39 protein-coding genes, 1 rRNA gene and 1 other RNA gene (1 of these 41 running past the window's edge) are annotated in these 52,375 nt (G+C 73.0%); 20 read left to right on the forward strand and 21 right to left on the reverse strand.

Annotated elements, in window-relative coordinates; translation table 11 throughout:
• Positions 1 to 613: the 5' portion of a LysR family transcriptional regulator gene (locus ACIPXB_RS18210; protein ID WP_401450814.1), read on the reverse strand. It extends 326 nt beyond the left edge of the window; 613 of the gene's 939 nt are visible here — the first part of the coding sequence; it begins with the start codon at positions 611 to 613; the stop codon falls past the left edge of the window.
• Positions 614 to 701: 88 nt separating this feature from the next.
• On the opposite strand from ACIPXB_RS18210, the gene ACIPXB_RS18215 reads away from it, so the two are divergent.
• The 4 genes from ACIPXB_RS18215 to ACIPXB_RS18230 all read left to right on the forward strand — a co-directional run bounded on the left by ACIPXB_RS18215 (position 702) and on the right by ACIPXB_RS18230 (position 4,367).
• Positions 702 to 2,045 (forward strand): MFS transporter, encoded by a 1,344-nt coding sequence (locus ACIPXB_RS18215; RefSeq protein WP_401450696.1) that lies wholly within the window; start codon positions 702 to 704, stop codon positions 2,043 to 2,045.
• Positions 2,046 to 2,086: 41 nt separating this feature from the next.
• Entirely contained in the window at positions 2,087 to 3,505 is a 1,419-nt protein-coding gene (locus tag ACIPXB_RS18220; protein WP_401450699.1) for an SH3 domain-containing protein, read from the forward strand.
• A 203-nt stretch (positions 3,506 to 3,708) separates the two neighbouring features.
• The gene (locus tag ACIPXB_RS18225) at positions 3,709 to 3,939 is read left to right on the forward strand and encodes a FitA-like ribbon-helix-helix domain-containing protein (protein ID WP_401450701.1); all 231 of its coding nucleotides are present in this window, start codon (positions 3,709 to 3,711) and stop codon (positions 3,937 to 3,939) included.
• 5 nt (positions 3,940 to 3,944) lie between these two features.
• Positions 3,945 to 4,367, forward strand: a complete 423-nt coding sequence (locus ACIPXB_RS18230) for a type II toxin-antitoxin system VapC family toxin (RefSeq protein ID WP_401450816.1) — start codon at positions 3,945 to 3,947, stop codon at positions 4,365 to 4,367.
• A gap of 113 nt (positions 4,368 to 4,480) precedes the next feature.
• Here the strand turns inward: ACIPXB_RS18230 and ssrA are convergent.
• From ssrA to ftsE, 5 genes are all read right to left on the reverse strand, one after another.
• Positions 4,481 to 4,869: a transfer-messenger RNA gene (ssrA, locus tag ACIPXB_RS18235) on the reverse strand.
• Between the two features lie 95 nt (positions 4,870 to 4,964).
• On the reverse strand, positions 4,965 to 5,450 hold the full coding sequence (gene smpB, locus ACIPXB_RS18240) for an SsrA-binding protein SmpB (protein WP_401450703.1): 486 nt from the start codon (positions 5,448 to 5,450) through the stop codon (positions 4,965 to 4,967).
• A gap of 18 nt (positions 5,451 to 5,468) precedes the next feature.
• On the reverse strand, positions 5,469 to 6,680 hold the full coding sequence (locus ACIPXB_RS18245; protein ID WP_401450706.1) for a S41 family peptidase: 1,212 nt from the start codon (positions 6,678 to 6,680) through the stop codon (positions 5,469 to 5,471).
• Between the two features lie 67 nt (positions 6,681 to 6,747).
• A complete protein-coding gene (gene ftsX / locus ACIPXB_RS18250) occupies positions 6,748 to 7,707 on the reverse strand; it encodes a permease-like cell division protein FtsX (protein ID WP_401450708.1) in 960 nt (319 codons plus the stop codon).
• Positions 7,708 to 7,723: 16 nt separating this feature from the next.
• On the reverse strand, positions 7,724 to 8,413 hold the full coding sequence (gene ftsE, locus ACIPXB_RS18255) for a cell division ATP-binding protein FtsE (RefSeq protein ID WP_401450711.1): 690 nt from the start codon (positions 8,411 to 8,413) through the stop codon (positions 7,724 to 7,726).
• Positions 8,414 to 8,649: 236 nt separating this feature from the next.
• On the opposite strand from ftsE, the gene ACIPXB_RS18260 reads away from it, so the two are divergent.
• A complete protein-coding gene (locus ACIPXB_RS18260; protein WP_401450714.1) occupies positions 8,650 to 8,841 on the forward strand; it encodes a hypothetical protein in 192 nt (63 codons plus the stop codon).
• Positions 8,842 to 8,942: 101 nt separating this feature from the next.
• Here ACIPXB_RS18260 and prfB read toward each other — a convergent pair whose 3' ends face one another.
• Positions 8,943 to 10,052: a peptide chain release factor 2 gene (gene prfB / locus ACIPXB_RS18265; RefSeq protein ID WP_401450716.1), complete on the reverse strand. Its 1,110-nt coding sequence runs from the start codon at positions 10,050 to 10,052 to the stop codon at positions 8,943 to 8,945.
• 274 nt (positions 10,053 to 10,326) lie between these two features.
• Here prfB and ACIPXB_RS18270 point away from each other — a divergent pair, with 274 nt between their 5' ends.
• Complete coding sequence (locus ACIPXB_RS18270) at positions 10,327 to 11,358, forward strand: isopenicillin N synthase family dioxygenase (RefSeq protein WP_401450718.1); 1,032 nt, start codon at positions 10,327 to 10,329, stop codon at positions 11,356 to 11,358.
• 34 nt (positions 11,359 to 11,392) lie between these two features.
• Here the strand turns inward: ACIPXB_RS18270 and ACIPXB_RS18275 are convergent, their stop codons facing one another.
• Complete coding sequence (locus tag ACIPXB_RS18275) at positions 11,393 to 12,658, reverse strand: serine/threonine-protein kinase (protein ID WP_401450720.1); 1,266 nt, start codon at positions 12,656 to 12,658, stop codon at positions 11,393 to 11,395.
• 159 nt (positions 12,659 to 12,817) lie between these two features.
• A complete protein-coding gene (locus ACIPXB_RS18280) occupies positions 12,818 to 14,632 on the reverse strand; it encodes a protein kinase (RefSeq protein WP_401450723.1) in 1,815 nt (604 codons plus the stop codon).
• A 376-nt stretch (positions 14,633 to 15,008) separates the two neighbouring features.
• On the opposite strand from ACIPXB_RS18280, the gene ACIPXB_RS18285 reads away from it, so the two are divergent.
• The 5 genes from ACIPXB_RS18285 (at position 15,009) to ACIPXB_RS18305 (ending at position 24,383) form a co-directional block, all read left to right on the forward strand.
• A complete protein-coding gene (locus ACIPXB_RS18285; RefSeq protein WP_401450819.1) occupies positions 15,009 to 18,257 on the forward strand; it encodes an FHA domain-containing protein in 3,249 nt (1,082 codons plus the stop codon).
• A gap of 98 nt (positions 18,258 to 18,355) precedes the next feature.
• Positions 18,356 to 19,726 (forward strand): ABC transporter substrate-binding protein, encoded by a 1,371-nt coding sequence (locus tag ACIPXB_RS18290; protein ID WP_401450725.1) that lies wholly within the window; start codon positions 18,356 to 18,358, stop codon positions 19,724 to 19,726.
• Between the two features lie 58 nt (positions 19,727 to 19,784).
• Positions 19,785 to 21,065: a carbohydrate ABC transporter permease gene (locus ACIPXB_RS18295; protein ID WP_401450822.1), complete on the forward strand. Its 1,281-nt coding sequence runs from the start codon at positions 19,785 to 19,787 to the stop codon at positions 21,063 to 21,065.
• Positions 21,062 to 21,997 carry a carbohydrate ABC transporter permease gene (locus ACIPXB_RS18300; protein WP_401450727.1) on the forward strand — a complete coding sequence of 312 codons (936 nt, stop codon included), beginning with the start codon at positions 21,062 to 21,064 and terminating at the stop codon, positions 21,995 to 21,997. Before ACIPXB_RS18295 ends, ACIPXB_RS18300 begins: the two co-directional genes overlap by 4 nt.
• Before the next feature lie 109 nt (positions 21,998 to 22,106).
• The gene (locus ACIPXB_RS18305; RefSeq protein ID WP_401450730.1) at positions 22,107 to 24,383 is read left to right on the forward strand and encodes a CDP-glycerol glycerophosphotransferase family protein; all 2,277 of its coding nucleotides are present in this window, start codon (positions 22,107 to 22,109) and stop codon (positions 24,381 to 24,383) included.
• Between the two features lie 31 nt (positions 24,384 to 24,414).
• Here ACIPXB_RS18305 and ACIPXB_RS18310 read toward each other — a convergent pair whose 3' ends face one another.
• Positions 24,415 to 25,032, reverse strand: coding sequence for a TetR/AcrR family transcriptional regulator (locus ACIPXB_RS18310; RefSeq protein ID WP_401450732.1), 618 nt, complete (start codon positions 25,030 to 25,032; stop codon positions 24,415 to 24,417).
• A 134-nt stretch (positions 25,033 to 25,166) separates the two neighbouring features.
• Between ACIPXB_RS18310 and ACIPXB_RS18315 the strand changes: the two genes are divergently transcribed.
• The gene (locus tag ACIPXB_RS18315) at positions 25,167 to 26,063 is read left to right on the forward strand and encodes an ABC transporter permease (protein ID WP_401450734.1); all 897 of its coding nucleotides are present in this window, start codon (positions 25,167 to 25,169) and stop codon (positions 26,061 to 26,063) included.
• A gap of 22 nt (positions 26,064 to 26,085) precedes the next feature.
• Positions 26,086 to 26,886: an ABC transporter ATP-binding protein gene (locus tag ACIPXB_RS18320; RefSeq protein ID WP_401450824.1), complete on the forward strand. Its 801-nt coding sequence runs from the start codon at positions 26,086 to 26,088 to the stop codon at positions 26,884 to 26,886.
• A 104-nt stretch (positions 26,887 to 26,990) separates the two neighbouring features.
• Here the strand turns inward: ACIPXB_RS18320 and ACIPXB_RS18325 are convergent, their stop codons facing one another.
• From ACIPXB_RS18325 to ACIPXB_RS18335, 3 genes are all read right to left on the reverse strand, one after another.
• Positions 26,991 to 31,958 (reverse strand): NAD-glutamate dehydrogenase, encoded by a 4,968-nt coding sequence (locus ACIPXB_RS18325; protein ID WP_401450737.1) that lies wholly within the window; start codon positions 31,956 to 31,958, stop codon positions 26,991 to 26,993.
• Between the two features lie 367 nt (positions 31,959 to 32,325).
• Entirely contained in the window at positions 32,326 to 32,985 is a 660-nt protein-coding gene (locus ACIPXB_RS18330) for an HAD family hydrolase (protein WP_401450739.1), read from the reverse strand.
• Positions 32,982 to 33,482, reverse strand: coding sequence for a DUF6912 family protein (locus ACIPXB_RS18335; RefSeq protein WP_401450741.1), 501 nt, complete (start codon positions 33,480 to 33,482; stop codon positions 32,982 to 32,984). The genes ACIPXB_RS18330 and ACIPXB_RS18335 overlap by 4 nt, the downstream gene beginning before the upstream one ends.
• A gap of 275 nt (positions 33,483 to 33,757) precedes the next feature.
• Here ACIPXB_RS18335 and ACIPXB_RS18340 point away from each other — a divergent pair, with 275 nt between their 5' ends.
• Positions 33,758 to 34,213, forward strand: a complete 456-nt coding sequence (locus tag ACIPXB_RS18340) for an Rv3235 family protein (protein WP_401450744.1) — start codon at positions 33,758 to 33,760, stop codon at positions 34,211 to 34,213.
• Between the two features lie 320 nt (positions 34,214 to 34,533).
• Here ACIPXB_RS18340 and secA read toward each other — a convergent pair whose 3' ends face one another.
• Complete coding sequence (gene secA / locus ACIPXB_RS18345; RefSeq protein ID WP_401450746.1) at positions 34,534 to 37,335, reverse strand: preprotein translocase subunit SecA; 2,802 nt, start codon at positions 37,333 to 37,335, stop codon at positions 34,534 to 34,536.
• A gap of 292 nt (positions 37,336 to 37,627) precedes the next feature.
• Between secA and ACIPXB_RS18350 the strand changes: the two genes are divergently transcribed.
• On the forward strand, positions 37,628 to 38,806 hold the full coding sequence (locus ACIPXB_RS18350; protein WP_401450749.1) for a winged helix-turn-helix domain-containing protein: 1,179 nt from the start codon (positions 37,628 to 37,630) through the stop codon (positions 38,804 to 38,806).
• A gap of 64 nt (positions 38,807 to 38,870) precedes the next feature.
• On the opposite strand, the gene ACIPXB_RS18355 is transcribed toward ACIPXB_RS18350, so the two are convergent.
• From ACIPXB_RS18355 to mtrA, 6 genes are all read right to left on the reverse strand, one after another.
• A complete protein-coding gene (locus tag ACIPXB_RS18355; RefSeq protein WP_401450752.1) occupies positions 38,871 to 39,578 on the reverse strand; it encodes a response regulator in 708 nt (235 codons plus the stop codon).
• Positions 39,579 to 39,729: 151 nt separating this feature from the next.
• Positions 39,730 to 40,422 carry a ribosome hibernation-promoting factor, HPF/YfiA family gene (gene hpf, locus ACIPXB_RS18360; protein ID WP_401450755.1) on the reverse strand — a complete coding sequence of 231 codons (693 nt, stop codon included), beginning with the start codon at positions 40,420 to 40,422 and terminating at the stop codon, positions 39,730 to 39,732.
• A 317-nt stretch (positions 40,423 to 40,739) separates the two neighbouring features.
• Entirely contained in the window at positions 40,740 to 41,501 is a 762-nt protein-coding gene (locus ACIPXB_RS18365; RefSeq protein ID WP_401450757.1) for a ComF family protein, read from the reverse strand.
• 125 nt (positions 41,502 to 41,626) lie between these two features.
• Positions 41,627 to 43,552: an LpqB family beta-propeller domain-containing protein gene (locus tag ACIPXB_RS18370; RefSeq protein ID WP_401450760.1), complete on the reverse strand. Its 1,926-nt coding sequence runs from the start codon at positions 43,550 to 43,552 to the stop codon at positions 41,627 to 41,629.
• Positions 43,542 to 45,524 carry an MtrAB system histidine kinase MtrB gene (gene mtrB / locus ACIPXB_RS18375; protein ID WP_401450762.1) on the reverse strand — a complete coding sequence of 661 codons (1,983 nt, stop codon included), beginning with the start codon at positions 45,522 to 45,524 and terminating at the stop codon, positions 43,542 to 43,544. The genes ACIPXB_RS18370 and mtrB overlap by 11 nt, the downstream gene beginning before the upstream one ends.
• Before the next feature lies 1 nt (position 45,525).
• Positions 45,526 to 46,215, reverse strand: a complete 690-nt coding sequence (gene mtrA, locus ACIPXB_RS18380) for a two-component system response regulator MtrA (RefSeq protein ID WP_401450765.1) — start codon at positions 46,213 to 46,215, stop codon at positions 45,526 to 45,528.
• Positions 46,216 to 46,435: 220 nt separating this feature from the next.
• On the opposite strand from mtrA, the gene ACIPXB_RS18385 reads away from it, so the two are divergent.
• The 5 genes from ACIPXB_RS18385 to ACIPXB_RS18405 are packed head-to-tail and all read left to right on the forward strand — an operon-like array spanning position 46,436 to position 51,995.
• Positions 46,436 to 47,731, forward strand: a complete 1,296-nt coding sequence (locus ACIPXB_RS18385; RefSeq protein ID WP_401450767.1) for a hypothetical protein — start codon at positions 46,436 to 46,438, stop codon at positions 47,729 to 47,731.
• A 4-nt stretch (positions 47,732 to 47,735) separates the two neighbouring features.
• Complete coding sequence (locus ACIPXB_RS18390) at positions 47,736 to 48,425, forward strand: DUF4129 domain-containing protein (protein ID WP_401450769.1); 690 nt, start codon at positions 47,736 to 47,738, stop codon at positions 48,423 to 48,425.
• Positions 48,422 to 49,714 carry a DUF4350 domain-containing protein gene (locus tag ACIPXB_RS18395; protein WP_401450771.1) on the forward strand — a complete coding sequence of 431 codons (1,293 nt, stop codon included), beginning with the start codon at positions 48,422 to 48,424 and terminating at the stop codon, positions 49,712 to 49,714. The genes ACIPXB_RS18390 and ACIPXB_RS18395 overlap by 4 nt, the downstream gene beginning before the upstream one ends.
• The gene (locus tag ACIPXB_RS18400) at positions 49,711 to 50,685 is read left to right on the forward strand and encodes an AAA family ATPase (protein ID WP_401450773.1); all 975 of its coding nucleotides are present in this window, start codon (positions 49,711 to 49,713) and stop codon (positions 50,683 to 50,685) included. Before ACIPXB_RS18395 ends, ACIPXB_RS18400 begins: the two co-directional genes overlap by 4 nt.
• Entirely contained in the window at positions 50,685 to 51,995 is a 1,311-nt protein-coding gene (locus ACIPXB_RS18405) for a DUF58 domain-containing protein (RefSeq protein WP_401450775.1), read from the forward strand. Before ACIPXB_RS18400 ends, ACIPXB_RS18405 begins: the two co-directional genes overlap by 1 nt.
• Positions 51,996 to 52,121: 126 nt before the next feature.
• Here ACIPXB_RS18405 and rrf read toward each other — a convergent pair.
• Positions 52,122 to 52,238 (reverse strand): 5S ribosomal RNA (rrf, locus tag ACIPXB_RS18410).
• Between the last annotated feature and the right edge of the window lie 137 nt (positions 52,239 to 52,375).

A 52,375-nucleotide genomic window follows, 5' to 3' on the forward strand; every position in this document is an offset into this window, starting at 1 on the left:
TCCGCGGGTTCCCGGCGCCCGCGTACACACGCTCCCCGGCCAGCGCCCCGACGGGCACCCGCTCGAGACCCGCCAGCCGGTGGTCCTCGGGCAGCAGCACGGCGAGCGGCTCGTACCGCACGGGCTGGTGGGCCAGCCGGGCCCGCAGCGCGGGGTCGAGCCCGTCCACCCAGCCGAAGGACACGTCCAGCCGCCCCGCCGCGACCTCCCCGGCCGCGTACGTCAGCCCGCTCTCGAACCGCGCCATCAGCTCGGCGTCCGGCGCCAGCTCGCGGGCCCGTACCAGCACGCTCCGCCCCGTGCTCGGCCCGTCGGTGTTCAGGTCGACGAGCAGGGCCCGCGCCGCCGCCCCGCCGAAGGCGGCGGCCAGCTCCTCCTGCGCCTCGACCACCCGTCGCGCGTACGGCACCAGCCGCTCCCCGGCCGCCGTCAGCTCCACCTGCCGGGTCGTGCGCAGGAACAGCTCGGCCCCCAGGTCCCGTTCGAGCCGGCGGATGTCCCGGCTGAGCGCCTGCTGGGCGACGTACAGCCGGGCGGCGGCACGGGTGAAGTGCAGTTCCTCGGCGGCGGCCAGGAACCCGCGCAGCAGCCGCGTCTCGACATCAGGGATCATCACGCGCAGAGACTAACAACGCACGTGCGTGAATCAGCCCCGAACAGGTGTTGGACCGGGGCGCCCCGCTCCCAGCAGCCTGTTTCCCATGCCCCTCATGACCGTCTCCGGCACCACCCTCGTCCACGCCGTACCGCACACCTCGCACGCCGCGCCGCACGCCGCACCGGGCACCGCTCCCCGCACCGCCTCCCCCGCCGCGCCGCGTCGCGCACCCCGCCCGGCCGGCCCGTACCGCCGCCTGTTCACCCTGCCCGGCACCCGGGGCTTCACCGCCGGCAACCTGATCGCCCGCCTCCCCATGGGCATGTTCGGCGTGAGCGCGGTCATGATGATCGCCGGACAGCGCGGCTCCTACGCCCTCGCGGGCACCGTCACCGCGACCGGTCTCGCCACCACCGCCGTGGTCGCACCCCTGACCGCCCGCCTCATCGACCGCTACGGCCAGGCCCGGATCGCCCTCCCCGCCACCCTGATCGCCGTCCTCGGCTCCCTCGCCCTCGTCCTGAGCGTGCGGACCCACGCCCCCGCCTGGACCCTCTTCGCCTCCTACGCCGCGACCGCCACCACCCCCAACATCGGCGGTATGTCCCGCGCCCGCTGGACCCATCTGCTGCGCGGGAAGGCCCCCGCCCACCACACGGCCATGTCCTTCGAGCAGGCCGCGGACGAGGCCTGCTTCATGCTCGGCCCGGTCCTCGCCGTCGCCCTGTGCTCGGCGCTCTTCCCCGAGGCCGGCACCCTCACCGCCGCCGCCCTGCTGCTCATCGGCATGGTCGTCTTCACGGCCCAGCGCTCCACCGAGCCCCCGCTCACCCCTGCGGACATCCGTCGGCCCTCCCCGCTGCGGTCTGCGAGCATCCGCCCCCTGCTGATGCTCTTCCTCGCTCTAGGAACGTTGTTCGGGGCCATGGAGGTTGCCTCGATCGCCTACCTCTCCTCCCACGGCCTGGGCGCCGCCGCCGGACCCGTCCTCGCCCTCCAGGCCCTCGGCTCCTGCGCGGCCGGCCTCCTCTACGGCACCCTGCGCCCCCGCTCGCTGACCCGTTGCGTCGCCGCCCTGGCCGCCTTGATGACGCTCCCCTGGGCCGCGGCCGCCACGGGCTCGGTCCCCTTGCTCGGGTTGGCCCTGCTGCTGGCCGGGATGGCCACCGCCCCGACGATGGTCACGGCCATGTCCCTGGTCCACCGCCACACCCCCGAGGGCCGCCTCAACGAGGGCATGACCCTGGCCGTGACGGCCATCTTCACCGGCATCGCGGCCGGTTCCGCGGCCTCCGGAGCGATCACCGACCACTGGGGCCCGGTGGCCGCGTACGCCCTTCCGGCCGTCGCCGCCGCGCTGGCGCTCGTACGGGCGCGGGGCGCGGACCGGCAACCGAGTGACGGTCCCCGCGAGGTGCCCACCACCGCCTCTCAAGATCAGCTTTAACTGGTGCCCTCAAGCGCACTCCCCTTCGCGGAGGAACACCCTTGTCTGCTTCCCACTGCACACGCGCCGCCCTGGTCGTCGCCGCAGTCACCGCGTCCTGCCTGGTCCCGGTGGCACCGGCCGTCGCCGACACGCCCGGCATCCGGTTCTCACAGCCGTACGTCCCCTCCATCGCCGCCGGCCGCACCGGCCGCGTCGTGCTCGTGGCCACGGGCGGCGGCGAACCGGCGGTCAGTTCGACCTTCCGGATCACCGCGCCGGAACGGACGACGTTCCCGGAGACCCGCTTCTACTGGAACGGGCAGCGCGCGTCCGTCGCATGCGCGCGGTCGGCCGACGCCCGGCGGCTGACCTGCGACGCTGGACGGCGCGCCGGCTTCACCTTCCCGGCGGACGCGCAGACGCGGCTGGCGGTGACGCTGCGGGTGGACACCGACGCGCCGCAGGGCACCACGCTGGACGGCGGCGAGTGGGAGACGGGCGCCGGCGCGCCGGCCCTGTTCGCGGTCGCCACCCCGGTGACCGGTCCCGAGGGCCCGCAGGGCCTCAAGGGCGACCGGGGCGACGACGGCAAGCCGGGCCGGCCCGGCATCCCGGGCCTCCACGGCCGCCCGGGTCCGAAGGGCGACAAGGGCGACAGGGGAGACCAGGGAGAAAGAGGCGAGAAGGGCGACCCCGGCGAACAGGGCCAGGCCGGCCCGCGCGGCCCGAAGGGCCCCAAGGGCCCGAAGGGCGACCACGGCCCCGCCGGACCGAAGGGCGACCCGGGCCACGAGGGCCCCAAGGGACCCAAGGGCGACCCCGGCCACCAGGGGCCCAAGGGACCCAAGGGACCCAAGGGCCCGAAGGGCGACCCCGGCCCGACCGGCCACGAGGGCCCCAAGGGGCCTAAGGGCCCGAAGGGCGACCCCGGCCCGACCGGCCACGAGGGCCCCAAGGGGCCCAAGGGCGACCCCGGCCACCAGGGGCCCAAGGGGCCTAAGGGCCCGAAGGGCGACCCGGGCCACAAGGGACCGAAGGGCCCCAAGGGTGACACCGGCCCCGCCGGCCCCCAGGGCCCCAAGGGAGACAGGGGTGAAAAGGGCGAGAAGGGAGACAAGGGCGACACCGGCAAGCCGGGCACCGGCGGCGGCCACGGCGGCCCGGGCCACGGCGGCGGGCACGGCAAGGGCGACGGCAAGGGCAACGGCAACGGCAAGGGCGACGGCAAGGGCAACGGAAACAGCAAGCACCCCAAGGCCCGCATCGTCTCCCCCGCCCAGGGACTCGGCATCCGTTCCGGCCCCGGTGCCGGCTACAGCCGTAACGGCAAGCTCAAGAACGGCGCCGTGGTCGCCGTCCAGTGCAAGACCAACGGCCAGAAGGTCGGCGGCAACGCGGTCTGGTACAAGCTCGCCGACGGCCGCGGCTGGATCGCCGCCCGCTACGCCCTGAACCTGAACAAGGTCCCGCTCTGCTGACCTCCGCCCCGGCCCCCCCGGGCATGACGAAGGCCCCGCAGCCGGCAGATGCCGGCCGCGGGGCCTTCGCCCACTTGGGCGGCCTGAGCCGACACCACACGGCTTGGACCGGCATCAGACAGCACGGCCGGCGCTCCCGCCGGGAGCACACAAGCCCCTGTCAGGCGACTGCGAAGTGACTGCATTGACGATAAAATGCAGTCATGACCGCCTTCACGATCCGGGAAGTCCCCGATGACATCGCCCGCCGCATAAAGGTCCGCGCCGCCGAGGCCGGACAGTCCCTCCAGAGCTACCTGCTCGCCCTTGTCACCCGGGACGCCACCCAGCCCACGCTCGCCGAGATGGCCGACCGCGCCGAACACTTCGCCACGGAGGACATCGACCTCCAGGACGTCCTCGACGTCATCGACTCAGGCAGGGTCGGCCGTTGATCGTCGTGGACTGCTCCGCCCTGGTCCTCTTCCTGACGGACAGGGGCTCCCGCGGCGCCGCCGCCCGCCGACGCATCAGCGAGGAGGACACCCTCGCCGCTCCCTACCTCCTGGACACCGAGGTCGCGTCCGCCCTCCTGGGCATGGCACGCGGCAGCAAGATCCACCCCATGAGCCTCGACGAGCACGTCAAGACCTACCAGGGGCTGCGCGTACAGCGGCACGAAACGGGTCCCCTGCTCCCCCGGATCCGAAAGCTGTACGCCAACCTCTCCGTCTACGACGCCACGTACGTCGCCCTCGCCGAGGCACTGGGCGCCCCCCTGCTGACGGCGGACGTGCGCATCCGACGAGGCGTTCAGAAGCCGCATTGCGCAATCGAGGTCATCACCGCCGACGGCGATCAGCATCCGCACCCGGGCGCCTGACGCGCCAACGCATCTGTCACACCCTGAGAAGGGCGGTTCTCCCCCGTGCTCGCACATGACGAAGGCCCCGCAGCCGACAGATGTCGGCCGCGGGGCCTTCGCCCACATGGGATGAGTGGAGATGGCGGGAATCGAACCCGCGTCCAACGGTGCAGAAACAGGGCTTCTCCGAGCGCAGTCCGCTGCGCTTTTCTCGGCCCCGGAGATCACACGGACAAGTCTCCGACGGGCTCAGTCACTGTTTGATTTCCCTCCAACCCCCGTGACCGGGGCTAGAGGTTTAGATCCCTTGTTGACGCCAGGATCCGGACCGGGACCACTTCCGGGCTGACGCTCCTCACAGAGGCTTCAGCTCACTGTTATTAGGCAGCGAGGGTGAAGCGGGAGTTATCGCTCTTGGAGTTGGCGATTATTTTTTGCGACATGTGGTTAGCGAGATCATTGCCGCTTCCTCGGCTCGCTTCCCCTGCATCGACAGCCGCTGTCGAAACCGATCATCCCCATGTTTTTTTAACAAGCTGCTCCGCCCCGGGGGGCGGTGCTGACGCCATGGTACGCGAAGTGGACCACCGCGTGCCAGGCGATTAAACCGTACCGCTACACCGTACCGCGCTGCTTCCTGCGGATCGCCGAGATCGCACGGTTGGTCTCGCGGGTGTCCTGCTTCTCCCGCAGGGTCTGCCGCTTGTCGTACTCCTTCTTGCCCTTGGCCAGCGCGATCTCGACCTTCGCGCGGCCGTCCTTGAAGTACAGCGACAGGGGCACGACCGTGTGGCCCGACTCGTTCGCCTTGCGCTCCAGCTTGTCGATCTCCTCCCGGTGCATGAGGAGCTTGCGCTTGCGCCGCGCGCTGTGGTTCGTCCAGGTGCCCTGGCTGTACTCCGGCACGTGCACGTTGTAGAGCCAGACCTCCCGGCCCTCCACCGACACGAAGCCGTCCACCAGCGAGGCCCGGCCCTGGCGCAGGGACTTCACCTCGGTGCCCATGAGCACGAGACCGCACTCATAGGTGTCGAGGATGTGGTAGTCGTGCCGCGCCTTCTTGTTCTGGGCGATCAGCTTGCGCCCTTTTTCCTTAGCCATAGTGCAGTCATTTTCGCACTACGGCCCCACCCCGAGGCCACCCAATACCGTGCGGGCCCGCTCCTCCACGCGCTCGCCGGCCGCCAGGTCGGGGGTGATGCCCCGCCCTTCGAGGCTACGGCCCGCCGGAGTGCGGTACGTGCCCACCGTCAGCTCGGCCACCGAGCCGTCCGGGAGTTCGGTCGGCATCTGCACCGAGCCCTTGCCGAAGGTGCGGGACCCCACGGCCACCGCCCGGCCCCGGTCCTGCAGCGCCCCGGTGACCAGCTCGGCGGCGCTCATCGTGCCCCCGTCGACCAGGGTCACCAGCGGCCGGCCGGTGTCGCCGCCGGGCTCCGCGTACAGGGCGCGCTCGGTACCGCGTACGTCGTACGTCGCGACCAGGCCGCCGTCGAGGAAGGCGGACGCGGCGGTGACGGCCTCCGCGACCAGGCCGCCGGGGTTGCCGCGCAGGTCGAGCATGAGTCCGCCGCCGGGCGGGGCGGCGCGCACGGCCTGCCGGACCCGCTCGCCCGACCCCCGGGTGAAGGAGGCGACCTTGATGACCGTGACCCCGCCGGGCAGCTGCCGCACGGTCACCGGCTCGGTGCGCAGCTGCTCGCGGCGGACGGTGTGGGTCCGGACGGCGCCGTCCCGCTCCAGGGTCAGCACGACCGGGGTACCCGCCTCGCCGCGCAGCAGGGCCACGACCCGGGCCAGGTCCATCCCGGCGACCTCGCGGCCGTCCACGCCCCGCAGCCGGTCCCCGGCCCGGATCCCGGCACGGGCGGCGGGCCCGCCGGGCTGGACCCGTTCGACGTCGATACGGCCGTCCGCGCGCCGCTCGACCCACAGGCCCACGCCCGTCCAGCGGCCGTCCATCTCCTGCGCGAACGCCTGGTACTCGCCCGCGTCGTAGACCACGCCCCAGCGGTCGCCGCTGCGGCTGACCACCTCCTGGGCGGCCTTCTTGCCGGACTTGCCCTCGGCGACCGCCTCGGCGGCGGCCCGGGCCACGGCCTCCCGGTCGGCGGTACCGGGGCGGGGCGCGGCGCCGTCGGCGTCCGGACCGGCGCCGCCCGGTGCCGGCGTACCGGTGCCCGCGAACACGGTCTCGACCCGGTGTTCGTCGCCGTCGTCCCAGTAGCCGGTGCTGACGGCCGCACCGAGCGCACCCAGTAACGCCAACGTCAAAGCGGCCCCGCGATGCAGGTCGCGGGGCCGGAAGCGGAACGCGGGGGTACCCGGCATGGCGCCGAGTCTAGGACAAGCCCCGCGGCGGGAAGGGAGGTTGGCCGTTCCGTTCGCGGGGCGCTCGTCACACCTTCAGGTACTTGCGCAACGCGACGAACGCGGCCATGGAGGGCATCAGGACGCCGATCAGGAGGACGAAGGGGAGCTTGGAGAGGACCGAGCCCCAGCCCATGAAGTTGATCAGTTCGATCTTCTCGCGCAGGCCGATGCCGTGGTCGATCACGAAGTACTGTCCCGAGGCCAGCATCGCGCAGGCGAAGACCGCGCCGATCAGGCCGGCGACGGCGGCCTCCATGATGAACGGCACCTGGATGTAGAAGCTGGAGGCGCCGACCAGCCGCATGATCCCGGTCTCCCGCCGACGGCTGAACGCCGAGACGCGCACCGTGTTGACGATCAGCAGCAGCGCCACGACGAGCATGATCAGCATGATGCCCAGGGCGGCGTAGTTCAGGTAGTTCAGGATCCTGAAGAGGTCGTCGATCTCCTTGCGCTGGTCGTCGACGCTGTGGACGCCGTCGCGCCCGGCGAAGGCGGTGGTGACGACCTTGTACTTCTCGGGGTTGGTGAGCTTGACGCGGAAGGACTCCTGCATCTGGTCGGGGGTGATGACCGAGGCCAGCGCCGTGTTCCCGTACCGCTCCTTGTAGTGCTTGTAGGCCTCGTCCGCCGACTCGTAGTAGACGGTCCTGACCAGGTCCATCTTCTTGAGGTCGGTCTCGATCACCTGCTTCTGCTCGGCGGTGACGGCACCCTTGGCGCAGATACCGGTGCCCGCGCCGCCGTCCGCGGCCGCGTCCTTGGCGGCACCGCCGTCCTCGGCGTCGTTCTTGTTGCAGAGGTAGATCGAGATGTTGGCCTTGTCGTACCAGTAGCCCTTCATCCGGCTGACCTGCTCGCGCATGAGCAGCGAGCCGCCGAACAGGGCCAGCGACAGGGCGACCGAGATGATGACCGCGAAGGTCATGGTGAGGTTGCGGCGCAGACCTACGCCGATCTCGGACATGACGAACTGGGCGCGCATGGCGTCTTTCGGCCTTTCAGTGCTGGTAGCCGTAGACGCCGCGCGACTGGTCGCGGACGAGACGGCCCTGCTCGAGTTCGATGACGCGCTTGCGCATCTGGTCCACGATCTGCTGGTCGTGCGTCGCCATGATCACGGTGGTGCCGGTCCGGTTGATCCGGTCGAGCAGCTTCATGATGCCGACGGAGGTCTGCGGGTCGAGGTTGCCGGTGGGCTCGTCCGCGATCAGCAGGGCCGGGCGGTTGACGAAGGCCCGGGCGATGGCGACGCGCTGCTGCTCACCGCCGGAGAGCTCGCCGGGCATCCGGTTCTCCTTGCCGCCCAGGCCCACCAGTTCCAGCACCTGCGGGACGGCCTTGCGGATCTCACCGCGGGGCTTGCCGATGACCTCCTGGGCGAAGGCGACGTTCTCGGCGACCGTCTTGTTGGGCAGCAGCCGGAAGTCCTGGAAGACCGTCCCCAGCTGGCGCCGCATCTGGGGGACCTTCCAGTTGCTGAGTCTGGCGAGGTCCTTGCCGAGTACGTGGACCTGACCGTGGCTGGCGCGCTCCTCGCGCAGGATCAGCCGCAGGAAGGTGGACTTTCCGGAGCCGGAGGAACCGACCAGGAAGACGAACTCGCCCTTGGCGATCTCCAGGGACACGTCCCTGAGTGCGGGGCGGTTCTGCTTCGGGTAGGACTTGGAGACACTGTCGAATCGGATCACGGGTGCACCACGGTCGCCGGGAGTAGGTGTGCGTGACCATACGCGAACGGGCGCGGGGTGGGGACCCGGCGTCCGGTGTTGCCCGATATATCCCGGGGGATGTCACCGGCGGGAGCGGGCCCGGACCGCGATTGCCCGGACGGGCCGCGCCGAATGTCGCCGGAGCTGGCACAGTGGTAGGGGGAACGGTCTGGTTCCCCCCGCCGTTGTACCAGGGGACGAGAGGAGGAGAGCGCATGACATATGACCGGCTCGTGTGCGCGAACTGCGCCGCGCCCGTCAGCCAGGGCCGCTGCCCGGTGTGCCGGGCCAACCGGGAGCGCCTCCAGCAGGAAGGCCCCTTCGCCGGCCTGAATCCGATGGCGCTCATCGCGCTCATGGTCGTGCTGGTCGCGGCACTGGCCCTCGTGGCGCACCAGACGGCGTAGCCTCCGCCGCGTCCCGATCGTAGGTCCTGGATCGTAGATCGTGTACGGAGAAGGGCCCGGACACCATTCAGGTGTCCGGGCCCTTCTCCGTACGCATGGGCTTAAGCGGCCGACTCCTGCTGCTTGCGCCAGCGGATACCGGCCTCCAGGAACCCGTCGATCTCGCCGTCCAGGACGGCCTGCGGGTTGCCGACCTCGAACTCGGTGCGCAGGTCCTTGACCATCTGGTACGGGTGCAGGACGTACGAGCGCATCTGGTTGCCCCAGGAGCTGCCGCCGTCCTTGAGGGCGTCCATCTTGGCCTGCTCCTCCTGGCGGCGCCGCTCCAGCAGCTTGGCCTGGAGGACGTTCATGGCGCTGGCCTTGTTCTGGATCTGCGAGCGCTCGTTCTGGCAGGAGACCACGATGCCGGTCGGCAGGTGCGTGATGCGCACGGCCGAGTCGGTGGTGTTGACGCCCTGGCCGCCGGGGCCGGAGGCGCGGTAGACGTCCACGCGCAGCTCGGACTCGTCGATCTCGACGTGGTCGCTGGTCTCGACGACCGGGAGCACCTCGACGCCCGCGAAGGAGGTCTGGCGGCGGCCCTGGTTGTCGAAGGGCGAGATGCGCACCAGGCGGTGGGTGCCCTGTTCGACGGAGAGGGTGCCGTAGGCGTACGGGGCCTTGACGACGAAGGTGGTCGACTTGATGCCGGCCTCTTCCGCGTACGAGGTCTCGTAGATCTCCGTGGAGTAGCCGTGCCGCTCGGCCCAGCGCAGGTACATGCGCTGCAGGCGCTCGGCGAAGTCGGAGGCGTCGACGCCGCCGGCCTCGGCGCGGATGTTGACCAGCGCCTCGCGCTCGGCGTACTCGCCGGAGAGCAGGGTGCGGACCTCCATCTCGTCCAGCGCCTTGCGGACGGCGACCAGCTCGGTCTCCGCCTCGGCGAGGGTGTCCGCGTCGTCCATCTCCTGGGCGAGCTCGAACAGCACCGCGAGGTCGTCGATGCGGCCGCGCAGGGCCTCGGTCTTGCGGACCTCGGCCTGGAGGTGCGAAAGCTTGCTCGTGATCTTCTGGGCGGCCTCCGGGTCGTCCCACAGGGACGGCGCGGCGGCCTGCTCCTCGAGCACGGCGATTTCTGCCCTCAGCTTGTCGAGGTCCAGGACGGCCTCGATCGACCCCATGGTCGAGGAGAGGGACTTCAGCTCTTCGGAAACATCGACGACTGCCACGGGTCCAGCGTAGCCGGTCCTCCGACCGGGTCGGCGGGGCGTACCCTCGCGGTATGACCCTTCTCGTGATGCGACGCCATGTGGACTACGGGCGCGTCACCACCACGAGCTGTCTGCCGCCGGACCGAACCAGAGCCTGATCACTGATTCGACCCCGGTCCTGTACGCGGCCCGCGCGGCCCCGGCGCCACCCTTCCGCCGGTCGGCCCTCCCCCCTCCGCTGCCCCGCCACCCCTGGGGAACAGGACCCCGTGACATCCGAAACGGAGCTGTCATGCCGTCCGCGCACACGCACCATTCGCTGCCCGTCCTCGACCTCTCCCGGGCCGACGACGCCGATCCCGCCGAGCGGGAGGCCTTCCGCCGCGAGCTGCTCGCGGCAGCCCGGGACTGGGGCTTCCTGCACCTGACCGGCCATGGCGTCACGGACGCCGAGATGGTCCGCGTCCTGGACGTGACCAGGGCCTTCTTCGCGCTTCCGGAGGCCGACCGGCTGACGGTCAGCAATCTGAACTCACCGCACTTCCGCGGCTACACCCGGATCGGCCACGAACTGACGGGCGGCGCCTCCGACTGGCGCGACCAGCTGGACGTGGGCGCGGAGCGGCCGGCGCCCCGGCTCGGGCCGGGCGATCCGGCGTACCTGTGGCTGGAGGGTCCCAACCAGTGGCCGGCCGCGCTGCCGGAGCTGCGGGAGGTGGTCCTGGGCTGGCAGGAGCGGCTGGCGGGGGTCGCGCACCGGCTGCTGCGGGAGCTGCTGGCCACGATCGGGGCGCCGCAGGACTTCTTCGACGCGGCCTTCGCCGAGCGCCCGCACCTGCACACCAAGCTGATCCGCTACCCGGGCACGGCGCCGTCGGGGACGGGGGTGCCCGGTCAGGGCGTGGGGGCGCACAAGGACTACGGGTTCCTGACCCTGCTGCTCCAGGACGGCGTGGGCGGGCTGCAGGTCGTACGGGACGGCGGCTATCTGGACGTGCCGCCGCTGGCCGGCGCGTTCGTCGTGAACCTGGGCGAGCTGCTGGAGATCGCGACGGAGGGGTACCTGACGGCGACGGATCACCGGGTGGTCAGTCCGCCTGGTGCGGTGGAACGTTTCTCCGTGCCGTTCTTCTACAACCCGCGCCTGGACGCGGTGATCGACACGGTGCCCGGCGCCTACATCCGTGACGCCCCCGGGATCGCCCACGACGCCTCGAACCCGCTGCACGCCGAGTACGGCCGCAACGAGCTCAAGGGCTGGGTCCGCGCGCACCCGGCGGTGGCCCGCCGCTGGCACCCGGAACTGCTGGTGCCCCAGCCGTAGGGCCCGACGGGCTCGACCGACGGGCTGCCGAGCCCTACGGGCGGGCCGGGGTCGAGTGCTTGCTGTCGCGCGGCGGGGCCTGGTCGTCGGAGGAGGACGCGAGCCAGCCGCCGATGCCGATCGCCGCGACCAGGGCGACCGCGGCCGTGGAGAGCACCAGCCGGCGCCGCCGGGCGGCGTCGGCCCGGTGCCGGGCGGAGCCGGGCCGCGGGGCGCCGGCCGGGCGCGGGACGCGGGCGGTGCCCAGGGCGCCGCCCGCGAGCTCGTCCGGGGCCGGCACGCGCATCGAGGTGTGGGTGTCCCGGTTGGACTCAGGGGAACTCCCCGGACCGCCGGGGACCAGCGGGACGGCCCCGCGCCGCCGTACCGGGCCGGCCGGGGGCCGCGCCTCGGGCTGGGGGTCGGGGTCGGCCGCGTCGAGGTCGTCGGGCTCGTCGACGTCCAGCGGCGGGATGCCCGCGAGCAGCGGCAGCAGGTCGCGCAGGCGCACGGAGAGCTCCGAGGCGCGCAGCCGGGAGGCCGGGGCCTTGGCGAGGCACTGCACGAGGAGCTGCCACAGCTCCTCCGGGATGCCGGGCAGCGGCACCACGGTCTCGGTGACGTGGCGGCGCAGCACGGCGCCCGGGTGACCGCCCCCGAAGGGGGTGAAGCCGGCCAGCAGTTCGTACAGGACGGTGGCCAGGGCGTAGATGTCGACGGCCGCGCGCGGCGGCAGCCCCTCGACGATCTCCGGGGCCAGATAGTCCGGGGTGCCGATGATCCGGGTGACCGGGGCGGACGCGGGCCGCGGCCCGGCCCGGCGCGGGGAGTCGATCAGCTTGGCCACGCCGAAGTCGGTCAGCAGCGCGGGATGGGCGCCGCCGGGGCCCAGCGGGCCCTGCATGTCCAGCAGGACGTTCTCGGGCTTGACGTCGCGGTGCACGACGCCGGCCGCGTGGGCGGCGGCCAGCGCGTCGGCGACGTCGGCGACGATCGCGACGGCGGCCTCCGGCGCGAGCCGGCGCTCCCGGTCCAGGCGGGTGCGCAGGTCGGTGCCGCGCACGAGGTCCATGACCAGCGCGAGGTCGTTGCCGTCGACGACCAGGTCGCGGACGGAGACGATGTGCGGATGCTCCAGGCCCAGCAGGGCGCTGCGCTCCTGGACGAAGCGTCCGACCAGCTCCTGGTCGGACGCGAGGTCCTCGCGGAGCAGCTTGACGGCGACGGGGCCCTCGGGCCCCTCGCCGAGCCACACCGTACCGGCGCTGCCGCGCCCCAGGATCTGGTGCGCGGTGTACCGGCTGCCGATTTTCCGTGCCACGACTGCTCCCTCAGCGGCTGGCGTACGAGCCCAACGTACGCGGCCGGGTGGGCCTTGGATGCCCCGGATCGCGGCGACCTTCACTTCTGCGGGCGAAATCACGTCCCAGAAGTCGACAAATCCACGAACTCGGCACTACAGCAGGGTTCTGGCGGACGGTCAGCGGCCGGTTCCGGTGCCCGTGCCCGTGCCCGTGCCCGTTCCGGCGGTGTCGCCCAGGCCGCTGACCCAGTCGACGATGCCGGAGCCCATCGCCCACAGCTGGTCCCACCAGCCGCGGCCGGTGCCGATCCACTCCTGGAGCGGGGTGAGCTCCCAGATCAGCCAGCCGCCGATGATGAACAGCACGATCACGAACAGGCAGCCCTTGAGGCAGCCCAGGCCGGGGATCCGCATCGGATTGGCGCTGCGCTGCCGGGGCTCGCGCGGCGGCCGCGGTTCCCGCGGGGCCTGCTGCTGGGGCGGCGGGGCCTGCGGGGGCTGCGCCTGCTGGGGCGGGCGCTGCTGGTACTGCTGCGGGGGCGGCGGCGCGTACTGCTGCTGCTGCGGCGGCTGCTGCTGATAGGGCTGGGGCTGCTGCTGGTACTGCTGGTACTGCTGCGGCGGCGGGGGCGCCTGCCGGTACGGCTGCGGCGGCCGGTGCTGCTGAGCCTGCTGAGGCTGCTGCTGCGGAGGCTGGCGGCGCGGCTGCTGCGGCTGGTGGGCCGGCGGCGGGGGCGCCTGGCGCTGCGGACGGCGCCGCAGCGGGTCCTCGCTGGGGTCCAGGTACTGGATCTGCGTCTGCTCGTTGCGGTCCCGGGCCGCCTGCATCTGCGACTGCCACGGGTGCGGGCTGTCCGGGCGCTGCACGGGCGGCATGACCGCGGTCGGGTCGGCGGCCGGGGCGCCCGGGGCGCCCGTGCTGGGCAGGACCGAGGTCGCGTCGTCGGCGCCGACCGGCGGCAGCACGCTGGTCATCGCGTTCGGGTCGTACGCGCCCATCGGGGACGCGGAGCCGCTGGGCAGCACCTGAGTGGCGTCGGCGGCGCCCGTGGCGCCCGGCGTCTCGGGGACCGGCGCCGGGGAGGGGTCGGGGGCGAGCAGCGCGCCGACGCCGAGGGCGGCCTCGACCTCGTTCGGGGCGGAGTGCACGCCGATGCCCGCGGCGACCACGCGCAGGGCGCGGGCCAGGCTCAGGGCGCTGGGGCGCTCGTTCGGCTCCTTGCGCAGGCAGCGCTCGATGACCGTCCACAGCGGCTCGGGCAGGGTCGAGGGGCGCTGCGGCTCCTCGCTGAGGTGGCGGTGCAGCACCTCCAGCGCGGTGCCGCCGGCGAACGGCGGACGGCCGGTGACCAGCTCGTACAGCAGGATGCCGGCGCCGTAGATGTCCACGGCGGAGGTCTGCGGGCGGCCCTCGGCGGACTCCGGGGCGACGTAGGCCGGGGTACCGACGAACTCGTGCGTGCGGGTCAGCCCCGGGGAGTCGGCCAGGCGGGCGATGCCGAAGTCGGTGAGCATCGGGCGCATCTGGCCCGCGCTCTCGTCCAGCAGGACGTTGGCGGGCTTGAGGTCGCGGTGGACGACGCCGTCGGCGTGACTGGCGGCGAGCGCGTCCGCGATCTGGGCGGTCAGCAGGCTCGCCGCGACCGGCGTGAAGGGACCGTTCTCGCGGATGTACTTGTGCAGGTCCGGGCCGTCGATGAGGTCCATGACCAGGGCCAGCAGATCGCCCTCGACCACGAGGTCGCGGGTGCGGACGATGTTGGGGTGCGTCAGGCGCAGCAGGACCGAGCGCTCGCGCAGGAAGCGCATGACGACGTCCGCGTCGGAGGCCAGCTCCTCCTTGAGGACCTTGATGGCCACGGTCTCGCCGGGCTGCCCGGCGACTGCCGCCTCCGCACCCGCGGTCTCCCGCTGGCGGGCACGCCAGACGGTGCCCGTGGCGCCGCGGCCGAGCGGCTCCTCGAGCAGGTACTTGCTGCCGACTGGCCGCACGTCTCGCGCTCCCCTGCATTCGTTTGGTTTTTCGGCCCCACTCTAGGGGGTGTCCCTGGGGAAGACGCGGCCTCCGGTGGGTTGGTTGCCGTACATGTGTACGAAGAGTGACGTTCGGGGGGTATGCCTCGGGCGTTTTACGTCCGGAATTGCGCGCGGTGTGGACACGGCGACGATCGATCAAGATCATTTGTTGGCGGGTGCCGGGCGTGTTGTCGGTGACAGGTGCGAGGATGCACCCGTACGCAAGTCACGGGGAGGGAGCCCCGCTTGCGCACGACGACGACCGGGGGGCGATCGGGCGGTCATGCCCGCCGTTCCCCTGCCGGGCGCAGACCGCGCACCGCGCACCGCGCAGAAGGGACCGCTGACGGCGATGCAGATCCGGCTGACCGTCCTCGGGCCGCGCAGCGGCCACCAGATCGCGCCCGCGCGCTGTGACGTGCTCGTCACCGCGCCCGTCGGCACCCCCCTGGCGGCGGTGGCCTCCGGGCTGGCCTCGACCGTCGGCGGCCCGGACACCGGGGGCACGGTCGTGCTCTACGCCGGTGCCGAGCGGCTCGATCCGCAGCGCCGGATCCTGGGCGAACCGCCGCTGGTGGACGGCGCGGTGCTGGCGCTGCAGACACCGGTGTCCGAGGACTCGGCGGGCGGCGTGGCCGCGTTGCACGTGGTGGCCGGGCCGGACGCCGGCGGTGTGCACCTGCTGCACCCCGGGGCGATCCGCGTCGGCCGGTCCGCGGACGCCGATGTGCCGCTGGACGATCCGGACGTGTCGCGGCTGCACTGCGTGGTGACCGTGGCGGAGAGCGGCCGGGTCGCGGTCGCCGATCTCGATTCGACGAACGGCACCACGCTCGACGGCGCCGAGGTCGGCCCGGCCCCGGTCCCGCTGACGCCGGGGGCGCTGCTGCGGGTCGGTGAATCGACGCTGCGGCTGGCGGCGCCGGACCCGGACCCGGCGCTCGCGCCGACCCCGGACCTGGAGGGCCACCTCATGCTCCCGGCACGGCCGGCGGCCGACGGCGCGGACACGGAGCCCACGGCCCCCGGGGACCCGGACCCGACACACCCGGGCCCCCCGCACGGCGCGCCCACCGGGCCGGGCACCCCCACCGGGCAAGGCGCCCGCGGCCCGCAGGCCTCCCGGGCCGCGTCCGCGCCCGCCGCCGGGCCGGGCGCGCCCACCGGGCCGGGCTCCCCCGACCCGCACGCCGCCCGGGCCTCCTGGGTCCCGTCCGCGTCCCCCGCCGGGCCGGCTTCCCCCTCCGGGCAGGATTCCCGCACCCCGCAGGGGGCGCAGGCCTCCGGGGCTCCGTACGGCGACGCCCGCGACCCTCACGCGCCCCCGCCCCCTGCCGCCTCGCAGGCCCCGTACGCGTCACCCCACCCCACGGCCTCGCAGGCCCCGTACGCCTCACCCATCCCTCGCGCCGCACAGAATTCGCACGCCCCCCAGAGCCCGCAGGCCCCTCGCGAACCAGACACCCCCCGCGACCCGCAGGCCGGGCGCCGCCGAGGCCTGGGGGCCTGGGCCCGGCGCTGGGTGGGGCGCGACGAGCAGGCGCCCGAGGCCGTGCCCGCCGCACCGAGCGCCGTCGTCCTCGCCGTACCCGGTGAGGACGACGCCGCCGCGCTGCTGCTGGCCGCGCTCGGGCCGACCGAGCGGCTGTGGAGCCGGGGCCCCGGACACCCGGAGCGGCTCGTCGTCGGCCTCGGGGCCGGCAGCCGGGTGGCGCTGCGCGAGACCGGGGCCCTGGGCCTGGCCGGGCCACGGGCCCGGCTGGGCGGCCTCGCCCGCTCGGTGGTCTCCCAGCTCGCCGCCCTGCACGCGCCCGCCGGGCTCGAAGTGGTGCTGATAGCCGCCGACCGGGCCCGGCCCGTCCCGGAGCGGGTGCGCGACTGGGGCTGGCTGGGCTGGCTGCCGCACACCCGCCCCGCCCACGGGCAGGACTGCCGGCTGCTGCTCGCCTACGACCGGGACCAGGCCGCCGCCCGCGTGGCCGAGCTGCACCGCCGGCTGGAGGAGGGGGCGCTCGGCGGCTCCTGGGCCACGGCCCCCGCGAGCGCCGTCCGCGAGGCGGCCGCCGGCTACGCGGGGCCGTACACGCTGCTGGTCGTCGACGGCGATCCCGGGGTCGCCCTCGGGCGGCTGGCCTCGCACGGGCCGGCCGCCGGCGTCCACGTGCTGTGCCTGGCCGAGACGCCCGCCGCGGGCCCCGCCTCCCCGGTCCAGGAGACGTACGAGGCGGCCTGCGCCGCCGCGCCCGTCTTCCGGGACTGCGGGACCGTCGCGCTGCTCAGCGGGGACGTGGCCACGGCCGTGCGGACCTTCACCACCGACGGCGGCACGCCGGTCCCGCACGGGGCCACCGCCACCGCCGACGCGGTCTCCGCCGCCTGGGCCGAACGGTTCGCCCGCGCGCTGGCCCCGCTGCGCGCGGACGGCTGCGTGCCCCGGCCGCGGCCCGCCGCGGCCGCGCTGCCCGCCGCCTCGCGGCTGCTGGACGAGCTGGGACTGGCCCGTGCCACCCCGGCCTCGCTCATGGCCCGCTGGGCGGCCGCCACCGAGCAGGGGCAGGCCGTCGGCGGTCTCGCCGAGATCGTGCTGGGCGGCGGCCGCGGCGGACCGGTCGGCGCCGAACTCGTCACGGACGGCCCGCACCTGCTGATCGAGGGGCCCGCCGGCAGCGGGCGTACCGAGCTGCTGCGCAGTGTCGCCGCCGCCCTGGCCGCCGCCGCGCGCCCCGACCGGATGGGCCTGGTGCTGCTGGACGGGGCCGGCGGTGAACGCGGCGAAGGGCTGGGGCCCTGCACCGAGCTGCCGCACGTCTCCGCCCACCTGGTCGCCTCCGATCCGGTGCGCATGCGGGAGTTCGCCCAGGCGCTCGGCGCCGAGCTCAAGCGGCGGGCCGAGCTGCTGGAGGCCGAGGGCGGGCTGTCCTTCACCGAGTGGCACGCCCGCCGGGAGGCCGCCGGCCGGGAGATCGCCGGCCGGGTGGTCGCCCCGCGCCGCCCCGGCCCCGGCGAGCTGCTCGGGGAGGTGGAGTCGGCACGCACGGGCACCCTGCGGCTGCGGGCGGGCACGCCCCGTACGGAACAGCACGCCGGCGGCGGCCCGCTGCCGCGCCTGGTGGTCCTGGTCGACGACTACGACGCGCTGGTCGCCCCCGGCCTCGGCAGTACCGGACGGCCCGCCGCCGGTTCGGTGGTCCGGGCCCTGGAGGCGGTGGCCCGCGAGGGCGCCCGGCTCGGGGTGCACCTGGTGGCCACCAGCGCCCGCCCCGAGCGCACCGCCGAGACGGAGCTGGCGCGCGTGGCGACCCTGCGCGTGGAGCTGGCCGCGCCGGACCAGCCGGGCCCGGGCCGCGGGGTGCTGCGGCACCCGGACGGCCGGACGGCGCCCTTCCAGGCGGGCCGGGTGACCGGCCGGATCCCGCGGACCGCGACCCAGAGGCCCACTGTGGTGCCGGTCGAGTGGGACCGGATGGGCGACCCGCCGGCCCGCCGTCCGGTGCGCGAGCTCGGCAACGGCCCGACCGACCTCGCGCTGCTGGCCAGCGCCCTGGACCGGGCCTCGCACCTGGTCTCCGCGATACCCGTGCTGTTCCCTCCCGCCCCGTAGGACACCGCGTCCGGGCGGCGAGGCGGTATTGCGGGGGCGGGACGGGTCGGCGTAGACCTTGTGGCTCGGGACACACCACGGGCATCGGGGGCACAGCCATGCGCACGCACGGAACCGGCCGTACGACTCGCACCTGGGCGGCGCTCGCCGCCGTGGGCGTGCTCGCGCTCACCGCCTGCGGCGGCGACGGGGACAAGGCCGCGAAGGACGGACCGTCCACGGGCGGGAGCTCCCAGCCGGGCCCGCGGGTGCAGTTACCCTCCCTCGCGGGCGAGAAGCTGGAAGTGGCGGCCGTGTGGACCGGGCCCGAGCAGGAGAACTTCACCAAGGTCCTCAAGGAGTTCGAGAAGCGGACGGGCGCCACCGTCACGTTCGTCCCGGCGCAGGACCCGATCGTCACCTTCCTCGGTACGAAGGTCGCGGGCGGCCAGCCGCCGGACGTGGCCCTGCTGCCGCAGGTCGGGGCGCTGGTGTCGGCCGTGCAGAACAAGTGGGCGCAGCCGCTGGGCCCGGAGGCGCAGGCGCAGCTGGACCAGCACTACGCGGCGGGCTGGAAGAAGCTCGGCGCGGTGGACGGCACCCAGTACGGGGTGTACTACAAGACCGCCAACAAGTCGCTGGTCTGGTACAACGCGAAGGCGTTCGAGGCGGCGGGCGCCCAGGTCCCCAAGACCTGGAAGGACTTCCTGGCCACCGCCGACACCATCTCGGCGTCGGGGGTCCCGGCGGTCTCGGTGGCCGGTGCGGACGGCTGGACGCTGACGGACTGGTTCGAGAACGTCTACCTGTCCCAGAACGGTCCGGACATGTACGACAAGCTGGCCAAGCACCAGATCAAGTGGACGGACCCCAGCGTCGGCGAGTCCCTGAAGACCCTGCAGTCGCTGTTCGGCCGCAAGGACTTCCTGGCGGGCGGCCAGAGCGGCGCGCTGTCGACCGAGTTCCCCAAGTCGGTCACCCAGACCTTCACCGGCGGCGACCGGCCGGCCGGCGCGATGGTCTTCGAGGGCGACTTCGTGGCGGTGAACATCGCGCAGACCGGGGCGAAGATCGGCAAGGACGCGCTCGTCTTCCCCTTCCCGGCGGTCGGCGCCAAGGCGCCGCTGGTCTCCGGAGGTGACGTGGCGGTGGCGCTGAAGCCGTCCAAGGGGGCGCAGGCGCTGCTGACCTTCCTCGCCTCGCCGGACGCGGCCGAGATCCAGGCCCGCCAGGGCGGTTTCATCTCCCCGAACAAGGGGGTCGACCCGGCCGCGTACCCCGACGACATCCAGCGGGGCATCGCCAAGGCGCTGGTCGACGCCGGGGACGACTTCCGCTTCGACCTGTCCGACCAGGCTCCGGCGGCCTTCGGCGGCACCCCGGGCGCGGGTCTGTGGAAGGGGCTCCAGGACTTCCTGAAGAACCCCTCCGACGTGGAGGGCACCCAGGCCCGCCTGGAGGCGGACGCGGCCAAGGCGTACGGGAACTGACGCGGTGGCGCGCGTCGTCGACGGCCCGCCGCCACGGTCCCGCTCCCGCGCCGCCGAGGTGCGGCGCGGGCGGGTCGTGGCCGCCGCATTCCTGCTGCCGGCGCTGGTGCTGCTCGGGGCGCTGGTGGTGCACCCGATCGGTTTCTCGGTGTACCGCAGCCTCTTCGACCGCTCCGGCGACTCCTTCGTGGGCGCGGCCAACTACCAGGAGATACTGACCGATCCGGCCATCCGGACCGCCCTGCGCAACACCTTGGTGTGGGTGGTGCTGGCACCGGCGACCGCGACCGCACTCGGCCTGGTCTTCGCGGTGCTGACCGAACGGGTGCGCTGGGGCACGGCGTTCAAGCTGCTGGTGTTCATGCCGATGGCGATCTCGATGCTGGCGGCGGGCATCATCTTCCGGCTGGTCTACGAGGCCGATCCCGACCGCGGGGTGGCCAACGCGGTGTGGGTCGGGGTGCACGACACCTTCGCCGAGTCCTCCGCCTTCCCCAAGGCCCGGCCGGGCCGGGACTCGCCGCTGACCGCGGCGGGCGGCGGGAGCTACGTGACCGTTGAGCCGGTACGGGCGGGCACTCCGGTGGTGCTGCCGCTGGTCGGGGTGGCTCCGGACGCCCTGCCGGAGGGCACCCGTCCGGCCGTTGCCGCCACCGCGGAGCCGGGCCGGGTCACCGGTACCGCCTGGCAGGACTTCACGCGCGGCGGGGGCGGGCGGACGAACGCCGTGGACGCGGGCGAGTCCGGGTACGCGGGCCTGCGCGTCGAGGCGGTCAAGGACGGCACGGTGGTGGAGCGCACCCGCACCCGCGCCGACGGCACGTTCTCGCTGTCCGCGAAGGCGGACGGGGCGGTGCTGCGGCTGCCGGCGGAGAACTTCCGGGAGGCGTACGCGGGCGTGGACTGGCTGGGGCCGGCGCTGGTCACCCCGGCGGTCATCGGGGCGTACGTGTGGATGTGGGCCGGGTTCGCGATGGTGCTGATCGGGGCCGGACTCGCGGCGGTGCCCCGGGAGCTGCTGGAGGCGGCCCGGGTGGACGGCGCCAACGAGTGGCAGGTGTTCCGGCGGATCACCGTGCCGCTGCTGGCGCCGGTGCTGGCGGTGGTCCTGGTCACCCTCGTCATCAACGTGATGAAGGTCTTCGACCTGGTCTTCGTGATCGCGCCGGGGTCGGTCCACGACGATGCGAACGTGCTGGCGCTGCAGCTGTACCGCACCTCCTTCGGCACGGACGCCGACCCGGGGCTGGGCAGTGCCATCGCCGTGTTCCTGCTGGTGCTGGTGGTGCCGGTCATGGTCTACAACATCATCCGGATGCGCCGGGAGGGACGCCGATGACGCCGACCACGCCCACTCCCCCGGCGGCCGCCCGCGCGGCCGCGCAGGCAAAGGCGTCCCGGTCGGGGTCCCGCCGCACGGCGCCCTCGCCCGCCGCCCGGCTCGCCGCGCGCGCGGGTTCCGGCGCGGTGCGGGTCTTCCTCGTCCTGGCCGCGCTGTTCTGGCTGCTGCCCACGCTCGGGCTGCTGCTGTCGTCCTTCCTCGCGCCGGCCGACCTGAACCGGGCCGGCTGGTGGCAGGTGCTGACGGCGCCGGGCCGGCTGACCGCCGACAACTACGAGCGGCTGCTGTCGAACGAGACCATCACCGGCTCCCTGCTGAGCACGGTCGCGATCGCCGTGCCCGCGACGCTGCTGGTGCTGGCGCTGGGGTCGCTGGCCGGGTACGCCTTCGCCTGGCTGGAGTTCCCGGGCCGCGACTGGCTGTTCCTGATCGTGGTCGGGCTGCTCGTGGTGCCCGTCCAGGTGGCGCTGATCCCGGTCTCCGAACTCTTCGGCACGATCGGGCTGTTCGAGACCACGGCCGGTGTGGTGCTGTTCCACACGGCCTTCGGGCTGCCGTTCGCCGTCTTCCTGCTGCGCAACTTCTTCGCGGAGATCCCGCGCGAGCTGCTGGAGGCGGCCCGCCTGGACGGGGCGGGCGAACTGCGGCTGTTCGCCCGGGTCGTGCTGCCGCTGGGCGGCCCCGCGATCGCGTCGCTGGGCATCTTCCAGTTCCTGTGGGTGTGGAACGACATGCTGGTGGCCCTGGTCTTCGCGGACTCCGCGAACCCTCCGGTCACGGTGGCGCTCCAGCAGCAGGTACGGCAGTTCGGCAACAACATCGACGTGCTGGCGCCGGGGGCGTTCTTGTCGATGGCGGTCCCGCTGGTGGTGTTCTTCGCCTTCCAGCGGCAGTTCGTCTCGGGGGTGATGGCCGGCGCGATCAAGTAGTTGACGTGCGGCGTTGACGCTGAGTAACCCGATTGCCACGTCCGGCGTAACCCCGTGATCGGCGCGGCGGTTCCTGGGCAATATGCCCGCGCCGACCCCTGGATGTCCCGTGCCCCGGTTCAGCGTCATCGTGCCCGCGTACAAGGTTCAGGCGTACCTCCAGGAGAGTCTGGATTCGGTGCTCTCCCAGTCGTACCCGGATCTGGAGCTGATCGCGGTCGACGACGCGTCGCCGGACTCCTGCGGTGAGATCCTCGACGAGTACGCCGCCCGGGACCCCCGGGTCACCGCCGTGCACCTGCCGCACAACTGCGGCCTGGGCCCGGCCCGCAACGCGGGTCTGGCCCGGGCCACCGGCGACTACCTGGTCTTCCTCGACGGCGACGACACCCTGGCCCCGGGCGCCCTGCGGGCCATCGCGGACCGGCTGGCGGCCACCGGCTCCCCGGACGTCCTGGTCTACGACTACGCGCGCACCTTCTGGACCGGCGAGCGGACCCGCAACCGGCTCGCGCACCGGCTGACGGAGGACGGCCCGGCCAGCTTCCGGCTCGCGGACCGCCCCGCGCTGCTCGGCATGCTGATGGTGGTGTGGAACAAGGCCTACCGCCGGGAGTACGTGGAGCGCGAGGGCCTGGAGTTCCCGCCCGGCCTGTACGAGGACACCCCCTGGACCTATCCGGCCCTGCTGGCCGCCGAGTCCGTGGCCGTCCTGGACCGGGTGTGCGTGCACTACCGGCAGCGGCGCACCGGCTCGATCCTGACCACCTCCACCCGCCGGCACCTGGACCTCCTCGACCAGTACGAGCGGGTGTTCGGCTACCTGGCCGCGCGGCCGGAGCTGGAGCGCTGGCGGCCGGTGGTGCACCGGCGGATGGCGGAGCACCTGTGCGCCCTGTACGCGGACCGGCGGCGGCTGCCGCGCTCCTGCCGCGCGGAGTTCTTCCGCCGGGCCGCCGTGCTGCTGCGCACCCACCGCGCACGCGGGCCCGTACCGCTGTCGCTCTCGCGCACCGACCGGCTGCGGCACACGCTGATGCGGTGGGGCACCCGGCGCACCTACCGGCTGCTGTCGTCGCTGCGGTCGGCCGCCCTGGCGGCGGGGCGGGCGGGCGCGGGCGCGGGGCGGGGGCTGCGCGAGGCGGCCCTGCGGCTGCACTACCGCTGCCAGCGGCTGCTGCCGCTCCGCTCCGAGCTGGCGGTCTTCAGCGCGTACTGGCACGGCGGCTACGCCTGCAACCCGGCGGCGATCGAGGCCAAGCTGCGGGAGCTGGCGCCGCGGATGCGGACGGCGTGGGTCTGCGACCCGGCGCACGCGGCGACCGTACCGGCGGGGACGGTGGCGCTGCGGCCGGGGTCGGCGGCGTACTGGACGGCGCTGGCGCGGGCGACGTACCTGGTCACGAACGTCAACTTCGACCGCTCGCTGGTCAAGCGGCCCGGCCAGGTGCTGCTCCAGACGCAGCACGGCACCCCGCTCAAGCGGGTCGGCCTCGATCTCCAGGACCGTCCGGCGGCCACCCCCGTGACGGACTTCGCGGGCCTGCTGCGGGGCGCGGACCAGTGGGACTACCTGCTGTCGGCGAACCGGCACTCGACGCTGGTGTGGGAGAAGGCGGTGCCGGCGCCGTACACGACGCTGGAGTACGGCTACCCGCGCAACGACGTCTTCCACCAGGCGAGTTCGTCCGACGTGCTGGAGCTGCGCGAGCGGCTGGGCATCCCGGCGGGCTCGACGGCGGTCCTGTACGCGCCCACGCACCGCGACTACCGGCGCAGCCGCCCGGAGTACCTGGACTTCGAGCGGGTGCTGCGGGACCTGGGCCCGCGCTTCACCCTGCTGACCCGGGCCCACCTGACCTACGGCACGGCCCCGCTGTCCGGCGACCGCCACCCGCGCCTGATCGACGTGTCCTCCTACCCCTCGGTGGAGGACCTGTGCCTGGCCTCGGACGCGCTGGTGACGGACTACTCGTCGCTGATGTTCGACTACGCGGCCCTGGACCGGCCGATCGTCGTCCACGCGGACGACTGGGAGGCGTACGAGGCGGCCCGCGGCACCTACTTCGACCTGCGGGCCTTCCCGCCGGGCGCGATCGCCCGGACGGAGGACGAGCTGATCGACATCTTCACCACCGGCCACTGGCAGGGCTCGCGCTCGGCGCAGCTGCGGGCGGCGTTCCGGGCCCGGTTCAGCACGCTGGACGACGGCCGGGCGGCGGAGCGGGTGGTCCGCCACGTCTTCCTGGGCCAGACCTCGGGCCTGCCGCCGGTCGTCCCCCTGGCCGACCGCCGCCCGGCCCCGGCCGCCGCCCCGTCGAAGCCGGCTCCGGCGCTCGCGCAGGAGGCCCCGCTGGCCGGGCTGAGCCCGAGCCTGTGGCCGTAGGCCCTGCCGTAAGCCGGGTACGCGCGGGACGTCAGCCGGCGGTCAGGCCCGCCACCACCTGGCGGGCCAGGACGTCCAGGTAGTCCCTGGACGCGCCGTCGCCGACCACCACCTGGCGCCAGTAGAGCGGGCCGATCGCCAGGTCGAGGGCGTGGTCGGCGTCGATGCCCTCGGGCAGCTCGCCCCGGGCCACCGCGTCGGCGACGATGCCGGCGGCCATCCGGCGCTGGCCGTCCAGCAGGGCGCCGCGGACCGCGTCGGCGATCTCGGGGTTGCGCGCGGCCTCGACCAGCAGGTCGGGGATGACGGCCGAGGCCACCGGGTGGCGCAGGACGTGGGACATGACCTCCAGCAGGGCCCGGACGTCGCCGTAGAGCGAGCCGGTGGCGGGCACGGGCAGCCCGTCGACCGCGAAGGCCCCGATCAGGTCCAGCACCAGGTGCAGCTTGGACTTCCAGCGCCGGTAGACCGCGGTCTTGCCGACGCCGGCCCGCCGCGCGATGCCCTCGATCGACATGCGCGAGAAACCGACCGCGGCGAGCTCCGCCAGGACCGCCGCCCGGATGGCTTCGGTGACGTCCTCGCGCAGGACGGCGGCGCCCGCGGGAGCGCGGCGGGCGGGAGCGGCGGCGGCAGGGTCCTTGGTCATGGACAGAGCATAACGGCCACGCCGCCACTGTGCCGTCACGACGATACGGTTGCGTTCCGACGTAACCCGCCCTACTCTCGCCGTAGCGACGATACGGACCCGTTCCAACGACCTTCCGGCGAAAGCGACCCTCCGTGACCACCACCTCGACCGCACCGGCGGAGCCGACCCCCGCGCAACTGGCGGCCGCCCACGGCCTGACCGTCAGCGGCGCCCGCCCACCGCTGCCGCGTTACGTCCGGGAGCTGTGGAGCCGCCGCCACTTCGTGACCGCGTACGCCACCGCCCGCATGGCCGCCACGTACAGCACCGCGAAGCTGGGCCAGGTCTGGCACCTGGTGACCCCGCTGCTCAACGCGGCCGTCTACTACGTCATCTTCGGCGTGATCATGCGCGCCGGACACCAGGTGCCGGACTACGTCCCGTTCCTGATCACCGGCGTCTTCGTGTGGGACTTCATCGGCAGCTCCATCAACGCCGGCACCCGCGCCGTCCACAGCAACCGCGGCCTGGTCCGCGCCCTGCACTTCCCGCGCGCCAGCCTGCCCCTGTCCACCGTCGTCCAGCTCTTCCAGCAGCTGCTCGTCACCATGGCCGCCCTGGTCCTGATGCTGCTCGCCTTCGGCCAGACCCCGGCCCTCTCCTGGCTGCTGGCCGTGCCCACCCTGTTCCTGATGGCCGTCTTCGCCGCCGGCTGCGCCCTGGTCATGGCGCGCGTCGGCAGCAAGAACCCCGACGTCAGCCAGCTGATGCCGTTCGTCCTGCGCACCTGGATGTACGCCTCGGGCGTCATGTGGAGCATCGACCAGATGCTCGCGGCCGGCCAGCTGCCGCACTGGGTCACCACGATGCTCAAGACCAACCCGGCCGCCGTCTTCATCGACCTCATGCGCTTCGCGCTGATCGACAGCTTCGAGGCGCACTCCCTGCCGCCGCACGTCTGGCTCCTGGCCACCGGCTGGGCCCTGCTCGCCGGCGTCGGCGGATTCATCTACTTCTGGAAGGCTGAGGAGGAGTACGGCCGTGGCTAGTACGACCGCCCGCACGACGACCCTGGAGCGCCCGGCGCCCACCGCCCCCGGGGCCCGCGTGGCCCGCGTCCCCACCGTCATCGCCGACGACGTCCACGTCGTCTACAAGGTCACGGGCGGCGGCCGCAAGGGCGGCGCCACCGCGGCGCTGAGCCGACTGCTGCGCCGGGGGCGCCCCGACCCGGCCGTCCGCGAGGTGCACGCCGTGCGCGGGGTCGGCTTCACCGCGTACAAGGGCGAGGCCATCGGCCTCATCGGCTCCAACGGCTCGGGCAAGTCGACCCTGCTCGGCGCGATCGCCGGCCTCCAGCCGGTCGCGAGCGGCAGGATCTACTCGCACGGCCAGCCCTCGCTGCTGGGGGTCAACGCGGCACTGATGAACGACCTGACCGGCGAGCGCAACGTGATCCTGGGCGGCCTGGCGATGGGCATGAGCAAACAGCAGATCCGCGAACGCTACGACGGCATCGTCGACTTCTCCGGGATCAACGAGAAGGGCGACTTCATCTCGCTGCCCATGCGCACCTACTCCTCCGGCATGGGCGCCCGGCTGCGCTTCTCGATCGCCGCCGCCAAGGACCACGACGTCCTGATGATCGACGAGGCCCTGGCCACCGGCGACGCCGCCTTCCAGCGCCGCAGCCAGAAGCGGATCGAGGAACTGCGGGCCACCGCCGGCACGGTCTTCCTGGTCAGCCACAGCATCGGCACGGTCCGCGAGACCTGCGACCGGGCGATCTGGCTGGAACGCGGCGAGCTGCGCATGGACGGCCCCACGGCCGAGGTCTGCGACGCGTACGAGGCCTTCACGCGCGGCGGCTGACGGCGCGCACGCACAACGCCGGACGGGCGGCCCGGGACCGATCGAGGTCCCGGGCCGCCCGTCGTCGTACGGGGCGTCAGCCGTCAGCTACCAGCTGCCGGCCGTCAGCCGTGCGCGCGCAGCAGCGAGCGCATGGTGCGCATCGCCACCGACAGGTTCGCCAGGTCGAAGTCGTCCGAGCCCTGGATCTCGTCCAGGGTCGTCCGGGCCCGGCTGATGATCGCCGCGTTCTTCTCCTCCCACGCCTTGAAGCGCTGCTCGGGAGTCGCGTCGCCGTCGCCCACCGCCAGCACGTCGGCGGTCAGGGCCGCGTGCGCCGAGAACAGGTCCTCGCGGATGGCGGCGCGGGCCATCGACTGCCAGCGGTCGGCCCGCGGCAGCTCGATGATCCGGTCCATCAGCGCGGTGATGTCCAGGCGGTCGGCGAGGTCGTAGTACACCTCGGCGACGTCCAGGGCGTCGATGCCGGTGCGGTCGGAGATCCCGACGACGTCGAGGATCGGGAAGGCGGAGGAGAAGCCGGCCACCTTCGCCGCCAGCTCGTCCGGCACGCCCGCCCCGGTCAGCTCGTCGCGGACCAGCTGGTACCACTCCAGGTCCGCGCCGCGCAGCAGCATCGGCAGCTCGCTCCACACCCGCGTCACGCGGTCGGCGAAGAAGCCGATGGTCTCGGTGATCGCCAGCGGCTGCGGCCGGTTGTTGAGCAGCCAGCGGGTACCGCGCTCGACCAGGCGGCGCGAGTGCAGCCGTACCCGGGTCTGGACGTCGGCCGCGACCTTGTTGTCCAGAGCCTCGACCGCGTCCCACACCGCGGCCATGCCGAAGATCTCGCGGGCGGAGAGCTGCGCCCGGACGATCTCCTCCAGGGAGGCCCCGGTCTCCTCGCGCAGCCGGTGCAGGAAGGTCGAACCACCGCTGTTGACGGTGTCGTTGACCAGCAGCGTGGTGACGATCTCGCGGCGCAGCGCGTGCCCGTCGACCTGCTCGGGGAACCGCTCGCGCAGCGCGGCCGGGAAGTACGCGTGCAGCAGGCGGCGCAGGTACGGGTCGTCCGGGAGCGCGGTGTGGATGAGCTCGTCCGCCACCGTGATCTTGGTGTAGGCGAACAGGACGGCCAGCTCCGGCTGGGTCAGGCCCTTGCCGTTGCCCAGCAGCTCGCGGATCTGCCGCTCGGTGGGCAGGAACTCCAGCCCCCGGTTGAGCAGGCCGGCGTTCTCCAGGCGGCGCATGTAGCGCTGCTGGGCGTGGAGCAGGCTGGGGGCCTGGGCGACGCCGTTGGTCAGGGCGACGTTCTGCGTGTAGTTGTTGCGCAGCACCAGGGCGCCGACCTCGTCGGTCATCTCCGCCAGCAGCTTGTTGCGCTGCTTGACGGTCATGTCGCCGTCGGAGACCACCGCGTTGAGCAGGATCTTGATGTTCACCTCGTGGTCGGAGGTGTCCACGCCGGCGCTGTTGTCGATGGCGTCGGTGTTGATCCGGCCGCCCTCGCCGCCGGCGCCGAGGCGGGCGAACTCGATACGGCCCAGCTGGGTCAGGCCCAGGTTGCCGCCCTCGCCGACGACCTTGACCCGCAGGTCCTGGCCGTTGACGCGGATGGCGTCGTTGGCCTTGTCGCCGACGTCGGCGTGCGACTCGGTGGTCGCCTTCACGTACGTACCGATGCCGCCGTTCCACAGCAGGTCCACCGGGGACTTCAGGATCGCCTGCATCAGCTCGGCCGGGGTCATCTTGGTGACGCCCGCCTCGATGCCGAGGGCCTCGCGCACGGCCGCGTTGACCGGGATGGCCTTCGCGGTACGCGGGTGGATCCCGCCGCCCGCGGAGAGCAGCTCGGTGTCGTAGTCGGCCCACGAGGAGCGCGGCAGCTCGAACAGGCGGCGGCGCTCGGCGTAGGAGACGGCCGCGTCCGGGTTCGGGTCGATGAAGATGTGCCGGTGGTCGAAGGCGGCGACCAGACGGATGTGCTCGGAGAGCAGCATGCCGTTGCCGAAGACGTCGCCGGACATGTCGCCGACGCCGACGACGGTGAAGTCCTGGGTCTGGGTGTCGTGGCCCAGCTCGCGGAAGTGGCGCTTGACCGACTCCCACGCGCCGCGCGCGGTGATGCCCATGCCCTTGTGGTCGTAGCCGGCCGAGCCGCCGGAGGCGAAGGCGTCGCCGAGCCAGAAGCCGTACGACTCCGCGACCCCGTTGGCGATGTCGGAGAAGGTCGCGGTGCCCTTGTCGGCGGCGACGACGAGGTAGGTGTCGTCCTCGTCGTGGCGGACCACGCCCTTGGGCGGCACGACCTCGCCGCCGACCATGTTGTCGGTGATGTCGAGCAGCGCCGAGATGAAGACCTTGTACGAGGCGATGCCCTCGGCCAGCCACGCGTCACGGTCGACGGACGGGTCGGGGAGGTTCTTGGCGACGAAGCCGCCCTTGGCGCCGACCGGCACGATGACGGTGTTCTTGACCATCTGCGCCTTGACCAGGCCGAGGATCTCCGTACGGAAGTCCTCGCGCCGGTCGGACCAGCGCAGACCGCCTCGGGCGACCTTGCCGAAGCGCAGGTGGACGCCCTCGACGCGCGGGGAGTACACCCAGATCTCGAAGGCCGGGCGGGGGGCCGGCAGGTCCGGGATGGCCTGCGGGTCGAACTTCATCGACACGTAGGGGTGCGTCTCGCCGGCCGCGTCCTTCTGGAAGAAGTTGGTGCGCAGGGTGGCGTTGATCAGCGTGAGGAAGGAGCGCAGGATGCGGTCCTCGTCCAGCGAGGCGACCTGGTCCAGGGCGCCCTCCAGCTCCTCCAGCATCGCGTCGACGAGCTCGGTGCCGGCGGCCTGGCGGCCCGGCGACATCCGCGCCTCGAAGAGGGAGACCAGCAGCCGGGTGGTGTGGACGTTGTTGCGGAGGGTGTCCTCCATGTAGTCCTGGCTGAAGGTAGAGCCGGCCTGGCGCAGGTACTTGGCGTACGCGCGCAGCACGACGGCCTGGCGCCAGGTCAGCCCGGCGCCCAGCACGAGGGTGTTGAAGTTGTCGTTCTCCGCCTCGCCCGTCCAGACGGCGGCGAAGGCCTCCTGGAAGCGCTCGCGGGCGTCGTCGCCGAGGTAGTTGTCGCCGCTGCCGTCGGACACCGGCATGCGCAGGCCGAAGTCGTAGATCCAGGCGTTGGTGCGGTCGGTGCAGCGCAGCTCGTACGGGCGCTCGTCGGTGACCTCGACGCCCAGGCGCTGGAGCACGGGCAGGACGGCCGACAGGGAGACCTGCTCGCCGGTGCGGTAGATCTTGAAGCGGCGCTCGCCGGGGCCCGCGCCGACCGGCTCGTACAGCGAGAGCGCGAAGTCCTGCCCGCCGGTGCGCAGCTTCTCCAGGTGGCACAGGTCGGCGACGGCGGCGCGCGGCGAGTGGTCGGACTTGTAGCCCTCGGAGAAGGAGCCGCTGTAGCGGCGCAGCAGCTCCGCGGCGCGCTCCTCGCCGAGCTCGGCGGTGAGCGCCTGGTCGAAGCCGTCGGACCAGGAGCGGGCGGCCTCGACGAGGCGGCCCTCCAGGCGCTCGACGTCGGCGTCGGTCAGCGCGGGCAGCTCGGTGCCGGGCGTGACACGGACGACGAAGTGGATGCGGGAGAGGATCGACTCGGTGTTCCAGGCGGTGAAGTCGACGCTGTGGCCGTCGAGCTCCTCCTTGAGGATGTCGATGAGCCGCAGCCGGACGCCGGTGGTGTACCGGTCGCGCGGCAGGTAGACGAGGGCCGAGTAGTAGCGGCCGTACTCGTCCTGGCGCAGGTACAGCCGCAGCCGGCGGCGCTCCTGGAGGTACAGGACGGAGGTGACGATCTCGCGGAGCTTGTCGACCGGGGTCTGGAACAGCTCGTCGCGCGGGTAGGTCTCCAGGATCTGCAGCAGGTCCCGGCCGTCGTGGCTGTTCGGCGAGAAGCCGGCGCCCTCCAGGACCTCGGCGACCTTGCGGCGGATGACCGGCACGCGGCGCACGGACTCGGTGTAGGCGGCGGACGAGAACAGGCCGAGGAAGCGGCGCTCGCCGACCACGTTGCCGTCGGCGTCGAACTTCTTGACGCCCACGTAGTCGAGGTAGGACGGCCGGTGCACGGTGGCGCGGCTGTTGGCCTTGGTCAGCACCAGCAGCTTGTGCTCGCGGGCCTTGGCGCGGGCGTCGGCGGGCAGCCGGTTGAAGGACGGCGAGACGGGGTGGGCGTCCTCCTGGCCGCTGTGGTGCGGGTCGGAGCGCAGGATGCCGAGGCCGGTGCCGGGGACGGCGGCGAGCGCGTCGCCGTCGACGAGGTTGTACTCGCGGTACCCGAGGAAGGTGAAATGGTCGTCGGCGAGCCAGCGCAGCAGCTCGCTGGCCTCGTCGAGCTCGTGCTCGCGCAGGTCGGACGCGACGGGCTCGGTGCCCAGCCCCTCGGCGATGCGCAGCGCCGCGTCGCGCATCTTCTCCCAGTCCTCGACGGCCTCGCGGACGTCGGAGAGCACGCGCAGCAGGTCGGCGGTCATCTGCTTGAGGTCGGCGCGGTCGGTCTCGCGGTCGATCTCGACGTGGATCCAGGACTCGACGAGGGAGTCGTGGGGGCGCGCGGTGCGGGGGCCGTGGGCGTCGCAGTCCGGGCCGAGGATCTCGATGAGCTTGCCGGTCACGTCACGGCGTACGACGACCTGCGGGTGGATGACCACGTGGATGCCGCGGCCCTGGCGGGAGAGCTCGTTGGTCACGCTGTCGACGAGGAAGGGCATGTCGTCGGTGACGACCTCGACGACCGAGTGGCTGGAGGTCCAGCCGTTCTCCTCGACCGTGGGGGTGTGGACGCGCACGTTCGCGGTGCCCTGCGGCCGGTTCTCGGCGAGCCGGTAGTGCGAGAGCGCCGCGCCGAAGATGTCGACCGGGTCGCGGTCGGTGATGTCCTCGGGGGCGGTGTGCAGGTAGTAGCGCTGGAGGTAGGAGAGCACGGTGGCCTGGTCCGGCCGCTCGCCCTGCTCGGACCCAGTCGGAAGTACCCCCCCGGCCGGGCTGTTCTCAGCTACCCGTGCCGCCCGTGCGAGCAGCTCGGCCTTTGCTTCGTCCAGCTTGGTCTGCATGTCCTCATGGCTCCTGTCGCGCGCCGTTGCGTGACGTAGGCGTAGGTGAAGGAAGAAGGATCGACATAGCGCCGCGAGGCCGGGAATCCGTCCGGGACCGACGCTATGTCGTCGTGGGAAGCGACCGGGAGGGAATCGGCCATGATCGGCGAGCGGTCCCGGCAGCGGGGATCAGCGAAGGCCCGGGCACGGTCGTGCGCCGGGCGCTGGCCGGGGGCAACGGTGCCCCCGATGACTATCGCGCTGATCACGGGTACAAGGCTATCGCCCCCTACCCCCGTTCCGTCATGAGAGGGCTTTGTACAAAAGAGGGGGCAGAACTTTGACACTCTGCGCAGAGACGTACACCGCCGCGCGTGCCAAGTCGCTATTCGGCCAGCTCGCGGGCAGCGCGAACGGCGTCTGCCAGGGTGTCGACGACGGGGACACCGGCCGATTCCAGACTGGCCCGGCTGTGCGAACCGCCCGTATAGAGGACGGCGCGGGCGCCGACGTGCGCGGCGGCGAGCGCGTCGTCGACGGCGTCCCCGATGAGGACCGTACGGGAGGCACGCACACCCGTCGGCGCCAGGGCCTCCAAATGGCGTACGAGATGTCCGGCCTTGCTCGTGTGGGAGGGGCCGGTGCGGCCGTCCACACGGACGAAGTGCCCCTCGATGCCGTGGGTGCGCACGAGCGGGACGAGCCTGTCGTGGGGCGCGAGGGAGAGCAGGGACTGGCTCAGACCCTGGCGCTGCCAGTCGCCGAGGAGCTGCCTGGCACCGTCGGTGAGCCCGGCGTCCACGGCGGCGGCCCAGTAGTGGCGGTGGAAGGTGTCGTCCATGACGGTCCACTCCGCGTCCGTGGGCAGCCGCCCCATGATCCGCTCGTAGAACTTCGGCACGGGGACGACGTACAGCTCGCGGTACTCCTCGAGGGTGAGCGGGGCGAACCCGAACTCGGCGAACGAGGCGTTCGTCGCGGCTATGACCGCGTCGATGTCGTGCAGCAGGGTCCCGTTCCAGTCCCAGACCAGGTGCGGGCTCATGACAGCAGCCCCGGGATCTCCTGGACGCCGAACCAGAGCAGTTCGTGGTCCTCGGCGCCGTCGACGGTGAACTGGGCGTCGTCGTCGCCGGAGTCGGCGGCGGGCAGGGCGTCGGCGGCGGCCGCGACGTCGGCCTCGGCGTCGGCGGCGTCGACGTGGACGGCGGCGGCGACGGTCAGGCGCACGGGGGCGTCGAGGGTGACCTGGCCGAGGGTGGCCTCGTCGAGACCGGGGGTGGCGGAGGCTGCCTTGTCGGCCACGTCGACGGCGACGACCACGCGCTTGCGCGGGGCGGCGGCGTCGGCCGCGATCAGCCGCAGGGAAGCGGCGGCGGCGCGGCTGAGGGCCGCGTACTCCAGCTCCTCGATGTCGTCGGAGACGTACCACTCGCGGAGCCCGGGCGTGACGGCGTACGCGCGCAGGGGGGCGGGGGCCAGCTCGCCCGCCTTGTGCGCCTCGGCGAGCCCGGGAAGGGTCAGGGGGACGTACACGCGCATGGCCGGCTGCTTTCGGTAGTCGTCAAACGCCCTCAGGATACGGCCGCCGGTACCCCTTCGGGGTGCCCGGCCCCGGCCGGATCCCGTCCACTCCGCTCCCCGCGGACGGGCGTGGAGCCGGGCCGGGGGCGGGCGGGGCCACCCGGATAGGTGAACGTGCGCCGGGCGGGCGCGCGGGAGGGGGACCGATTGCGGAGGGCTGTCACTCCCCGTAAAAGATCCCCAACAAGTTACCGCCCGGTACTCACCGGGCCAGGCCTTCCCCGGGGGCGATCGTGACGGACAGGACCAGCACCAGGACCCGGCCCGCCGACGGCAGCGGACGCGGACGACGGGCCGCCGCCCGGACCCGCCCGGCCGGCCGCCGCGACCAGCGCCGCCCGCCGGGCGCGCCGCGGGCCCTGCGCCTGGGCCCGCACTACTGGTTCGCCGAACGCCTGCTGGCGGTCCTCAGCGGCCACCGCCCGGTGCACGCGATGCTCGGCCACACGATCGGCCCGGCGTACGAGCAGCTGATCGCCCTCTGCGCCCGCCCGGACCCCCGTCCCGCCGACCGCCTGCGCCCGGTGCTGCGCCACTGCGGCCGCTTCCACCCCGGCCCGGGCGTGATCGAGGCCTTCGCCCGCATCGCGGTCGGCGACCGCACGCTGGCGATGGCGTTCCGCCTGGAGCAGGGCCCGGACCTCCGCTGGCGCTGCGCGGCCATCGACCTGGGCGGCCAGCACCTCTGACCACCCCGGGGGCCCAGGTGGGCCCCCGGGGCCCCCTCACCCGGCACCCCGGCCCCCGGGGCCCACACGGATCCCCGGACCCAGGCCCGGCCGGCAGGGGCCCTACGGCGCTACGGGCCCCCGGCGGGGCCACAACGCTACCGCTGCGCGGGGCCAGGCCCGGGCCGGGGCCGGGGCCGGGACGGCGTACTCGGGGGCCGGGGAGCGGCGGCCGGGTCCCCGGGAACGGCGACGGGGCCAGGGACGGCGGCCAGGTCCCGGGAACGGCGACGGGGCCGGCCCGCCCGGTGGGGGCGGGGCCGGCCCCGTCGGGGGTGCCGTTACTTCTTGCGGCGGCGGCCGCCCGACGCGCGCTGCGCCTTGCGCCGCTCCGCCCGCGTCATCCCGTCGCCCGCCCCACCGGCAGCGTCGTCGTCGAAGTCGCCCTCGACCACGCCGCCCTCACCGTCGACCGTCGGCGCCGAGAAGTGCAGGCCGCCACGGCGCTGCGGGGCCTCCAGGCCCTTCGCCCGGATCTCCGGACGCGCGGCCGGGACCGGCGCCTCCTCCTTCGTCAGCGACGGAGCCTGCACCGGAACCTCCTCGACCTGCTGCTCGACCTGGACCTCCAGGTTGAACAGGTAGCCGACGGACTCCTCCTTGATGCCCTCCATCATGGCGTTGAACATGTCGAAGCCCTCCCGCTGGTACTCGACCAGCGGGTCCTTCTGGGCCATCGCCCGCAGGCCGATGCCCTCCTGCAGGTAGTCCATCTCGTACAGGTGCTCGCGCCACTTGCGGTCCAGCACCGACAGCACCACGCGCCGCTCCAGCTCACGCATGATGTCCGAGCCCAGCGCCTTCTCGCGCTCCTCGTACTGCTCGTGGATGTCGTCCTTGACGGACTCCGCGATGAACTCGGCCGTGATCCCGGCCCGGTCGCCCGCCGCGTCCTCCAGCTCCTCCACCGTCACCTTGATCGGGTAGAGCTGCTTGAACGCGCCCCACAGGCGCTCCAGGTCCCACTCCTCGGCGAAGCCCTCGACCGTCTCGGCCGCGATGTACGCGTCGATGGTGTCGTCCATGAAGAAGCGCACCTGCTCGTGCAGGTCCTCGCCCTCCAGGACGCGGCGGCGCTCGCCGTAGATGACCTCGCGCTGGCTGTTGAGGACCTCGTCGTACTTCAGGACGTTCTTGCGCGTCTCGAAGTTCTGGGTCTCGACCTGCGACTGGGCCGACGCGATCGCGCGCGTGACCATCTTGTTCTCGATCGGCACGTCGTCGGGGACATTGGCCATGGCCATGACCCGCTCGACCATCTGCGCCTTGAACAGGCGCATCAGGTCGTCGCCCAGCGACAGGTAGAAGCGGGACTCGCCCGGGTCGCCCTGTCGGCCGGAGCGGCCGCGCAGCTGGTTGTCGATACGCCGCGACTCGTGGCGCTCGGTGCCCAGCACATACAGCCCGCCGAGCTCCTTGACCTCCTCGAACTCGGCCTTGACGGCCGCCTCGGCCCGGGTGAGCGCCGCGGGGAGGGCGTGCGCCCACTCCTCGATGTGCTCCTCCGGGTCCAGGCCCTGCTGGCGCAGCTCCGCCTCGGCGAGATCGTCCGGGTTGCCGCCGAGCTTGATGTCCGTACCGCGGCCGGCCATGTTCGTGGCGACCGTGACCGCGCCGCGGCGGCCGGCCTGCGCGACGATGATCGCCTCACGGTCGTGCTGCTTGGCGTTGAGGACCTCGTGCGGGATGCCCCGCTTGTTCAGCTGCTGCGAGAGGTACTCGGACTTCTCGACCGAGGTGGTGCCGACCAGGATCGGCTGGCCCTTCTCGTGCTTCTCCGCGATGTCGTCGACGACGGCGGCGAACTTGGCGACCTCGGTCCGGTAGATCAGGTCGGGCTGGTCCTTGCGCTGCATGGGCCGGTTCGTCGGGATCGGCACGACGCCCAGCTTGTAGATCTGGTGGAACTCGGCGGCCTCGGTCATGGCCGTACCGGTCATACCGGACAGCTTCGAGTAGAGGCGGAAGAAGTTCTGGAGGGTGATCGTGGCGAGCGTCTGGTTCTCGTCCTTGATGTCCACCCCCTCCTTCGCCTCGATCGCCTGGTGCATGCCCTCGTTGTAGCGGCGGCCGGCGAGGATACGGCCGGTGTGCTCGTCGACGATCATGACCTCGCCGTCGAGGACGACGTAGTCCTTGTCCTTCTTGAACAGTTCCTTCGCCTTGATGGCGTTGTTCAGGTAGCCGACGAGGGGGGTGTTCACCGACTCGTAGAGGTTGTCGATGCCGAGCCAGTCCTCGACCTTGGCGACACCGGCCTCGTGGATGCCGACGGTGCGCTTCTTCTCGTCGACCTCGTAGTCGCCGGTCTCTTCGATGCCCTTCAGCGGCTGGCCGGGCTCGCCCTTGGTCAGGCGGGTGACCAGCTTGGCGAAGTCGGCGTACCACTTCGTGGCCTGGTCGGCCGGGCCGGAGATGATCAGCGGGGTACGGGCCTCGTCGACGAGGATCGAGTCGACCTCGTCGACCACGGCGAAGTTGTGGCCGCGCTGGACCAGCTCCTCCTTCGACCACGCCATGTTGTCGCGCAGGTAGTCGAAGCCGAACTCGTTGTTCGTGCCGTACGTGATGTCGCAGTCGTACTGCTCGCGGCGCTGGGCCGGGGTCATGTTGGCCAGGATGCAGCCGACGCTCAGGCCCAGGAAGCGGTGGACGCGGCCCATCATCTCGGAGTCGCGCTCGGCCAGGTAGTCGTTCACCGTGATCAGGTGCACGCCCTCGCCGGACAGCGCGTTCAGGTACGCCGGGAGGGTGCCGACGAGGGTCTTGCCCTCACCGGTCTTCATCTCGGCCACGTAGCCGAGGTGCAGCGCGGCGCCGCCCATGAGCTGGACGTCGTAGTGACGCTGGCCGAGCACGCGCTTCGCGGCCTCGCGGACCGTCGCGAAGGCCTCGGGCAGCAGGTCGTCGAGGCTCTCGCCGTCCTGGAACCGCTGCCTGTACTCGTCCGTGAGCGCCCGCAACTCGGCGTCGGAGAGGTTGACGAAGTCCTCTTCGATGGAGTTGACCTGGTCCGCGATGCGGTGCAGTTTGCGCAGGATCTTGCCTTCGCCTGCACGCATGAGCTTGTTGAAGACGGACACCGAGGTTTGTCTCCTTGCCGGTCGGGCCTGGCACTGGTTCGTACACGGGCACGGCAGGTGGACCCCACCGCAACGGCCATCGTAAGCGAGGACTCGGTCACGCCGGGAGGTCTGCCGTGGCCGCAAGGGCTGCGGCCGCCCGGAAGGAGAACGTACGGGGGCCGCGATAGGTGCCGGTGTCCGCCGAAAACTGTTCGCTCCCGGCTTCGCCCCCGCCGTCCCCCCGGCTTCGCCCCGCCCTCCCCCGCCGTCGCCCCGGCCCGCTGTCAGTGGCGGCCCTTAGGGTGCGCTCATGACGAGCCTGCCGCAGCCGACCGTGTCCCTCTCCGCCGACGACGCGCGCCGCATCGCCCTGCGCGCGCAGGGGTTCCTGGGCGCGCCCGACCGGCGTGGCGGGGTCCGCGGGGTGCTGCGGCACCTGGGCGCCGTCCAGCTGGACACGATCTCCGTGCTCGCCCGGTCGCACGAGCTGATTCCGTACGCGCGCCTGGGCGCGGTGGGCCGCTCCGCCGTGGAGTCGGCGTACTGGAGCGAGAACCACGCCTTCGAATACTGGTCGCACGCCGCGTGCATCCTGCCGATCGAGGAGTGGCCGCACTTCGCCTTCCGCCGCCGGGCCCGCTATGCGCGCGGGCACCGCTGGCACGTGCTCGCCGACAAGGAACGCTCGACGAAGACGGTGCTGGACCGGCTGGCGGCCGAGGGCCCGATGACCTCGACGCAGCTGGGCGGCGCCAAGAACGGCGGCGAGTGGTTCGAGTGGTCCGAGACGAAGATCGCGGTGGAGTGGCTGCTGGACACCGGTGACGTGGTCTGCACCGAGCGGCGCGGCTGGAAGCGGGTGTACGACCTGGCCGAGCGCGCGGTCCCGGCCGCCCTGTTCCACGACGACCTGGACGACACCGAGTGCCTGCGCCGGCTGGTCGCCCTGTCCGGGCAGTCCCTCGGCGTGGGCACGCGCGCCGACATCGCGGACTACCACCGGCTCAAGGGCGAGCAGGTCGACGCGGTGATCGCGGACTCCGGGCTGGTGCCGGTGGAGGTCGAGGGCTGGGGCCGGCCCGCCTGGGCGGACCCGGCCGCGCTGGCCTCCGTACCGCGCGGGCGGCACCGCACGACGCTGCTCTCCCCGTTCGACTCGCTGATCTGGGACCGGCCGCGCACCGAGCGGATCTTCGGCTTCACGCACCGGCTGGAGGCGTACGTGCCGAAGCCGAAGCGGATCCACGGCTACTTCGCCATGCCGCTGCTGGCCGGGGGCCAGCTCCAGGGCCGCGTGGACCCGGCACGGGAGGGCCGCACCCTGGTGGCCCGCCAGCTGTCGCTGACCACGCCGAGGGCGGGGCGCGCCATGGCCGAGGCGCTGGTGGAGGCGGCGTCCTGGGTGGGCTGCGAGGACGTACGGATCGAGCGGGCGGCCTCGCCCGAGGAGGCGGCGGCCGTGACGGCGGAGCTGGCGGCCCTCGCCTGAGCCGCGGGGCGGGGCCGCGAGGCGGGGCCGCGAGGCTCCGGGGCCGCCGGCGGCCCCGGGGCGCTCAGCGGATTTCGAGGATCTTCTCGCGCATCGCGTAGACCACGGCCTCCATCCGGGAGTGCAGCTGCAGCTTCTCCAGGATGTTGCGGACGTGGTTCTTCACGGTGTTCTCGGAGATGAACAGTTCCTTGGCGATGTCGCGGTTGTTCATTCCCGTCGCCACCAGCTTGAGGACCTCCAGCTCGCGGTCGGTCAGCCGCGGCGCGGGCACCAGCCGCCGCTCGTCCGTGCGCTGGATCATCGACTTGAATTCGGTCAGGAGTTTCGACGCCATCGAGGGGCTGATCTGCGACTGCCCGTCCGCCACCGCGCGAATGGCGGTCGCGACCTCGTCCGTGGAGATCTCCTTGAGCAGGTAGCCCGTGGCCCCCGCCTTGATCGCGTCGTAGAGGTCGGCCTCCTCGTCGCTGATCGTCAACATGATGATCTTCGCGGAGGGTGCCACCTCCTTGATCGAGGTGCACGCCTCGATCCCGCCCCGGCGCGGCATCCGCACGTCCATGAGCACGATGTCCGGCAGCAGGTCGGCCGCCTTGTCCACCGCCTCCGCGCCGTCCCCGGCCTCGCCGACGACCTGGATGTCCTCCTCCTGCGCGAGGACGATCTCCAGTCCGCGCCGGAAGAGGGCGTGGTCGTCCACGACGAGCACTCGGATCGGCTCACCGCCGGAGCCGTCGACACGGCATTCCGGCTCGAAGCTGTCCGCCATCGTTCCTCCCCCTGCAAGACCTGCGGGTCCTGCGAGCCCTGCGAGTTCCGCCTCAACCCGGCGAGGTCGACCGCCGGTTGACTGTCCGCCAGCATACGGGTGCCCCCGGGACGCACGGGGCGCGTCCGCAGGGGCACCGGCCGATCCGGGGTCAGCCGCCGAGCGCGCCGCCGGCGCCGCCCCGCGGTTCCTCGGAGCTGGAGGCACCGTCGGGGTTCACGTGGATGACGCCGTAGTCATAGGCGTGGCGCCGGTAGACGACGCTGGGCAGCTTGGTCTCGGAGTCGACGAAAAGATAGAAGTCGTGCCCGACCAGCTCCATTTCGTAGAGCGCCTGGTCGAGCGACATGGGTGCCGCCGAGTGGGTCTTCTCGCGGACGATGAGCGGGCCCTCGCCCTGCACTTCCAGCGAGCCGATGCGGGTCGTCGGAACGCCCGACTCCTCGTCGGACACGGGCTGGCCGCTCCCGTTCAGCGTCGCGGCGTCCGGGACGACATCGGCGACCTCCGCGGCGGAGAGGCGGCCGTTGCCGCGGCGGCTGGCACGCTTGTCGTGCTGCCTGCGCAGCCGGGCCTCGAGCTTCTCGTGCGCCAGGTCCAGCGCCGCGTAGGGGTCGGCGGCGGCTGCCTCGGCACGGATCACGGGACCGCGGGAACGAAGGGTGATCTCCACACGGTCGGAACGGTCGGCCTGACGCGGGTTGAGCTCCTTGGACACCTCGACGTCCAGGCTGATGACCTTGCCGTCATACCTCTGGATCTTGTCCACGTTGAGCTTCTCGGCCACGTGCTTACGGAACCGCTCGGGCACCTCGGTCTTGCGGCCCTTGACGACGATGTCCACGCAGAACTCCGTTCCCGGATCGCTCCGCCGCTTCGGGCGAAGCGTCTCCCTTTTCGCACCAGACTCCGGTGAACACCGGAGCCTCGGACTTGGCGACTTTCACCTCCTCCTCCCCCATCGGCAAGATCGCCACCCCACCGACTTCAGAGTCGAGAGACGTTGCGGGCCAAGGCTCGCCAGTTCCTCACAACCGAACATATCTCTCTCTGCCGGTTGTCGGCACCCGCTACCGGAACGTACCTCCGTTCAGGGGTATCACCCCTCTTACTACCTGCAACGATGCGCCTTCCCGATCAGTTCCAAATCTATTCGCAACTTTATTGGTCTGTTCGAGTTCCGGCAGATCTTGGCTCAATCGCGTACGAGGGCGTATACGCCGGACCCGCCACCACGGCCGCCGTCGGACCGCCCGCCCCCGGCACCCCCGCCGCGCGCACCGCGCGGGCCGCCTCCGCCAGCGTCGCCCCGGTCGTCATCAGATCGTCCACCAGGACCACCCAGGGCCCCTCCAGCAGCCGCGCCGCACCCCGGCGTACCTCCAGTGCCCCCGCGAGGTTCTCCCGCCGCTGCCGGGCACCCAGGCCCGCCTGGTCGGCCACCGGCCGCCGCTGCCGCAGGACGGCCGCCACCCGCGCCGGTGTCCCGGTCGTCCGCAGCCGCGCGGAGGCGGCCAGGGCGATCCTGCGCGCCGGATCGTGCCCGCGCGCCCGCACCCGGGCCCGCGCCGACGGCACCGGTACGAGCACCACCTCGCGTCCCGCCCCACCCCCCGGCACCCCGGCCCGTCCCGCCAGTCCCGCGCGTACGGCTCCGGCCAGCGCGACGCCCAGCGCTCCGGCCAGCGGCATCGCGCCGCGTTCCTTGTGGGCGAGCAGCACCGCCCGCACCGCGCCCTCGTACGAGGCCGCGGCATGCACCACCGGCAGCCCGGCCGGCGCCGGGGACGGCCGCACCCGCCGCGCTCCCGCTCCGCTCAGCGCCGCACGGCAGCCGTGGCACAGCAGCACGCGCGCGGCACCGCACCCGGCGCAGTCCCCCGGCAGCACCAGCCCGGCGAGCTCCTGCCAGCACCACCGCATCACCCCACAGTGCCGCCGGCCCCGCCCGCGCGCGACCCCTGTGGACAACCTCCGGACCCGACGGCCGCGGCCTCAGCCCGGGTAGCCGCCGGCCCGGGTGGACGCCGGCCCGGGTGGACGCGGCCTCAGCCCGGGTAGACCGGCGCCCGGCCGCCCGCGCCCACGGTGCGCCACTGTGCGCCCGGCGGCAGCGACACGATCCCGTCGTCCACGGCCTGCGCCACCACCGGCGCCGCACGCGTCTCGTCCTCCGTCGCCGCCACCGCGCTCAGCCCCGTCGCACCGGGCAGGCTGCCCGCGACCATCGAGCCGTCCGACAGCGTGTACCGGGCCTGCACGACACCGCCGCTCTCCCGCCCGATCACCAGCAGCCTGCCCCGCGGCGCCCAGCTCATCGCCGTCACATCGGCCATCTGCGGCGCCGCGGGCCGCAGCTCGCGCACCGACACCGCCGCCCCGTCCGTCTTGTGCTCGGGCCGCTCGATCCGCCCGACGTACAGCGTCTTGCGGCCGTCCTTGATCACCAGCAGCGCGATCCGCACCCCGTCGGCCGAGACCCGCACCGCGCTGATCCGGCCACCGCCGAGCCCGCTCACGTCGATCTTCTCGTGCGTCCCGGTCCCGGCGGGCACCCACAGCAGGCCCGCGTTCGCCGGGTCCTGGTCGGCGATCCACAGGTCGCCGCGGGCGTCCCAGCTGGGCGCCGTCAGCTTGTTCGCCTTGCTGGTCAGCACGGGCTGCGGCATCAGACCGGCCGTCGTCAGCGAGACGACGTACAGGGCGTGGCCGCCCTCGGAGACCACCGCCGCGCGCCGCTCGTCGTGCGAGACCGCGGCGGCCCCGACCTTGAGGGCGGGCGAGTTCACCGGCCCCGGCACCGGCTCGGCCCGGCTCTGCTGGTCCTCGGCCTGCCCCTCCACCGGCATCCGGACCAGCTTGTCGTCCTTGTCGACGTAGTACTGGTACCTCGGGGCGGCCGGCCGGCTGGCGATCGTCGAGGCCGCCGCCTCGGTCACCGCGCACAGCGAGGACTTGTCCGAGCGCAGCAGCTCCACCCGGTCCAGCCGCGAGGCCGTCATGTCCCGCACCGTGTACAGCAGCTGGGTCGCCATCCGCTGGCACTGCGGCTGCGCCACGTTGTCCGCCTTGAGGTTCAGCGGCACGCGCAGCGTGTTCTGGCCGTCGTACGTCAGGGACTTGGTGCCCTCCCGCAGCTCCGTGCCCGTCGGGAAGCTGGAGGTGACGACCGGCCCGAGCCACTTGGAGGGCCCGTCCAGCAGCGACTTGACGGTCTGCGTCATCGGGTCCATGCGCGAGTCGGGGTCGGTGCGCTGGCGCACGTACACCGGGTCCGCGACGAGCGTCCCGCCCGCGAAGTAGAACTTGTTGACCGGCTTGTAGATGCGCTGGAAGTCGGACTCGCTCAGCACCAGCCCCTTGGGCGGTGTGGCGATCCGCCACTGCCCTTCCTTGTTCTTGAGGAGCTGCAGGTACTCCTCGTAGGTCCCGCCGCCGGGATCCGGCTGGTACGCGCTGCGCTCGTCCACGGTGGCCAGCATCGTGCTGCTCATCTTGAACCGCGGGGTCTCCGGGTCCTTCTCGGTCTGCCCCGAGATGCGCAGGCCGCCCGCGGTCACGGTGATGCCGGAGCTGGGCTTCCAGCTGCGGGCCGCGTCCTCCGTGAGGTACTTGCGGGCCGTGTCCAGCTGCGGGTCGTCGGCGGTCATCGCCTCCACGAAACCGCGCACGATCTCCATCGGACTGGCCTTGTCGGCCGGCGGTACGCCGAAGACGCGCACCAGGGAATCGGCCCCCGGCGAGGCCTGCACCTGCCGGATCTCCCCGTGGTCGGGCATCGAGGCACAGCCGGGCACCAGCAGCGCGACCCCGCCGAGCACGGCGCCCGCCCGCAGCCCGCGCGCGCCCCCGGCACGCCCCCGCCGTCCGGACCCGCCCCGCACGCCCCCGGCGGCCCCGGCTCCCCCGGCACCCCCCGAGATCGCAGCCGTTCCGGCGATCCCGGCGGCCCCGCCCCTGCCCTCAGCCCTCACGTCCCGCGTCCTCCTGTACGTGCTCCGCCGCTCCCCCGCCGTTCGGCCGGGCCACCACCCGCGCGCCGCTGCCCGGCAGCGCCGTCGGGTCGGCGGGCACGGCCGCGGGGCGCGGCGGTATCGCCGAGCGCTCGGCCGTACCCCCTCCGGGCAGCCCGGAGCCGCCCGCGACGCCCGGACCGCGGTCCGCCGGCTGCCCCGGTACGGCGGCGGCCCGGCGCTCGGCCTCGGCCCGGCGCTCGGCCTCGGCCCGCGCCCGGTTGCCCCGGGAATCCTCCGGCTCCAGCGGGATCGGCGACCCCCGCAGCGGCTCGTCGGCCGTGCGCGGCAGCGTCAGCCGGAACTGCGAACCGCCGCCGGGCTCGCCCCACGCCTGGAGCCAGCCGCCGTGCAGCCGCGCGTCCTCGACCGCGATCGACAGGCCCAGCCCCGTACCGCCGGTGGTCCTGGCCCGGGCCGGGTCGGCCCGCCAGAACCGGTTGAAGACCCGCGTCGCCTCGCCGGGCTTGAGGCCCACGCCGTAGTCCCGTACCGCGACCGCGACCGCGCCGCCCGCCGAGGCCAGCCGTACGACCACGTCCCGGCCCTCGCCGTGCTCGACGGCGTTGACGACCAGATTGCGCAGCACCCGCTCCACCCGGCGCGCGTCGGCCTCGGCGATCACCGGCTGGGTGTCGCCCAGCACCCGGATCCGGGTGCCCTTGCGCTCGGCCAGCGGCTCCGCGCCGTCGATGACCCGGCGTACGACGTCCCGCAGGTCGATCGGCTCCGCCTCCAGGGCCGCGGCGCCCGCGTCGAACCGGCTGATCTCCAGCAGGTCGGCGAGCAGGGACTCGAAGCGGTCCAGCTGACCGGCGAGCAGCTCGGCCGAGCGCGCGGTGACCGGGTCGAAGTCGACCCGTGCGTCGTGGATGACGTCGGCGGCCATCCGGACCGTCGTCAGCGGGGTCCGCAGCTCGTGGCTGACGTCCGAGACGAAGCGGCGCTGCATCCGGGACAGGTCCTCCAGCTGCTGGATCTTGTTCTGGAGGTTCTGCGCCATCTTGTTGAAGGCCTCGCCCAGGCGCGCGATGTCGTCCTCGCCGGTGACCTTCATCCGCTCCTGGAGCCGCCCCGCCGAGAGCCGCTCGGCGATCCCGGCGGCCATCCGCACCGGCGTGACGACCTGGCGCACGACCAGCCAGGCGATGGCGCCGAGCAGCACGACCACGAACAGGCCCGCCGTGGCGATCGTCGCCTTGATCAGGTTCAGGGACTCCTCCTCCTGCGTCAGCGGGAAGAGGTAGTACAGGTCGTACGGGGCACCGTTGATGTCGGTCAGCCGCTTGCCGATGACCAGGGCGGCCTCGGGGGCCTTGTCCGGGGCGGTGTAGCGGATCTTCGCGAAGGTCTGGAAGGTGCCGGTCCCGTGGTCGACGGACTTGCGCAGCTCCGCCGGGATGCTCGCGGTCGGATCCACGTCGCCGGAGGCGCGCGCCCCGCGCACGCCCTTGCCGACGTCGCCCGTGTTCGCGCCCAGCGCGACCACCTCGAACGCGGACTGGCCGCCACTGGCCAGCTGCCACACGAGGGAGTTCATCCACGTACTGGCGTCCCGGCCGCCCTTGGCGTCCACGGCGCCCGGATCGGCGCCGTCCGCCGCGGACGGGGTGTTGGCCTTCTCCTGTGCGACCGCGAAGCCGCCCGCGGCCTGGCTCTGGGCCGCGTCCTGCTTCGCCTCGAGGAGGCCGTTGCTGACCTGGCCGATGACGACGAAGCCGAGCAGCAGGACCACGCCCAGCGACATCAGCAGCGTGCCCGCGACCACCCGCAGCTGCAGGTTGCGCCGCCACAGCCGCACCGCGGGCAGCAGCGGACGCCGCGCCAGCCGTACGAACAGGCGCAGGACGGGGCCGCCGGGCGCCCCGTCCTGGAGCAGCCGGCCGGCCCGTGTCGCCCCCCAGCGGGAGCCGGGGGCCCTGCCGGGCGGCACGTCAGCTGGGTCCGGCCTTGTAGCCGACACCGCGCACCGTCACGACGATCTCGGGGCGCTCGGGGTCCTTCTCGACCTTCGAGCGCAGCCGCTGCACGTGCACGTTGACCAGGCGGGTGTCCGCGGCGTGGCGGTAGCCCCACACCTGCTCCAGCAGCACCTCACGGGTGAAGACCTGCCAGGGCTTGCGGGCGAGCGCGACCAGCAGGTCGAACTCCAGCGGGGTCAACGCGATCGAGGAGCCGTCGCGCTTGACGGAGTGGCCGGCCACGTCGATGACCAGGTCACCGATGGTCAGCTGCTCCGGCGCGGGCTCCTCCGAACGCCGCAGGCGGGCCCGGATACGGGCGACCAGCTCCTTGGGCTTGAACGGCTTGACGATGTAGTCGTCGGCGCCGGACTCCAGTCCGACCACGACGTCCACCGTGTCGCTCTTGGCCGTGAGCATGACGATCGGCACGCCGGACTCGGCGCGGATCAGCCGGCAGACCTCTATGCCGTCCCGTCCGGGCAGCATGAGATCCAGCAGCACCAGGTCCGGCTTGGCCTCGCGAAAGGCAGCCAGGGCCTTGTCGCCGTCCGCGACGAACGACGGCTCGAAACCTTCTCCACGCAGCACGATGCCGAGCATCTCGGCCAGCGCGGTGTCGTCGTCGACGACAAGGACGCGTCCCTTCATGGTTGACATCATCCCATTAGCTAATCGTTACCCGGCGGTGAGCTGTCCCACAGCGGTCCCGCGGCCGGACGGCCGGGGTAGGTGATCCAGTCTGCCCGCTCGACGGGTGACAATTGAAGGTGCGGGCAGGCTCGGGACTACCGGGGGGACGGCCGGTCCGCCCGGCGTCCCCACGTGGCACGATGGCAGCCGACCAGCGCCCCCGCCCCGCAGGTGACGTGAAGGAGCCACGATGAACGACTCTCCGGGCTGGGCAACGCCCGGATCCTCTCCGTCCGACGGGGAGCGGCCCGGCGCGCCCGCCTCGCAGCCCACACCTCCGGGCGCGCAGCCCGAGCAGCCCGGCGCGCAGCCCCCGGCGGCCCCCGGCTGGTCGGCCGAGCAGCCGCCGCCCGGCCAGTGGTCCAGCCCCGGCACCGACGGCCCCGCGGCCCCCGGCTCCGGCCCGCAGCAGCCCCGCGCCGGCTGGGGCTCGTACGGCGGGCAGCAGCAGCCCTACGGCGGCCAGTACGGCAGCCCCCACGGCGGCCCCGGCGGCTGGAACAGGCCCCCGGCCGCCAAGCCCGGCGTGATCCCGCTGCGCCCCCTGGGCCTGGGCGAGATCCTCGACGGCGCGGTCACCACCATGCGTACGCACTGGCGCTCGGTCCTGTCGATCACCTTCACGGTGGCCGTCATCGTCGAGATCGCCAACGTCCTCTTCGAGAAGTACGCCTTCGCCGACCTCACCCTCGACCCCGAGACCACCACCCCGGGAGAGGTCCTCGACGCCGCCGGCGGCAGCATGCTGCTGGCCCTCGTCGGCATCTTCGTCCAGCTGATCGGGGGAATCCTGGTCACCGCGATGCTCACGATGATCTTCAGCCGGGCGGTGCTGGGCCAGAGTTCCACCGTCTCCGGCGCCTGGCGCGACGCCCGCCCGCAGCTGCTGCGCCTGTGCGGGCTGACCCTGCTGATGGCGCTCGGCGCGATCCTGCTGGTCAGCGTCCTGGTGGTACCCGCCCTGCTGGCCGGCGGCCCGGAACTCGCCGTACTCGTCGGCATCGGCGCGCTCGTGCTGGTCACCTGGCTGTGGATCAAGTTCAGCCTGGCCCCGCCCGCCCTGATGCTGGAGAAGGCCGGCATCTTCACCGCCTTCGCCCGCTCCTCGAAGCTGGTCGGCGGCTCCTGGTGGCGGATCTTCGGCATCAGCGTCCTCACCGCCATCATCACCGGCATCGTGTCCATGATCATCGTGGTGCCCTTCACGGGGATCGGCGCCGCGCTCTTCGGCGGCGGCATGGCCGGCATCACCGACGGCACCGTCTCCGACAGCTGGGGCTACCTGATCATCTCGGCCATCGGCACGGTCATCGCCCTGGGCATCACCCTGCCCATGCAGGCCGGCGTCACCGTCCTGCTCTACATCGACCAGCGCATCCGCCGCGAGGCCCTCGACCTCGAGCTCGCGCGCGCGGCCGGCGTCGAGAACTACGGCACCACCGACGGCACCGGCGGACCGGGCCCGAACCACACCACCGGGGGCTGATGCGGTGACGAGCACGGGGGGACTCATCACGCACGCCGCGGCACTGCTGCCCGGCGACACCGCACCACCGGTGACGACACCGCGCGGCCCCGCCCGCGAGGCGGCCGAGCGCGAGCTGTCGAAGCCGATGTACCACGAGAACGACCCCTCCCTCCTGGACCGCGCCATGCGCCGGTTCTGGGAGTGGGTCGACGACCTCTTCTCCGCCGCCTCCGGCGCCACCCCGGGAGGCGCCACCGGCCTCGTCGTGATCGTGCTGGCCATCGTCTTGATCATCGGCCTGCTGTGGTGGCGGCTCGGCACCCCCAAGGGCCTGGCCGGCACCGCCGGCGACCTCTTCGACGACCGCGTCCGCTCCGCCGCCGACCACCGCGCGGCCGCCGACGCCCACGCTGCCGCCGGCCGCTGGACCGAGGCCGTCCAGGAACGCATGCGCGCCGTCGTCCGCTCCCTGGAGGAACGCACCCTCCTGGACCCGCGCCCCGGCCGCACCGCCGACGAGGCCGCCGCCGAGGCCGCCCTCGCCCTGCCCGACCACACCGCGGACCTGCGCGCCGCCGCCCGTACCTTCGACGACGTCACCTACGGCGGCCGCACCGCCGACGCCGCCACGTACGGCCGCCTGCGCGACCTCGACCTCACCCTGGAGCGGGCCAAGCCCCTCCTGACCAGCGCCCCGGGACCCACCGCATGACCGGCCCGACGACCCCCGACCGCCCGACCGCGCCCGCCCCGGCCACCCCGCCCGCACCCGCGACCGCACCCGCGCCCGCTCCGGTGCCCGCGGCCGCTGCGGTGCCCGCGCGCACGCCCGGCACGACCTCCACCGCGCTCACCCCGGCCCAGCTCTGGCGCCGCTCCCGCGGCCTGATCCTCGCCGTCGCCGCCCTCCTCGCGGCCGGCCTGCTGCTGGCCACCTTCAACAGCGGCAAGCAGCACGGCTACCTCGACCCCCGCAGCGCCGACCCCGAGGGCAGCCGGGCCGTCGCCGAACTCCTGAAGCAACACGGCGTCACCAGCCGCGTCGTGACCACCACTCGGGAAGCCGCCGCGGCCACCGGCAAGGGAACCACCCTGCTGGTCACCGCCCCCGACCTCCTCGGCGAACAGCAGCGCACCACCCTGCGCACCGCCATGGACCGCTCGGGTGGCCGCACCATCCTCCTCGGCGCCGACGACGCCCTGAACTCCCTCGCCCCCGGCGTCCGTTCCCGGTCCGCCACCACCGACGAGGTCCTCTCCCCCGACTGCACCCTCCCGGCCGCCGCCACCGCCGGCCGCGCCGCCACCGGCGACGGCCTGCGCTACACCACCGACCGGCCCGGCGCCGTCCGCTGCTACCCCAGCGGCGGCGGCCCGACCCTGCTCGTCCTGCCGGCGACCGGCGGCGGCGACACCGTCCTCCTCGGCTCCGAGCGCATCCTCCTCAACGAGGAGCTCGCCAAGGAGGGCAACGCCTCCCTCGCCCTGCAACTCCTCGGCTCCCGGCCCGAAGTGGTCTGGTACCTGCCCTCCCTCGCCGACCGCTCCGAAGGCGCCGGCGACGAGGAGAAGTCCCTCGGCGACCTGATCCCCGCCGGCTGGAGCTGGGCCCTGCTCCAGCTCTTCCTCGCCGCGGCCGTGGCCGCCGTGTGGCGGGCCCGGCGACTGGGCCCGCTCGTCACCGAACGGCTGCCCGTCGTCATCCGCGCCTCCGAGGCCACCGAGGGCCGCGCCCGCCTCTACCACAAGGCCGACGCCCGCGACCGCGCCGCCACCGTGCTGCGCGCCGCCACCCGCGAACGCCTCGCGGCCCTGCTCGGCGTACCGGCGGCCCGGGCCCACGACCCGGCGACCCTGCTGCCCGCCGTCTCGGCCCATCTCCTCGACCCCACCCGGGACCTGACAGGCCTTCTGTTCGGCCCCGCACCGTCCGACGACGCGGCACTCGTCGCGCTCGCCGACCACCTCGACGCCCTCGAAAGAGAGGTCCGCACCTCATGACGTCCCCGACCACCGCTCACGCGGACGACGCACGCGCCTCCCTGGAAGCGCTCCGCACCGAGATCGGAAAGGCCGTGGTCGGCCAGGACTCCGCGGTCACCGGTCTCGTCGTCGCCCTGCTCTGCCGCGGCCACGTCCTGCTCGAAGGCGTCCCCGGCGTCGCCAAGACCCTCCTGGTACGGGCCCTGGCCGCCTCCCTCGAACTCGACACCAAGCGCGTGCAGTTCACCCCCGACCTGATGCCGAGCGATGTGACCGGCTCCCTCGTCTACGACGCCCGCACCGCCGAGTTCTCCTTCCAGAACGGCCCCGTCTTCACCAACCTCCTCCTCGCGGACGAGATCAACCGGACCCCTCCCAAGACCCAGTCCTCCCTCCTCGAAGCGATGGAGGAGCGCCAGGTCACCATCGACGGCACCCCGCGCATGCTCCCGGAGCCGTTCCTGGTCGCCGCGACCCAGAACCCGGTCGAGTACGAGGGCACCTACCCCCTCCCGGAAGCCCAGCTGGACCGCTTCCTGCTCAAGCTCACCGTGCCCCTGCCCTCCCGCGAGGACGAGATCGGCGTCCTGGCCCGGCACGCCGCCGGCTTCAACCCGCGCGACCTGGCCGCCGCCGGCGTCCGCCCGGTCGCCGGCCCCGCCGACCTGGAGGCCGCGCGCCAGGCCGTCGCCAAGACCGCCGTCTCCCCCGAGATCACCGCATACGTCGTCGACATCTGCCGTGCCACCCGCGAATCGCCGTCGCTGACCCTCGGCGTCTCCCCGCGCGGTGCCGCCGCCCTGCTCTCCACCGCCCGCGCCTGGGCCTGGCTGACCGGCCGCGACTACGTCATCCCGGACGACGTCAAGGCCCTCGCGCTGCCGACGCTGCGCCACCGCATCCAGCTCCGGCCGGAGGCGGAAATGGAGGGGGTCACGGCCGACGCGGTCATCACCGCGATCCTCTCCCACGTCCCGGTCCCCCGCTGATGGGATTCACCGGACGCGCCGCCCTGGTGGCGGCCCTCGGCAGCATCCCCGTCGGCATCCTGGAGCCGAGCTGGACGGGGATCCTCGCCGTCAACGGCCCGATCGCCCTGGCCTGTGCCTGCGACTACGCCCTGGCGGCGCCCGTACGCACCCTGCGCCTGTCCCGCTCCGGCGACACCTCGGTACGCCTGGGCGAGAGCGCCGACGTCCACCTCACGGTGACCAACCCCGGCGGGCGCAAGCTCCGCGCCCGCCTGCGGGACGCCTGGCCGCCCAGCAGCTGGCGGCCGGGCACCGAGTTCGAGGCCTCCCGCCACACCCTTCAGATCCCGCCGGGCGAACGCCGCCGGCTCACCACGCGGCTGCGCCCGACCCGGCGCGGTGACCGCCGGGCCGCCCGCGTCACGGTCCGCTCGTACGGGCCGCTGGGCCTGTTCGCCCGCCAGGGCAACCACGAGGTGCCCTGGACGGTCCGGGTCCTGCCGCCCTTCACCAGCCGCAAGCACCTCCCCTCCCGCCTGGCCCGCCTGCGCGAGCTGGACGGCCGCACGAGCGTGCTGACGCGCGGCGAGGGCACCGAGTTCGACAGCCTGCGCGACTACGTGCCCGGCGACGACACCCGCTCCATCGACTGGCGGGCCACCGCCCGCCAGAACAAGGTGGCCATCCGCACCTGGCGCCCGGAGCGCGACCGCCACATCCTGATCTGCCTGGACACCGGCCGCACCTCGGCCGGCCGGGTGGGCGACGCCCCTCGCCTGGACGCGTCCATGGACGCCGCCCTCCTGCTGGCCGCGCTGGCCACCAGAGCCGGCGACCGCGTGGACCTGCTGGCCTACGACCGGCGCACCCGCGCCCAGGTCCAGAGCCGGTCGGCGGCCGACGTCCTGCCGTCCTTCGTGAACGCGATGGCCACGCTCGAACCGGAACTGGTCGAGACGGACTCCCGCAGCCTGGTCTCCACCATCCTGCGCAGCGCCCCGCGCCGCTCCCTGGTGGTCCTCCTGACGAGTCTGGACGCGGCTCCCATCGAAGAGGGCCTCCTCCCCCTGCTGCCACGCCTCACGCAGCGCCACACGGTCGTCCTGGCCTCGGTGGCCGACCCCCACGTGGCGGAGATGGCCGCGTCCCGCGGCACGGTCGAAGCCGTCTACGCGGCCGCGGCCGGCACCCAGACCCAGTCCCAGCGCCACCGCACGGCGGACCAGCTCACCCGCCACGGCGTCACAGTCGTCGACGCCACCCCGGACACCCTGGCCCCGGCCCTGTCCGACGCCTACCTGTCCCTCAAGGCCGCCGGCCGCCTCTAGTCCGCTGCCAGCCCCGCTCCTGGAACCACTTCCTTCCAGGAATGCGGGGCGCAGTCATGTCCCCCTACGGGTCCTGAACGCAGAAAAGCCCCGCACCATAAGGTGCGGGGCTTTCCCACAATGATTGTTCGGCGGCGTCCTACTCTCCCACAGGGTCCCCCCTGCAGTACCATCGGCGCTGAAAGGCTTAGCTTCCGGGTTCGGAATGTAACCGGGCGTTTCCCTAACGCTATGACCACCGAAACACTATGAAGTTAACCAACCGGACATGGACACGGTTCGTTACTTCAGAACTAACACAGTGGACGCGAGCAACTGAGGACAAGCCCTCGGCCTATTAGTACCAGTCAGCTCCACCCGTTACCGGGCTTCCACATCTG

Source organism: Streptomyces sp. NPDC090022, from assembly GCF_044748145.1.
GTDB lineage: Bacteria > Actinomycetota > Actinomycetes > Streptomycetales > Streptomycetaceae > Streptomyces.

Bases quoted from the DNA above. Each gene is read 5' to 3' on its own strand.
- ACIPXB_RS18405 (WP_401450775.1), top strand. From the start codon at position 50,685: ATGGGATTCACCGGACGCGCCGCCCTGGTGGCGGCCCTCGGCAGCATC.
- ACIPXB_RS18335 (WP_401450741.1), bottom strand. From the start codon at position 33,482: ATGCGCGTGTACGTCCCCCTGACCCTTCCCGGGCTCGCCGAGGCGCAC.
- ACIPXB_RS18215 (WP_401450696.1), top strand. From the start codon at position 702: ATGCCCCTCATGACCGTCTCCGGCACCACCCTCGTCCACGCCGTACCG.
- ACIPXB_RS18325 (WP_401450737.1), bottom strand. From the start codon at position 31,958: ATGCAGACCAAGCTGGACGAAGCAAAGGCCGAGCTGCTCGCACGGGCG.
- ACIPXB_RS18285 (WP_401450819.1), top strand. From the start codon at position 15,009: ATGCAGATCCGGCTGACCGTCCTCGGGCCGCGCAGCGGCCACCAGATC.
- ACIPXB_RS18400 (WP_401450773.1), top strand. From the start codon at position 49,711: ATGACGTCCCCGACCACCGCTCACGCGGACGACGCACGCGCCTCCCTG.
- ACIPXB_RS18355 (WP_401450752.1), bottom strand. From the start codon at position 39,578: ATGGCGGACAGCTTCGAGCCGGAATGCCGTGTCGACGGCTCCGGCGGT.
- ACIPXB_RS18350 (WP_401450749.1), top strand. From the start codon at position 37,628: ATGACGAGCCTGCCGCAGCCGACCGTGTCCCTCTCCGCCGACGACGCG.
- smpB (WP_401450703.1), bottom strand. From the start codon at position 5,450: ATGGCTAAGGAAAAAGGGCGCAAGCTGATCGCCCAGAACAAGAAGGCG.
- ACIPXB_RS18260 (WP_401450714.1), top strand. From the start codon at position 8,650: ATGACATATGACCGGCTCGTGTGCGCGAACTGCGCCGCGCCCGTCAGC.
- ACIPXB_RS18395 (WP_401450771.1), top strand. From the start codon at position 48,422: ATGACCGGCCCGACGACCCCCGACCGCCCGACCGCGCCCGCCCCGGCC.
- ACIPXB_RS18385 (WP_401450767.1), top strand. From the start codon at position 46,436: ATGAACGACTCTCCGGGCTGGGCAACGCCCGGATCCTCTCCGTCCGAC.
- ftsX (WP_401450708.1), bottom strand. From the start codon at position 7,707: ATGCGCGCCCAGTTCGTCATGTCCGAGATCGGCGTAGGTCTGCGCCGC.
- ACIPXB_RS18245 (WP_401450706.1), bottom strand. From the start codon at position 6,680: ATGCCGGGTACCCCCGCGTTCCGCTTCCGGCCCCGCGACCTGCATCGC.
- ACIPXB_RS18290 (WP_401450725.1), top strand. From the start codon at position 18,356: ATGCGCACGCACGGAACCGGCCGTACGACTCGCACCTGGGCGGCGCTC.
- ACIPXB_RS18365 (WP_401450757.1), bottom strand. From the start codon at position 41,501: ATGCGGTGGTGCTGGCAGGAGCTCGCCGGGCTGGTGCTGCCGGGGGAC.
- ACIPXB_RS18300 (WP_401450727.1), top strand. From the start codon at position 21,062: ATGACGCCGACCACGCCCACTCCCCCGGCGGCCGCCCGCGCGGCCGCG.
- ACIPXB_RS18225 (WP_401450701.1), top strand. From the start codon at position 3,709: ATGACCGCCTTCACGATCCGGGAAGTCCCCGATGACATCGCCCGCCGC.
- ACIPXB_RS18330 (WP_401450739.1), bottom strand. From the start codon at position 32,985: ATGAGCCCGCACCTGGTCTGGGACTGGAACGGGACCCTGCTGCACGAC.
- mtrA (WP_401450765.1), bottom strand. From the start codon at position 46,215: ATGATGTCAACCATGAAGGGACGCGTCCTTGTCGTCGACGACGACACC.
- ACIPXB_RS18310 (WP_401450732.1), bottom strand. From the start codon at position 25,032: ATGACCAAGGACCCTGCCGCCGCCGCTCCCGCCCGCCGCGCTCCCGCG.
- ACIPXB_RS18270 (WP_401450718.1), top strand. From the start codon at position 10,327: ATGCCGTCCGCGCACACGCACCATTCGCTGCCCGTCCTCGACCTCTCC.